The 42,940-nt window shown below is 54.3% G+C and carries 33 protein-coding genes; 22 read left to right on the forward strand and 11 right to left on the reverse strand.

The window, feature by feature from the left end; translation table 11 throughout:
• Positions 1–435: 435 nt before the first annotated feature.
• From J0A66_RS20355 to J0A66_RS20365, 3 genes are all read left to right on the forward strand, one after another.
• Positions 436–1,530 carry a cyanophycinase gene (locus J0A66_RS20355; protein ID WP_206575707.1) on the forward strand — a complete coding sequence of 365 codons (1,095 nt, stop codon included), beginning with the start codon at positions 436–438 and terminating at the stop codon, positions 1,528–1,530.
• 358 nt (positions 1,531–1,888) lie between these two features.
• A complete protein-coding gene (locus J0A66_RS20360; RefSeq protein WP_206575708.1) occupies positions 1,889–2,362 on the forward strand; it encodes an Hsp20 family protein in 474 nt (157 codons plus the stop codon).
• A gap of 199 nt (positions 2,363–2,561) precedes the next feature.
• Positions 2,562–3,044 (forward strand): YcxB family protein, encoded by a 483-nt coding sequence (locus J0A66_RS20365; protein ID WP_241264349.1) that lies wholly within the window; start codon positions 2,562–2,564, stop codon positions 3,042–3,044.
• A 110-nt stretch (positions 3,045–3,154) separates the two neighbouring features.
• On the opposite strand, the gene J0A66_RS20370 is transcribed toward J0A66_RS20365, so the two are convergent.
• The 3 genes from J0A66_RS20370 to J0A66_RS20380 all read right to left on the reverse strand — a co-directional run bounded on the left by J0A66_RS20370 (position 3,155) and on the right by J0A66_RS20380 (position 6,830).
• Positions 3,155–3,526, reverse strand: a complete 372-nt coding sequence (locus J0A66_RS20370; RefSeq protein ID WP_206575709.1) for a VOC family protein — start codon at positions 3,524–3,526, stop codon at positions 3,155–3,157.
• A 199-nt stretch (positions 3,527–3,725) separates the two neighbouring features.
• Complete coding sequence (gene ppc, locus J0A66_RS20375) at positions 3,726–6,341, reverse strand: phosphoenolpyruvate carboxylase (protein WP_206575710.1); 2,616 nt, start codon at positions 6,339–6,341, stop codon at positions 3,726–3,728.
• Positions 6,342–6,521: 180 nt separating this feature from the next.
• A complete protein-coding gene (locus J0A66_RS20380) occupies positions 6,522–6,830 on the reverse strand; it encodes an isoamylase early set domain-containing protein (protein WP_206575711.1) in 309 nt (102 codons plus the stop codon).
• Between the two features lie 391 nt (positions 6,831–7,221).
• Here J0A66_RS20380 and J0A66_RS20385 point away from each other — a divergent pair, with 391 nt between their 5' ends.
• Both J0A66_RS20385 and J0A66_RS20390 read left to right on the forward strand, forming a co-directional pair.
• Positions 7,222–9,447 (forward strand): GGDEF/EAL domain-containing response regulator, encoded by a 2,226-nt coding sequence (locus tag J0A66_RS20385; protein ID WP_206575712.1) that lies wholly within the window; start codon positions 7,222–7,224, stop codon positions 9,445–9,447.
• Between the two features lie 52 nt (positions 9,448–9,499).
• Positions 9,500–11,359, forward strand: a complete 1,860-nt coding sequence (locus tag J0A66_RS20390; RefSeq protein ID WP_206575713.1) for a sensor histidine kinase — start codon at positions 9,500–9,502, stop codon at positions 11,357–11,359.
• A 190-nt stretch (positions 11,360–11,549) separates the two neighbouring features.
• On the opposite strand, the gene rbp is transcribed toward J0A66_RS20390, so the two are convergent.
• Together rbp and J0A66_RS20400 are read right to left on the reverse strand one after the other, a co-directional pair.
• Positions 11,550–11,834 (reverse strand): RNA-binding regulator, encoded by a 285-nt coding sequence (gene rbp, locus J0A66_RS20395; RefSeq protein WP_206575714.1) that lies wholly within the window; start codon positions 11,832–11,834, stop codon positions 11,550–11,552.
• 218 nt (positions 11,835–12,052) lie between these two features.
• Positions 12,053–12,703 (reverse strand): glutathione S-transferase family protein, encoded by a 651-nt coding sequence (locus J0A66_RS20400; RefSeq protein WP_206575715.1) that lies wholly within the window; start codon positions 12,701–12,703, stop codon positions 12,053–12,055.
• A 260-nt stretch (positions 12,704–12,963) separates the two neighbouring features.
• Here J0A66_RS20400 and J0A66_RS20405 point away from each other — a divergent pair, with 260 nt between their 5' ends.
• A complete protein-coding gene (locus tag J0A66_RS20405) occupies positions 12,964–15,123 on the forward strand; it encodes a S46 family peptidase (protein ID WP_206575716.1) in 2,160 nt (719 codons plus the stop codon).
• A gap of 193 nt (positions 15,124–15,316) precedes the next feature.
• The gene (locus J0A66_RS20410) at positions 15,317–17,362 is read left to right on the forward strand and encodes a putative bifunctional diguanylate cyclase/phosphodiesterase (protein WP_206575717.1); all 2,046 of its coding nucleotides are present in this window, start codon (positions 15,317–15,319) and stop codon (positions 17,360–17,362) included.
• Between the two features lie 6 nt (positions 17,363–17,368).
• On the opposite strand, the gene cysZ is transcribed toward J0A66_RS20410, so the two are convergent.
• Positions 17,369–18,136 (reverse strand): sulfate transporter CysZ, encoded by a 768-nt coding sequence (cysZ, locus tag J0A66_RS20415; protein WP_206575718.1) that lies wholly within the window; start codon positions 18,134–18,136, stop codon positions 17,369–17,371.
• A 182-nt stretch (positions 18,137–18,318) separates the two neighbouring features.
• Here cysZ and smc point away from each other — a divergent pair, with 182 nt between their 5' ends.
• The 5 genes from smc to J0A66_RS20440 all read left to right on the forward strand — a co-directional run bounded on the left by smc (position 18,319) and on the right by J0A66_RS20440 (position 26,054).
• Positions 18,319–21,786, forward strand: a complete 3,468-nt coding sequence (gene smc / locus J0A66_RS20420; protein WP_206575719.1) for a chromosome segregation protein SMC — start codon at positions 18,319–18,321, stop codon at positions 21,784–21,786.
• 9 nt (positions 21,787–21,795) lie between these two features.
• Positions 21,796–23,085: a cell division protein ZipA gene (gene zipA / locus J0A66_RS20425; protein WP_206575720.1), complete on the forward strand. Its 1,290-nt coding sequence runs from the start codon at positions 21,796–21,798 to the stop codon at positions 23,083–23,085.
• 126 nt (positions 23,086–23,211) lie between these two features.
• Entirely contained in the window at positions 23,212–25,245 is a 2,034-nt protein-coding gene (gene ligA, locus J0A66_RS20430; protein WP_206575721.1) for an NAD-dependent DNA ligase LigA, read from the forward strand.
• 12 nt (positions 25,246–25,257) lie between these two features.
• On the forward strand, positions 25,258–25,581 hold the full coding sequence (locus J0A66_RS20435; protein ID WP_206575722.1) for a DUF3392 domain-containing protein: 324 nt from the start codon (positions 25,258–25,260) through the stop codon (positions 25,579–25,581).
• Positions 25,581–26,054: a DUF2919 family protein gene (locus J0A66_RS20440; RefSeq protein ID WP_206575723.1), complete on the forward strand. Its 474-nt coding sequence runs from the start codon at positions 25,581–25,583 to the stop codon at positions 26,052–26,054. The genes J0A66_RS20435 and J0A66_RS20440 overlap by 1 nt, the downstream gene beginning before the upstream one ends.
• Before the next feature lie 23 nt (positions 26,055–26,077).
• Here J0A66_RS20440 and J0A66_RS20445 read toward each other — a convergent pair whose 3' ends face one another.
• The 4 genes from J0A66_RS20445 to J0A66_RS20460 form a co-directional block, all read right to left on the reverse strand.
• Positions 26,078–26,491 (reverse strand): hypothetical protein, encoded by a 414-nt coding sequence (locus J0A66_RS20445; protein ID WP_206575724.1) that lies wholly within the window; start codon positions 26,489–26,491, stop codon positions 26,078–26,080.
• Complete coding sequence (locus tag J0A66_RS20450; RefSeq protein WP_206575725.1) at positions 26,491–27,417, reverse strand: LysR family transcriptional regulator; 927 nt, start codon at positions 27,415–27,417, stop codon at positions 26,491–26,493. Before J0A66_RS20450 ends, J0A66_RS20445 begins: the two co-directional genes overlap by 1 nt.
• A 111-nt stretch (positions 27,418–27,528) precedes the next feature.
• Positions 27,529–28,866 (reverse strand): DUF3472 domain-containing protein, encoded by a 1,338-nt coding sequence (locus J0A66_RS20455; protein ID WP_206575726.1) that lies wholly within the window; start codon positions 28,864–28,866, stop codon positions 27,529–27,531.
• A gap of 69 nt (positions 28,867–28,935) precedes the next feature.
• Entirely contained in the window at positions 28,936–31,767 is a 2,832-nt protein-coding gene (locus J0A66_RS20460; protein WP_206575727.1) for a TonB-dependent receptor, read from the reverse strand.
• Between the two features lie 318 nt (positions 31,768–32,085).
• Between J0A66_RS20460 and agaR the strand changes: the two genes are divergently transcribed.
• The 10 genes from agaR (at position 32,086) to ahpF (ending at position 42,732) form a co-directional block, all read left to right on the forward strand.
• Positions 32,086–32,865 carry a transcriptional repressor AgaR gene (gene agaR, locus J0A66_RS20465; RefSeq protein ID WP_241264350.1) on the forward strand — a complete coding sequence of 260 codons (780 nt, stop codon included), beginning with the start codon at positions 32,086–32,088 and terminating at the stop codon, positions 32,863–32,865.
• A gap of 11 nt (positions 32,866–32,876) precedes the next feature.
• Entirely contained in the window at positions 32,877–34,247 is a 1,371-nt protein-coding gene (locus J0A66_RS20470) for a Gfo/Idh/MocA family oxidoreductase (RefSeq protein WP_206575729.1), read from the forward strand.
• Between the two features lie 81 nt (positions 34,248–34,328).
• Complete coding sequence (locus J0A66_RS20475) at positions 34,329–35,627, forward strand: D-tagatose-bisphosphate aldolase, class II, non-catalytic subunit (RefSeq protein WP_206575730.1); 1,299 nt, start codon at positions 34,329–34,331, stop codon at positions 35,625–35,627.
• Positions 35,624–36,760 (forward strand): SIS domain-containing protein, encoded by a 1,137-nt coding sequence (locus tag J0A66_RS20480; protein ID WP_241264351.1) that lies wholly within the window; start codon positions 35,624–35,626, stop codon positions 36,758–36,760. The genes J0A66_RS20475 and J0A66_RS20480 overlap by 4 nt, the downstream gene beginning before the upstream one ends.
• A gap of 2 nt (positions 36,761–36,762) precedes the next feature.
• Positions 36,763–37,677, forward strand: coding sequence for an ROK family protein (locus J0A66_RS20485; protein WP_206575731.1), 915 nt, complete (start codon positions 36,763–36,765; stop codon positions 37,675–37,677).
• On the forward strand, positions 37,674–38,843 hold the full coding sequence (gene nagA / locus J0A66_RS20490; protein ID WP_241264352.1) for an N-acetylglucosamine-6-phosphate deacetylase: 1,170 nt from the start codon (positions 37,674–37,676) through the stop codon (positions 38,841–38,843). Before J0A66_RS20485 ends, nagA begins: the two co-directional genes overlap by 4 nt.
• Entirely contained in the window at positions 38,830–40,158 is a 1,329-nt protein-coding gene (locus J0A66_RS20495; RefSeq protein WP_241264353.1) for a sugar MFS transporter, read from the forward strand. The genes nagA and J0A66_RS20495 overlap by 14 nt, the downstream gene beginning before the upstream one ends.
• Before the next feature lie 19 nt (positions 40,159–40,177).
• A complete protein-coding gene (locus tag J0A66_RS20500; protein WP_206575732.1) occupies positions 40,178–40,357 on the forward strand; it encodes a twin-arginine translocase TatA/TatE family subunit in 180 nt (59 codons plus the stop codon).
• Between the two features lie 113 nt (positions 40,358–40,470).
• Positions 40,471–41,040, forward strand: coding sequence for an alkyl hydroperoxide reductase subunit C (gene ahpC / locus J0A66_RS20505; protein WP_206575733.1), 570 nt, complete (start codon positions 40,471–40,473; stop codon positions 41,038–41,040).
• 117 nt (positions 41,041–41,157) lie between these two features.
• Entirely contained in the window at positions 41,158–42,732 is a 1,575-nt protein-coding gene (ahpF, locus tag J0A66_RS20510) for an alkyl hydroperoxide reductase subunit F (RefSeq protein WP_206575734.1), read from the forward strand.
• 130 nt (positions 42,733–42,862) lie between these two features.
• Here ahpF and J0A66_RS23865 read toward each other — a convergent pair.
• Positions 42,863–42,940, reverse strand: a 78-nt coding sequence (locus J0A66_RS23865) for an integrase core domain-containing protein (protein WP_144020606.1), incomplete at its 5' end; no start/stop codon positions are given.

The raw sequence follows: 42,940 nt of genomic DNA on the forward strand, positions 1-42,940 counted from the left end.
ATGCTGCTTAATGGCCTTGATGATTTGTTCTTCGGTATAACGTTTTTTCATTCTGAGATCTCCATTGGCTCCAGTTTATTGGAAATCTCATCAAAGTCATGGTGTTAAATCTGGGGAGAAGGTCAGATATATTAAATAAGAATAAAAAATTATCATCTGACTAATTATTTATTTCTGTCACTTTCATGGGCCCGTTCAAGGTCGGTTTAGGTGATTATTCTGCAATAAATATGCGTTTATACAAGATCGTTATGCATTAACATGAATTTTACAAAGTTTAAGTTTTTGTGACGGCCTGTGTTAGGTTTTTTTGGTGTCAATCTATACGCTGTGTACAGCCGTTTTTATGCAGTCAAGGTGCGAAAGGGAAACCGGACTGATTGGCCTTTGGAGGGAAGCTGTCAATCATTTTAAAACGATAAAAAGGGTATCCGGATGAAACTGAAAAATTCATTTGTACTGACTGCAATGACCACATTGCTGGTCTGTCCTGCTGTAATGGCAAAAGGCAAACCCGGCGGGGGCAATGGAGGCGGCTCCTCCCCAAGCTACGAATATGCCCTGGCCTGTGGCAGTGCCGGCAACGGCGCAGGCGTTTCTCAGGCCAGCCTGCTGATTGGCGGAGCCGAGGCTGGCGCCACCGGAGAGGTGCCGGCGACTCAGTGGCTGATCAATCATGCCACAGGGGGCGACTATCTGGTCATCCGCACCGGTGGCACCGGCGGACAGGCCGCCTGGATGTGCGATACTTTCGGCACGGATTTGGGGTCGGCAGCGGAAATTTCCATCGACAGTCAATCGGCAGCCAATGATCCCGCCGTGGAAGCCATTGTCCGCGATGCGGAAATCATCTTTATCGCCGGCGGCGACCAGAATCAGTACGAAGATTACTGGAAAGGGACATTGGTGGAAGAGGCTCTCAATGATCATCTCAATGTGAAGCAGGCGCCAATTGCCGGCACCAGCGCCGGACTGGCGGTTCTGGGTCAGTCTTATTATGCACCGGCGAACTTGGGGGTTCTGTCCAAAGAAATCCTCGATGACCCTTACCATGTGAATACACAGGATATTAACCATGGGGATTTTCTGTCACATCCGCAGCTTTCTGCGGTGATCACCGACACCCATCTGGACCGGGTAACCGGCAAAGGCCGCAGAGCCGAAACCCGTCATGGCCGTATACTGGGCTTTTTGGCACGCTCGGTAGCCGATACCAATAATCTTAATGCCCGCGCCATCGGCGTGGAAGAAGGAACACTGGTGGCGCTCGACGGCAGTGGTAACGCTAGGGTATATGGAGAGGGCGTTGCTTACTTTTTAAGTGCCAATGCCTACCCCGAGCAGATTAGCGCCGGCCAGCCCCTTGTCTGGGACAATGGTGGTCAGGCCGTCAGCGTGTATAAGATCCAGGGCTCTGTCAGCGGCAACGGCAGTTTCGACATAGCTGGCTGGTCAGGCAGTGGCGGTACCAGCCAATATTGGTATACCACCGCCGGCTATGACAACTTCAACTGTAAGTCGGGCTGTTAAGCGCTGACTGTTGGCCACTGTAAGCACTAATCCGTCAACCCATGTGTCACCTCCTGCAGAGGGCTCATGGGTTTCTTCCTGGCCAAGGCCGCTCGCTTTGACGTTTTTGTCTTGGATTAACACTGTTAGCTTGGTTTGATTGCCCGCCATCCATTGAAGCCGATATAAAATCTTCTTATTTCAGTGTGAATTCTTATAAAAAACTCTTTTAGAAATCCTTCCCTTTTTCTCTTGAAGATGATCTCAGCGACCCTATTTATCCGGATGTGGGGCCAATGTCTGAATCAGAATAGCCCCACGGACTGAGGTTCAGTCCTACCTATTGATTAATTGCATATTGCTTCGAGGAGGATATGTTATGAACTCAATTGATTTTACCCCACTTTATCGCAGTACTATTGGTTTTGACCGTCTGCCGTCTTTGTTGGACAAGGCGCTTCGCTCCGATACGACCAGCAATTATCCCCCTTATGACATTGAAATGGTGTCTGAGAATAAGTACGCCCTTTCCCTTGCCGTGGCCGGCTTCAAGCGTAATGAGTTGGATATTCAGGTGGAAAAAGGCGTACTGACGGTTCACGGTCACAAAGCACAAGACGAAGGCAATAAGAGAGAATATCTCTATCAGGGTATTGCAACCCGCTCTTTCGAGCGTAAGTTCAACTTGGCCGATCACGTTGAGGTAACAGGTGCCGATCTTCAGGATGGTCTGCTTACTATTCAACTGGTGAAAGAACTGCCGGAAGAGATGAAGCCACGTACCATCCCCATCAATACTGAGGGCAGCCAGCAACTGGAGCATAAAACCAGCGACAGTAAAAAGGTTGCCTGAGCAATAACCATGCAGGGTGACGGCTTGCCGTCACCCTGCAGATTCTCAAGCGGTTTCCCCTTCTATCCATATCCACTGTAACAGTGGCCAGAGTGACCCTCTGGTCGTGTTCGGTACAGGGGCTGCTTAGCGCGGAATCCCTGTTCAACCCTGACCAGGGTGGTTAGACTAACAGCCCTTTGGCCACTTCCGGATACCAATGCCGTTTTCTTACTCCACCACTTACATACTGGATAAGAGTCATTATCTTGAGACCTTTGATGAATCCCGCACGGCAATACCCTCCTCATCTGCCTATTTAAAATCCGTCATACTGCTGGGATTAGGCCTGATGTTGCTGCTTTTTACCCAGTTCAACCCCTACGTCGGTTGGTTCCTGGTCGGGCTGGCCGGGGTTGAGGCGCTTAGCGTGCGCTTTCAGCGATCCTGGTGGCTGGGCAGACAACTGATAAGCAGGGCGGCCAATAACGAACTCACCTTGACTATCGATGAGCATGGCATCAGTTGTCAATCTGACGCGGTTCAGATGCAGATCTTATGGGCGGATATTGAAAAAGTTGAGAAGACGCAACGGGGCTGGCTCCTGTCTCATCCCGGCGGTAAATATTATCTGTCTGACCGCTGCCTGTCAGAAAAGGCCGGGCAGTTTATCAGTTCCAAAGCTGTTTCAACGCCTCAGTGATTTTTCAAAAAGACAGTACCGCCTGAGAGTGTTCAGACAGTGATACTTCTGCAGGCGCACAATGCGTCGGTGTGTGGAACCTTGGACTGACGCCGGAATAACCTGGTCCCTCAGCGATGCTGATCGACCAGTATAGGATTACCGTCCGGGTCCTCGATCATAAAGCTGGCAGGACCCTGGCTGTTTTCGTCTGCTTCGCTGACAAATTTAATTTCCTGTTCCTTCAGTAGCTTTTGCAGCTCCCGCACATCGGTAAAGCGGGGCAGGTTTTCGGCATTCTGATCCCAGCCGGGATTAAAGGTGAGGATATTCTTGTCAAACATGCCCTGGAACAGACCGATGATATGCTCACCGTTCTTCAGGATCAGCCAGTTTTGTGCCTGGTCCCCTCCTATCTGTTGAAATCCGAGTTTTTCGTAGAAGGTTTTGGAGGCGGCAATGTCTTTTACCGCCAGACTGACTGAAAATGCGCCGAGTTGCATGCTTTGCTCCTGCTATGGGTGTCAAGACCGCTCCAACGATTGGAACAATAGTAGATCCCACAGATGAGGTACGACAGCCCACTTCTCCAATTTCTTGGCCAGGCCAACCAGGCAGCGGGAGCGTTGGCCGGTTCATTACTGTTTGGCCAACGGTCCCTAAGTAGATTCGGGACCTCTGTAGCTCCCGGTTTGCCGGCTCTTAGCCTGTGTTTCGCATCCCCACGGCGATACCGGCAATCGCCACCATCATCGCCCGCTCCAGCACCGGATTGGCATCTTCGGTGTTTCTGATGCGGGACAACAGTTCGATCTGCAGCAGATGCAACGGCTCCAGGTAGCCTGCGCGGATCTGCATGGACTCCTTGCCCTTGGGATCCTGCTCCAGGGCGCTGGATTGCTTCATCAGTTTTAGTATCAGCGACTGGCTGTGGGCCAGTTCATCGCGCAGGGCCTTGCCGAAATATTGCAGTTCGTCCGGCACCAAGCGCTTGTCATATTCTTCCGCAATGCGCGGATCGGCCTTGGCAAACACCATATCCAGCATCGACAGGCGGGTCTTGAAAAAAGGCCAGCCGCAGATCATCGCTTCGAGCATTTCCTGCTGGCCGTCGTCGATGGCGCTTTGTACCGCCTTCATCACTCCCAGCCAGGAGGGCAGCACCATACGGTTCTGGGCCCAGGCAAAAATCCAGGGGATGGCGCGCAGACTCTCCACGCCGCCGTCGGGCTTGCGTTTGGAGGGGCGGCTGCCGAGGGGCAGTTTGCCCAGTTCTTCCTCCGGGGTGGCGGCGCGAAAGTAGGGAACAAAATTCGGGTCATCACGGACGATGTTACGATAATTGTCCCGACCCATGGCGGCCATCCGGGTTATCAGCGTCCGCCACTCCGGTTTGGGTGCCGGTGGTGGCAGCAGGATGGCTTCAAGTATGGCGCTGGCATAGAGTTTCAGGCTACGTCTGGCCAGGGCCGGCATGCCGAATTTGTAGCGAATGGTCTCACCCTGCTCGGTGACACGGAATCCACCGCTCAGCGAGCCGGGCGGTTGTGACAGAATGGCGGCATGGGCAGGCAGGCCGCCGCGGCCTATGGTGCCGCCCCGGCCGTGGAACAGGGTCAGCTCAATGCCTTTTTCCTTGGCCAGGGAGACAAGTTGTTCCTGAGATTCGTATTGTCCCCAACCGGCGGCCAGGGCACCCGCATCCTTGGCCGAGTCGGAATAGCCAATCATCACGTACTGGCGGCCTTGGATATAACCCCGGTACCAGTCAATATCCAGCAGCTTGCGGGTGACTTTTTCGGCGTTGTTCAGATCGGTAAGGGTTTCGAACAGGGGAGCCACCGGCATGGGCCAGTCGATACCCGCTTCGCGAAGCAGCATTTGTACGGCCAGTACATCGGATGCCTGGCTGGCCATGGAAATAATGTAGATGCCAAAGCCCTCCCGGCTGTGCTTGGCCAGGACCGCACAGGTGTCCAGTACTTCCCTGACTTCCTCGGAAGGCTGCCATTGGCGTGGCAGCAAGGGGCGCCGGGAGGACAACTCCCGCAGCAGGAAGGACTGTTTGTCCTCCTCGCTCCAGCTCAGGTAGTCGCCGATACCCAGATAGCGGGTGATCTCACTCAGTGCCTGGCTGTGGCGCTCGGAATGCTGTCGTACATCCAGTTTGAGCAGGTGGATACCAAAGGCATGGACCCGGCGGATGGTATCCAGCAGTTCGGCATCGGCTACCGTCTTCAGGCCGGTTTCCACCAGCGAGCGATAGCAGAGCATTAAAGGTTCAAGCAGTTCTTCCTGACGGCTTATCCAGTTGCGTGGATTGCCGTCTTCCCCTTCCAGATAGGCCTCAATGCCGTCATGGGTGGCCTGCAGTCTGTCTTTCAACTGGCGCAGCACGTAGCGGTAGGGTTCCCGTCGGTTGTCTGCCGCTTCCAACAGCTCGGTGTTACCGTCGCTCATCGACAGCTCCACCTGCAGTTTATTGATATCGTTGAAGAAGAGTCGTGCGGCCCGTTTTCTGGCCAGCAGTAATACCTGTTCCGTCACCTTGGCGGTTACAAAGGGATTGCCGTCCCTGTCGCCGCCCATCCAGGAGGAAAATCTCACAGGGCAGGCATCCAGGGGCAACGACTGATCAAATTCAGCCTGAAAAGTCTCGTCCAACTCGCGCAAGAAAGTGGGGACCGCATCCCACAGGGAATTTTCTATTACCGAAAATCCCCATTGGGCCTCATCCACCGGCGTAGGACGTACCGAGCGTATTTCTTCGGTGTGCCAGGCCTGGCTGATCAGAGCGGCAATACGTTTGAGCAACCTGTCGCGCTGAGATTGCGGCAAGTCATAGCCATGGATGGTGGCCAGGCAGTCGGCCAGTTCACTGTATTTGTGGATAAGGGTGCGGCGGGTTACCTCGGTCGGGTGAGCGGTCAGAACCAAATCTATTTTTAACTGCTGCAGGGCATGGTTAAAGTCGCCACCGGCGATCTTGTGCTCCTTGAGCTTGCGGCTCAGGCTTTGCAGCGGCTCGTCATCCAATTGCGAGCTGTTGTATTCCTGCTCGGCAATATTGGCCAGATTAAGGAACTGGGCAAATGCCCGGCCCACGGTCAGCAGATCGGCATCGCTCAGATCGGCAAAGAGTTGTTTCAACGCCTCTGTGGCCTTGTCCTCACCCTGGGTGGAACTGCGCCCCTGTTTACGTATGGTTTCGATGCGCTCCAGCCACTCACTGCCCAGGTGGGCCTCGATGGTCTCACCCAGAATGCTGCCCAGTTTACGTACCGTTTCCATCAGTTGATGATCGATTGGCGCGGCCATGCTTTCCTCCCTACTGATTCTGATAAACCGGACAGGCCGGTAAAATTCTGTAATTAAATTACAATACTTAAATTTTCCCTGTTTGTCGAAATTTAGTCGGGCCGGGTGAGAATTGCCCAAGAGTTGAACGGTCGCTTAAGCAAATTGGTATAAGGCCCCGCAAACAGCGGGGCCAAAGGTTTAGAGGGCGATAACGGAGTTATCATCCATGGAAAGGGGGGAAGGAACATATTGATCGGCATGCCAGTCGTTCTCCCAGGCGCTGTCGTCCAGTAAATAGCGGAACTGGTACTGCTGGCCCTTGGGCAGATCGAGCGTAGCGGTAAAACTGCCATTTTTCAGCCGTTTCATAGGCGGCGCCTGCTTATTCCATTGATTGAAGTCGCCTACCAGACGAACGGTATTAGCGTGCTTTGCCTCTTCACTGGACAACTTGAAGGTGACTTTGCAAATATTTTTGGATTTAAGGTACTGTTTTTTGAAGCTCATGGCGGAGGTCCTCTCGTTCGTGAATGTGTAATAAAATTACATGGCGATCAACTCACATTCAGGTATATAACAGAGTCGGACAAAAAAACAGCACTCAACCGGAATATCAATAAAACCAAGGGGTATAACCAGGCAGAGAGGCCAAGTCATTAACCTCGGCGAAGGCAATGAATATGCTTGATTTTCGTTAGTATCGCGGCAATGCTGATGCTGGCAGGGTTGTTTTTCTTGGGTTAAGGGATGCGCACTGACTTCACCCAGACAAGATTTCTCATCTAGCATGAACCACCGTCCCAGCATTTAGATAAGACGACATAACAAAAGAAATTCAAGTGCGAGGTTTCTGTGACTTCCGACACAGCTAGATAGACATAGCATAGAAGGATTTTATATGTCAGACGAGCTTTTCACTTTTGCTGAGGTGGGTAACGATCACGCGAAGGTCCATCCCGCTTGGCGGATTCTGAGTGTCGAGGATGACGAAGAGTACCAGGCGTCACTGATATTGGCGTTGAAGCATTGCACCGTATTAGGAGCGCCGTTAGAAATACTCACTACCAACACGGCTACTGAGGCCGCTCCTGTTATTGCAGCCAACCCCGATATCAGCGTAATTCTTTTAGACGTGGTGATGGAGGACGATGATGCCGGCTTGCGGCTGGTGCGCAGTATCCGGGATATGATCGGAAATGCAGCGGTGAGGATAGTGCTGCTGACCGGCCAACCTGGAATGGCGCCGTGCAAGGACATCATGCTCAGCCATGACGTAGACGAATACTGGTGCAAGTCCGATCTGGATAATGACCAGCTTATCGGTGTGATTACCAGCAATATCAGAACCTGGAATTACATCACTCGCCTGACGCACGCCCGTCAGGGGCTGCAGATGGTAGTGGATGCCAGCCGTTCGCTCAGTGACAAGCGAGACTTACAAAGCTTCACTCATACCGTGCTTGAAGAGCTGGGAAAGATAGTGGAGATTCAGCAAAAAGCAGTGATTTGTGTCGAATGCCTTCCAGGCATTAATGTACGGGAAGCTCAGGTCATCGCAGCATCAAAGAATTTTTCCAGTAAGGCCGGCGGTAATCTGAAGGATTTGGTGGATGAAGAGAAACTAAGGGCTTTTGACAGGGCGATGACGGAAGGTGGCCATATTTTTGAGGCTAATTTTTCTGTGCTGTTTTTTGACCGTAGTGAGGTCAATGACAGTGTCTATCTCACATTAGTGGAGACAGATCGCCCTCTGACCGACGAGCATATCTATCTGCTCAGGGTGTTCAGTGAAAACATCTCCACCGGCTTTATCAACATGTTCTTGTATAACCGTCTCACAGAGCTTTCCTATCGGGATCCCCTGTTGGGTATCAATAATCGCAATTGGCTGAAACTTGAAATTGACAGCATGCCTGTGGCAGAGCGCAAAGCACTCAGTCTGCTGATGGTGGAAATTGATGATTACAGTCATATGGGCATTACATTTGGCGAGGACTTTTGTGATCTGCTGCTGACGGGGTTGTATCGGCATTTGCATGGAAGGTTTCCAGCAGCCAGGGCCGTTTGTCGGTTCAGCACCAATACATTGGCGTTGCTGTTGGATGAAACCTGCAATATTGAGTCAAACATCGGCATGTTATCCCTGCAACAACTGGTGATCAAGGAAGTAGAGCACACCTTGTCTCTGACAGCGGCAGAGTTTCCGCTCGGGGACATGCTTGACTGGGAGGCGGAAATGATTCTGCGTCTGGCAAAGTGCGGCCTGGAGCAGGCCAGGCGGGAACAACTCAGCTACGTCAAGTTCGACAGTTCGCTTTCGGTACAGATCTCCGAGCGCTTCGCCTTGTTGGATGAATTGCGATCAGCGCTGGTCAATGAGCAGCTTTATATTGTCCTGCAACCCAAAGTGAGGTTGGAAGACCGTGCTGTGACAGGATTTGAGGCTCTGGTCAGGTGGCGCACTCCGGAGGGGAGGGAATATTCGCCGGCAACCTTTATTCCTCTGGCTGAAACGTCCGGCTTGATTGGTCAACTGGATAAGCTGGTGCTGCGATTGGTCTGTGAGGCGGTCAAACAACTGAAGGAAAAACAGATTCAATTGCCGGTGGCATTCAACGCCTCGCCGATGGAACTGCTGATGTCGGATTACTTCGATGAACTGTTGGCATTCATTCAAAAGTCCGGCATCTTGCCCTCACAGCTTGAGTTGGAAATAACCGAAACTCAGGCCATGGTGGATTACAAGGATATTGAGCCCAGACTGAGGGATATTATGGCACTTGGCATGAAAGTCAGCATTGACGATTTTGGCACCGGCTACTCTTCGTTGTCGCATATTGCCGATCTGGCTGCCTCGACCTTGAAGATTGATCGATCCTTTGTCAGCAGGTTGGGAGACAGTAAAGAGTGCGGGCATGTGGTGGACATGATTTTGAGATTGGGTGACCGGTTCGGCTATGAGGTGGTTGCCGAAGGTATAGAAACCGAAGAACAGCGGCAGTATCTGCTGCAAAAGAATTGCCAATTTGGCCAGGGTTATCTGTTCGCCAAGCCGATGAGCCTGGAGGTACTGTTGGACTGGCTGCCTACACAAACGATATTGTCTTCAGTCAGCAAGCCTTGAACAAAAGGCGGTAAGCATGCGGAGTAGTTCGTTAAGCAGAGCGGCTCTCAGATTGAGGACGGCCGCACTTGCCACTGGGTTGGTGGCGCTGGCACTGGTCTCAGCACGCTTTACCTATCTGGAGCTTTTCGCCCTGCGTCTTAATCACTTCGAAAGTGAGCAGAATCAATTGCTGACCAATGCCATTGTATTTTTCAGTGGGGAGATAGGCTATTCGCGCAACCTGACCAAAGTGCTGAAGCATAGCGAAGCTCTGGAAGAGGCGCTGACCAGCTCTCAGCAAGGGGATTTTCGTCCTGCCTTGGCCGAAAGCTTTGTTCGCTTTGCTCGTGTGACGGAGGTGATCTCTCAGGTGCGCTGGTTGGATCCTGAAGGCAATGAACAGGTCAGAGTCAATGTAACCGCTAACGGCGGCAAAGTCGTTTCGGACGAGGAGTTGCAGAATAAGTCCGGACGTTACTATTTTGAGGAAGCCCGTAAAATTCAGGCCAATGAAGTATATGTTTCCCCCATTGATTTAAATGTGGAACACGGCCAACCGGTCAGACCCTATCAGCCGACCATTCGCACCCTGATGAGAACCGGAACGGATGATAGACTGCGACCGGGTTTGCTGGCAATTAACTTCGACCTAACACCCCTGTTTTCCAGACTCAGGGCTTTGCAGACGGATAGCCTGGATATAGAACTGCTTGACCAGCAAGGGTTCTGGCTAATCGCTGCAGATTCGTCAAAGCAATGGGGACGAGATTTGGGACGCTTGCAAAACAACCTTGAATTCTTCAATCCAGAGCTGTGGAGGCAATTGCAAAGCCGGGGGGCCGATTCATTGATAGCCAGGGATCGCCTGTGGAGATACCAGCGTTTTCCAATCGATGCATTGCAAACCTGGGATGGTAAGGACAAAGAGTCCTTGTATTTTCTGATAGCGACCAAACCCGGGCTGCTGGGTGAGATTCGCCAGCAGACCCTGTCATCGGTGGCAGTTCTAGGGCTGGGGATTCTGCTGCTGGGAGGGTTGGCATTGCGACAACTCTATGCGGCCGATCTGAGAGGCTTAAGGCTGAATCAGATCCTACAGCGCGAAAAGCAAGAACTCAAAGAGGCCTATGAAAGCCTGCACCAGGCGCTTCAGCGCCAGCAGTTGCTGCAGAACGAATTGGTGGAGTCCAGAAAACTGTCCTCACTGGGTATGATGGTGGCCGGGGTGGCTCATGAACTCAATACACCTAATGGTGGTGCGCTGATGTCGGTTACCAGCGTCCATCAGGCCCTATCCACGCTCGGTCAACAAGTCCGACAGAGACTGAGTAAAAATGAGCTGCAGCATTTTATGGATTATTCAGAGCAGGGACTGGCACTGGCAGAGAAGAACCTCAATCGGATGAGTAAGCTGATTCATAGTTTCAAGCGTTTGGCGGTCGATCGCACGGATGAAGATTTGCATGAATTCGCACTGGCCCAACTGGTTGAGGATCTGCTGATCAGCTTAAAGCCGAAGTTGAAGAAAACGGCCACCAAAGTAGAAACTGATATCGACGCGCAGATCATTCTTATCAGCTATCCAGGCTATCTTTCGCAGGTCTTACAAAACCTGATCGACAATGCTATCAGCCATGGTTTTTCCGGACAAAGTGGGGGCAATATCCGCATCTCTGCGACGCAGCAGAACAACAGTGAAGTCCACTTACGGATCAGTGACGATGGGGTGGGCATTGATCCGCAAAAGATTGATAAAATTTTTGACCCTTTCTTTACGACTGGGAGACAAGCCGGACATAGTGGTCTAGGTTTGCACTTGGTTAATCAGTGGGTCGGTCAGTTTCTGCAAGGGTACATAAAACTGGACTCCACGGTCAGTCAGGGTACGACCTTCAATCTCTATATCGCCAAAGTGATAGCCAAAGACTGAACTTTAAATATGCTGGTAGTATTTAAAGTGTGCGCTAATGTGTGTTCGTCCAGGTCGGTGACCGTCGGCATTCTTGTTGCGTAAGAGATAGTCGAATTTCTGACATAAAAAAGCCCCGAGAGCGGGGCTTATTATCAGCGGTTTGTCGTTACTCTCGTGCCAGGCACCAGAACAACTGAATCTTCTTGAATTAGAAGCGACCGCGGCTGTTTGAGTGACCACCAGTTCTTGGCTTAGGTGGACGAGCTTCGTTTACCACGAGCGCACGGCCGGAAACATCTTTGCCGTTCAGACTTTCGATGGCTGCTTCAGCCTCTGCGCGGTTGTCAAACTCGACAAAACCAAAGCCTTTAGAGCGGTTGGTTTCACGGTCCGTGATGATTTTGGCGGAGCTTACGGTACCGAACGCAGCAAAAGCAGCTTCCAAATCAGCATCTGTCATTTGATATGACAAGTTTCCTACATAAAGTTTCATTGCACATTTTCTCTCGGCTGTTAAGTATCTACGCCATCATGGGAGCCAACAGCCAGAATCGCCCGATGTCGTGTGTAGGGCGACCATTGCCCAACACTTGGTTCATTTCTAGTTTGAGGCAAAGCTTATTTAAGAGCAACAAAGATTTACGCGATTGACTGATTATTTCTTGTGCGATGGGTAAATCATCCTCAAAGCCTGATTCCGGGGGCCCTGGCCTAGATCTCCGATGAGTCTATTATATGGGGCTCATGCCTGGCGTCTTCGTACCACTGGCGCATGGGTTGCAGCGACAGGATACGGTCCTGGTAGTGCTTGATTTGCGCCGATTGGGCCTCTACGCCATAGGTATTGAATCTGGTCACGACCGGGGCGTACATGGCATCGGCGATACTGAAGTCACCAAACAGAAATGGGCCGTTGTGCAGGTTAAGGCAATCCTGCCAGATTTGTTGCACCCTGTTTATGTCCTTGTCCAGTTCTGCCGTGCGCTTCACCTCAACCAACTGGCGTCTGCAGTTCATCGGCATCTGGCTGCGCAGGGCACCAAAGCCACTGTGCATCTCCGCGCTGATACAGCGGGCCATGACCCGGCTGGCCTCATCCACTGGCCAGGCGTGGACGGAGGGAAAGCGCTCCGCCAGGTATTCCATAATGGCCAGTGAATCCCAGATGACCCGGTCACCATGCTTTAGCAGAGGCACCAGTCCGGCCGGCGAGTATTCAAGCAACCGGGCTTTGCTGTCGGGCTGATAGAGGGGGATCAGGATTTCCTCAAAGGCGATGTGGTGCATTTTCATCAGCAGCCAGGGTCGCAACGACCAGGATGAATAATTTTTGTTGCCAATTACCAGGGTCAGGTCGGCCATAGCTCGCTCCTTATCAATAGTGGGACTTCTCATTTTTAGAATGGCTAGAGCACCGATTGGACAAATACTGCTTACCAGAACGTGGCTGAAATTTCCCCAGACTGCCCCAGGCTTTTCAGGATTTAGCACCACCAACCCCATGAAAAACCCTGGATTGCCTGGAAAATTTCAGCCTCCGCTGGTAGCCACTATTTATCCAATCGGTGCTCTAGTATCCTACAGCAGCAGTTTGAATGCAGAACATGTTGTCAGGAAAAATAATGAAAAAACTCTGTACCGCTTTACTGGGATTGGCCGCATTTTGCGCCTCCGCCGATGAGGGCATGTGGCAGCCCCATCAGTTACCACAGATGGAAAACCTCTTACAGCAAAAGGGCCTGGAATTGGATGCCGGCAGTATCTCCAAGCTGACCGAATTTCCCATGAACGCCGTTATCAGCCTGGGAGGTTGTACGGCGTCTTTTGTCTCCCCCCAGGGGCTGGTCGTCACCAACCACCACTGCGCTTACGGCAGTATCCAGTATAACTCCACCCCCGAGCACAACTATCTGCAAAACGGCTTTCTGGCCAGCACACTGGAGCAGGAACTGCCCGCTGCGCCCGGTTCACGCATTTATGTGACTGAAGAGGTCAGCCAGGTAACGGATCGTATGACCGCCGGGCTGACTGAGATGGAAGAGGCTATCGCCAGGTTCGATGCCATCGAAGATCGCAGCAAACAACTGGTGGCCGAATGTGAACAGGATCCCGGTTATCGTTGCGAGGTATACAGCTTCCACGGTGGGCTGGAATATTTCCTGATCAAATCCCTGGAAATCCGCGATGTGCGGCTGGTTCATGCACCCAGTATGTCGGTGGGGAAGTACGGCGGTGATGTAGACAACTGGATGTGGCCCAGACATACCGGGGATTATTCCTTCTACCGGGCCTATGTCAGCAGCGATGGCAAGCCGGCCGACTTCGATCCGGCCAACCGGCCCTATGTTCCCGCCAGTTTCCTTAAAGTGTCTGCCAAAGGCTTAAGTGAGGGGGATTTCGTGATGGTGGCCGGTTATCCGGGCAGCACCAACCGCTATCGCACCGCTAAGGAGGTTGAAGATACCTTTACCTACACTTATCCCAAGGCAAGGCAGTACCGCCAGGAGATGATTGAGGTTATCGAGCAGACGAGCGCCCCGGGCAGCGACGCCAGGATCAAGTATGAAAGCACCATTGCCAGCCTGGCGAACTATGCCAAGAACTATGGCTCCATGGTGGAAAGTTATCAGCAGACGGGTTTTCTGGCCCGCAAGCAGGCCTTTGAGAATGCCCTGATGGAATGGCTGAATGAGGACGAAGCCCGCCTGGCCAGGTTTGGCGGCAGTCTTGATGAACTGGCGCAACTGATCGAGGAAGAAGCCCGCTACCAGCCCAGGGAGTTGGCTATGGGCTATATCAACCGCACTACCTTGCTGCCGGCGGCCCAGAAGCTCTATCGTCTGGCCCACGAGCGCCAGAAACCCGATATGCAACGCAAGCCCGGCTATCAGGAACGGGACATGAAAAAGTTCGAGCAGTCCATGCGGCGCATTTCACGTCGCTTTGACAGCGAAGTGGACAAGGCCGTGTTGCTGCACTTTATCAAAAACTATCACGGGTTGGCGGCCGATCAGCATGTGGTCCCCTTCGATGACTTTTTCGAACTGGATGAGAGCCTCAATGAAGCACGTCTGCGTCAGATGCTGGACAAGATGTACCGTGAGACCGCTCTGGATGACGAAGAACAACGTCTGGCCTGGATGAGCGCATCGGTGCAGGACTTCAAAAACAGCAATGATCCCTTTATCCGGTATGCCGTGGCCCTGCATGACTGGGAAATGGCCCAGGAGAAACAGGACAAGGCCATCAAGGGACGTTACCTGAGCCTCAGGCCTGCTTATATGCAGGCGGTGATCGCCTACAACCAGAGTCTGGGTAAGCCTGTATATGCTGATGCCAACAGTACCTTACGGGTCAGCTATGGCAACGTGCGTGGCTACTCCCCCAAAGATGCGGTATGGATGCAGCCGTTCACCAGTCTCAGAGGATTGCTGCAGAAGGAAACGGGTCAGGAGCCTTTCAATGCTCCGGGCAAACTGCTGGAGCTGGCCAGGCAACAAGAGTATGGCGCCTATAAACAGGATGCCCTTGACTCGGTGCCGGTGAATTTTCTCAGTACGGTGGATACCACCGGCGGCAACTCCGGCTCGCCCACTTTAAACGGCAAGGCCGAGCTGGTCGGTCTGCTGTTTGACGGAGTGTATGAAAGCATCATCGGCGACTGGGATTTTGATGACAACCTGAATCGCTCCATCCATGTGGACAGCCGTTATATGCTGTGGGTCATGGAGAATGTGGACAAGGCGCACAACCTGCTGGAAGAGATGGTGATCGTTAAATGATAGTGCGGCCGCAGGCATCTGATTGGTATGAGAGCCCGTCACTAAAGTTGTTACAACTCTGTAAAGAATGGAGTAGTCTAGTCCCATCATAAGGAGACAAACGGACAGGTCTGTGTGATGGCGGTGCGCAGGGAACGTACCACCTGACAGTCTGGACTGTCGGGCTTCAAAGAAGCATGGGTTGGGGGACAAAATGCAATCCAACGACCAGTACCCATCGGACTTGTCACTCTTTATTCAGCGTGCTGCCCAGCCTATGCTGTTACTGCATGGACCAGCGGTCGTGCAGGCCAATGCGGCCCTGCTTGATCTGCTGGAATTCCGCTCTGTAAAAGAACTGGCCAGCCGGCCACTGTCGGACCTCTGTCAGGCCAACGGCCTGCCGGTGGATCGCCAACTGGCGGATTTTATCGAAAAAGGCCAGGGTGGGGGGCGATGGGAATGGCTGGGCAATTCGGGTAAACGCCTGCAATGCGAGGTCCAGGCGACCTGCGTGTCCGTCTCAGGCGAACCCCACCTGCATCTTAGTCTGCGTCACCTGGATGAATACGGCCCTAATGCCGAAGTACAGCTTCAGCTCTACCAGCAGGTCTTCGAATCCTCAATAGAGGCGGTCATTATCACCGACACCGCTCAGCGCATCCTTTATGCCAACCGGGCGTTCTGTGAAGTTACCGGTTATGGCATCACCGAACTGCTGGGCAAGGACATCCGTTTGCTGCGCTCGGAAAAACACGATGACAGCTTTTTCCACGCCATTGCAACGGAACTGCAGGAAAAGGGGTTCTGGAGCGGCGAGATCTGGGACAGAAACAGCAAGGGCCAGGATTTTCTCTGCCATGTCAGGTTGAGCGCCATCGTAGATGAATACAGACAACCCCGTTATTTTGTCGGCGTATATACGGACGTTTCCGGTCAGGACAGCCAGATCATGCAGTTGCGGGAAATGGCCTACCATGACGAACTCACCGGCCTGCCAAACCGGGCGCTGCTAATGCAATTGCTGCCCCATCAGATCAGTCAGTGCCGCCGGGAGAAAGGTCATTTCGGTTTGATGTTTTTGGATCTGGACAAGTTCAAGCCCATTAATGACAAGTATGGCCATGAGGTGGGGGACGAACTGCTCAAACAAGTGGCGGAAAGACTCAGGGAAGTCCTGCGTAACAGCGATACGGTGGCAAGGCTTGGCGGCGATGAGTTCGTGGTGCTGGTCAGTAATACTACCGGCCCCGAGTCTATCGCACGGGTGGCGGAAAAAATTCACGAAGCCCTGGGCGAACCTATTTTAGTCAATGGGCAGCAACTGGATGTGGGCGTCAGTATCGGCATTAGTATGTTCCCGCAAAACAGCGAGAATCCCGATACGTTGTTGCATCAGGCCGATATCGCCATGTACCGGGCCAAGAAACGCGGTGAGAACCAGTATGTGTTTTACTGCGAGGATCTCAATCAGGAACTGGTCAATTACAAACTGATGGAACAGGAGATCAGGGACGGCCTGAAGCGGGGCGAGTTCATACCTTACTATCAGCCCCAGGTAGACAGTCGCAGTGGTGAGATAGTGGGAGTGGAGTGCCTGGCCAGATGGCAGCACCGGGAGCGGGGCATTGTGCCGCCGAATAGCTTTATTTCAGTGGCCGAACGTTCCGGCCTCATTCAGGAAGTGTTTCTGCAGGTTCTGGGTCAGGCCATCAAGGACATTGGTCAATGGAAGACGATTCGTGAGCGGGAACTCCAGGTATCGGTGAATATTTCCGGTCACCAGTTCTGTGATCATCAGAATATTACCCAGATGTCGGAGATGCTCAAAGAGTCCGGTATCCGCCCGGGTAGCCTGAAAACAGAAATTGCCGAACGCTCCTTGATGAGTAACGGCCAGTATTTGCTGGAGCGTCTGAGCTGGGTCAAGACGGCGGGTTTCAGCATTGCCCTGGATGATTTTGGCAGCGGCTATTCGTCCATTCGTCAGCTCAAGATACTGCCGGTGGATACCCTGAAAATAGACAGATCCTATTTGTCCAGTATGGAGGATGAGCCCAGGGACAGAATCGTCATCAAGGCCATTATTCAGTTATCCAAAACCCTTGGGATAGGCGTGGTGGCACAAGGGGTGGAACGGGAAGAGCAGGTGCGCTTTCTGGAGGAAAACGGTTGTCACGTCATGCAGGGCTACCATTTCAGCAGACCCTTGCCCGCCGATGAGTTCGCCCTGTTGCTGGCGGCCCGGCAATCCGCCTGAGCCCCGCTAATCTTGGGGATGACGCAGGGGGCCGTGATGAGGACGATATTTGTCCACCCACATGGCAGTGGCGCCACAGATGGCCACCGGCATCACCAGGAAGTTGATAATGGGCACCATGGCAAACAGGGTCACCATGACACCAAAACTGAAGGCCCGGCTTTTGTCCTCTGCCAGGGCAGTGCGCATCACCTTGAAAGGCACCTTGTGATTGTCAAACGGATAATCGCAATACTGAATGGCCATCATCCAGGCGGTAAACAAAAACCATATCAGTTGCCCGAATACAGGTAGCAAAAAGAAAATAATCAGAAAGCCCAGCGCCCTTGGCAGGTAGTAGACCAGCTTAATCCATTCGCGGCCCAGGGTGCGGGGAATATCCTTGATTACCGCCAGCATGCCGCCTTCGGCCAGTGGGTGGCCGGTCAGGTGCAACTCCACCTTTTCAGCAAGCAGCCCGTTGAAGGGCGCGGCCAGCCAGTTGGCCAGACTGCTGAAAATAAAGGAAAAGGTCACCAGGATAATGATAACCGCCAAAGGCCAGAGAAAATAAGCCAGCCATTCTTTCATCCAGTCCAGCCAGTTGGGGATCAAATCCATCAGCCAGACAATGGCCGAATCTATCTGCTGGAGAAGAAAATAGAAGGCCACTGCGAACAGCAGCAGATTGACCGCCAAAGGAATAAACACAAAACGCTTCAGCCCTTTGGTGCGAATCAGTTCAAATCCCTGGAAAAAATAGGCGGCGCCGCTTTTCAGTTCGGTTTGATGCATGCTGCTCCTTGAATCCTTCTGTTTTTTGGCGGTCAGGCTAAGGGTATCTGATTGTAACCCTGGCTGTGAATTCCTCAATTGTTACACTCTATGAGTTTTGGTACAGTCGGACGGTCGGCTTTTTGCCGCAGACCCTCTCTGGCCAAAAGCAAAAATTGCTTAGATAACAATAACAAGGACCCATGCGGCTTAAAAAGATTAAACTGGCAGGATTCAAGTCCTTTGTGGATCCCACCAGTATTCCTTTTCCCGACGACATGACCGCCATTGTGGGGCCCAATGGCTGTGGCAAGTCCAATGTTATTGATGCCGTGCGTTGGGTACTGGGGGAAAGTTCTGCCAGGAATCTGCGCGGTGACGCCATGACAGATGTGATCTTCAACGGATCCACGGCCCGCAAACCCGTGTCCCAGTGCAGCGTGGAACTGGTTTTCGACAATTCAAGCGGCCGCATCCAGGGCGAATATGCCAAATATAATGAGTTGTCGGTCAAACGCCTGGTGACCCGGGACGGTCAGTCCAACTATTTCCTCAATGCCAGCAAGTGCCGTCGCCGCGATGTGACCGACCTTTTCCTGGGCACAGGATTGGGGCCCCGCAGCTACGCCATTATTGAGCAGGGCATGATTTCCCGGCTTATCGAATCCAAGCCCCAGGAATTGCGGGTATTTATCGAAGAAGCCGCCGGAATTTCCAAATATAAGGAACGGCGTCGCGAAACGGAAAGCCGTATCCGTCATTGCCGGGAAAATCTCGACCGGCTCAACGATGTACGCGGGGAACTGGGCCAGCAACTGGAAAAGCTGCAGCGCCAGGCCGCAGCGGCAAAACGTTATAAGGAACTCAAGGCCAAGGAGCGCAAGCTGAAAAGCGAGCTGGCCGCCCTGCGCTGGCTGAAACACAGCAATCAACTGGCCGACCTGGAGCAGGCCATCGCCGCCAGTGAAGCCGAAATAGAGGCGTTTGTCGCCCGGCAACGGGGGGATGAACGTGGCATGATCCAGGATCAGGAACGCCAGCAAGATCTTAAACAACAGCTTACCGATATACAGAACCAGTACTTCCAACTGGGTAACCAAATTACCCGCCTGGAACAGACCCAGATCCATGCACGTCAACGCAGGCAACAGATAGAACAGGAGCTGCGCCAGCTTAACGACAGCCTCGAAGAAGCAGGCGTGGCCTGCCAGCAGGACGCGTCGCGCCTGATGGAATTACACGAACAGCTTGAACTGGCCCGGCCGGAGATGGCATTGCTGGAAGAACAGAGCCAGCAGGCCAACTTCACCCTGCTGGCCAGTGAACAGCAATGGCAGGAGCAGCAGGATCACTGGCGCCGCCAGGAACAGGGCTTTTATCAGCTCCAGCAGCAGTGCCAGACCCGCCAGAGTCAGATTCAATCCCTGCAGACGCTGCTGGAAAGAGCCGGGCAACGACGTTGTGAGCTGGAAGAGGAACTGGCCCTTAGCCGGGACCATAATCTTGAGGAAAGCCTGACCGAAGTGGAAACGCAGCAGGCAGACTGCCGCCAGGCTCTGCAACAGGCCCGCGACGCACAGGAAAAAAGCAGGCAGCATTTACAACAAACCGAGCAACAACTGGAAGCCCGGCAAGCCAGTCATCTCGTCCAGACCCGAGAACTTCACCAGCTTGAAGCCAGACTGACTTCCCTGCAGACGCTGCAGCGGGACATGGAGGAAGGGAATGAGTCGCTTCAGGAGTGGCTGAAGACACAAGCTGAGCAGCCGCCCCTGGCATGGCAGCAGTTGAAAGCGGAACCTGGCTGGGAAACGGCCCTGGAAACCGTACTACAACACTGGCTGAGCGTACCGCTGATTGCCTCTTCGCAAATGCCGGAGATTCCCGCCAGTCAATGGCTGCTGGTGGACGCCATGACAACAAATAAGCCAACTGGCAGTCTGGCCGCCAAAGTGCTGAGTCACAAGGTGCCCCACTGGCTCCAACTGGTGCAGGTAGTGGAGGCGGAGGCGGATATTGGCTCCTTGCGGGCAAAGCTGCAGGCCGGCCAGAGCCTGATTACCCAATCCGGCCACTGGCATGGCCGCGACTGGTCGGTGCTGGGCATCAAACGCAACAGTAGCGGCATGCTTGACCGGGCCAGGCAGATAGAAGATCTCAGCGGCAGGTTGGCGCCGTTACGGATTGAGCTGGCAGCCCTGGACCAGGCAATCCAGACAACCAGGGAGAATTTGCAGCAGGCCCGTAGGGAAGATCAGCAGGCTGAGGCCCAGGTGCGGGACAAAGAGCGACTTTTAGATAAATTGCAGCAGCAGGTTAGCCTGCTTGAGACGCAGCGGCAAAACCAGCAGACCCAGCAGGCCAGACTGACGCAACAAATAGTCCAGCAACAGGCCCAGATCGAAGAGGACCAGTACAGGCTTGAAGAACTGGCGGCCGAACTCGAAGCGTTGCAATTGACCCTGGAAGAGGATGCACAAGAGCAACAGAGCCTAGCCAGTCAGCGGGAAAACTTACAGCAGGAACTGTCTTCCAGGCGCGCCCAGGCAGAGGAGATGAAGAATCGGGTACACAGGCTGGCCCTGGAGGTTCAGGGGCTGGAGAATCAACTGGCCAATGTTCGCCAGTCGCAGGCCCGACATACTGATGCGCAAAAGACAATGCAGGAGCGTAAGGCCTCCCTGGAGGAGGAATTGCTGGACTGGCAGACACCTTTGCAGGAGCAGAGTGAACAGTTGCAGGAATTGTTGGAACAACGTGTCGAGGTGGAGCAGCAACAGACGGAGACCGCCAATCAACTGGCTGAGGTGGAAGAGCGGCTGCAGGATGCGCAAAAAGGCCAACAGGGCATTAACGACCGGATCCAGCGTATGAAAGAGGCGCAGCAGAGCCTGCGTCTGGAATACGAAGGTTGCCGGGTCAGAGCCAATGGGGTACTGGAACAACTGCAGGAGATGAATCAACCGCTCAAGCCGGTACTGGAAAGCCTGGACGAAGCGGCAGAGGAGCAAGCCTGGCAGGAAGAGCTGGATAGGACGTCCGCTGCGGTGTCGCGCCTGGGTGCGGTGAATCTGGCGGCCGTGGAGGAATATGAGATCCAGGCAGGGCGAAAACAGCATCTGGATGAACAGAATGACGATCTGACCGCGGCCCTTGAGACGCTGGAGTCAGCCATCCGCAAGATTGACAAGGAAACCCGCAGCCGCTTCCGGGACACCTTCGACAAGGTCAATAATGATCTGAAGATGTTGTTTCCCAAGGTGTTTGGTGGTGGATCGGCGTACCTGGAACTGACGGACGACGATTTGCTCGAAACCGGGGTTACTATCATGGCCAGGCCGCCCGGCAAGAAAAATAGCACCATTCATCTGCTAAGCGGTGGAGAAAAAGCCCTGACCGCTTTATCATTGGTGTTCGCGATTTTCCGACTGAACCCGGCGCCTTTTTGTCTGTTGGATGAAGTGGACGCCCCCTTGGATGACGCCAACGTTGGTCGATTCTGTAAACTGGTGTCGGAAATGTCCAGGACGGTACAATTTATTTATATCACCCATAACAAGATAGCGATGGAAATGGCCAAGCACCTGACCGGGGTGACTATGGCCGAGCCCGGTGTATCAAGAATGGTGGCCGTGGATGTGGATGAAGCTGTCGCCCTTGCGGAATTATAAAAATACATAATGGAAGAATTACGTCTGACTTTTCTGATTTTTGGTGCCCTGGCCATTGCCGGGATCCTGGTCCATGGCTTGTGGACGGTGCGCAAAAAGAACCGCAGCAAGACCGGGCCCGGTCGGGCAGCCTATCTGAAATATGAACGGGATGCGGATGAGAGCCTGGATTCAGACTTTGAGCCGGACGAGGGCGGAGAGCCGCAAGTAAAAGACTTTGATGACTTGGGCTTGGGGCCGGTGCGGGTCATTAAGTCGGAGCCCAGACTCAGAGTCAGCGAGACGGAGGATTTTGAACGGCAGTCTGAGTCAACGTCGGCCGCCCCCGCTGAATCGGTGCCCCCTGTCGTCCGCACCGAAGGCAGGTCGGAAAAGATGACGGAGCCCAAGGCGGAACAGCCGGCCGGCCGGGTGTCCATGCCGGAGCCCCCCACGTTTTTATTGCGTCAGGGCGGCAGAGAACAAGCCGCCCCGGTCCATCCAGCGCAGACGCCCCCTAAACGCCCATACAATATGGCAGAGCCGAGTCGCAGCGCCCCGCCCAAAGCAGGTTTGCCCCCCGACACCTCAAAACGTCAGGAACCCACCATTGGCAGTGAACCGGTTGCCGCCCCGGCGGATGAGACCAGGGAAACCGGGGAGGAAAAAGCCCTGCAGACCGAGCCCCAGGAAACTGTCAGGGCCGGGTTGGCCGAACAGGCCCGCAACCTGGTCAAACGCAAAAAAAGCGAGCCGCCCAAGCGCCGTGAACCTTCTTTGAACAAAGCCAGGGCCGATCAGATGCGCATCGACTTTGATGACGAGCCCAAAACGCCGCCGGTGCCGGAAAAAACCGCCGAAAAAGCCGAGACGGGCAAGTCTGTGAGCCAGGAAGTACTGGTACTGAATGTCAAAGCGCCGGATAACAAGCCCATTCCCGGCGCCACGCTGTTACCGGCTTTGCTGACCCTGGGCTTCAAGTTCGGCGAACAGGATATTTTTCATCGTCATGTGAACAGTAACGGCAAAGGACCGGTATTGTTCAGCCTGGCTAATATGTTTAAGCCCGGGGTGTTTGATATTGACAGCATGGAGACTTTCACAACACAGGGGGTCTCATTGTTTATGATCCTGCCCATCGAAGGGGATCCCCATCAGGTTTTCAATATGATGCACAATGCCGCGCGGAAACTCGCCGATGAGTTCGGGGCGCAGGTGCTGGATGGCAGGCGCAGCGCCCTGACCAAGCAGAGCCTGCAGCAGTATGTGGAGAAGATCCGTGAGTTTGAACGCAAGCGGATGATTCGAAAAGCCAACTGATCAATATTAGGTTTCTAACTTAAGGACATCCTCAAAGGGCCATGCCAGCAAATGCCTGGAGCACAGAAGAAGTGTTTGTGTCTGGCAGCCCTGTGTCCGCCGTCACTCTGTGGTGAATAACTAACCATGCAAACCGCTATTACCGAACGCCTGGCTCAGCTCAGGACACAATTGAATGACTACAACTACCAGTATTATGTGCTGGACGATCCCTCCGTGCCGGATGCCGAATATGATCGGCTGATGCAGGAGCTTAAAGCCCTTGAATCGCAGCATCCTGATTTGATAAGTCCGGATTCCCCGACCCAAAAAGTAGGCGGGGAGCCTGTTTCGGCTTTCGGTGAAGTGGAGCATGAAGTGCCCATGTTGTCGCTGGACAATGCCTTTGACCAGGATGAGTTCAGGGCCTTCGAGAAACGCATTCGTGACCGCCTCAAGCGCGAGTTGTCCATCAGTTACTGCTGTGAGCCCAAATTGGATGGTCTGGCTGTCAGCCTGCTTTACGAAAACGGAAAGCTTGTGCGTGGTGCCACCAGGGGCGATGGCCGCACCGGAGAGAATATTACCGCTAATGTGAAGACCATTGCCAATCTGCCCCTGACCCTGCGTGGCGAGGATTTTCCTGCCCGCCTGGAAGTACGGGGAGAGGTATTTATGACCAGGCAAGGGTTTGAGCAATTGAATCAAACTCAGGCGAAAAAGGGCGGTAAGGTCTTTGTTAACCCACGCAATGCGGCGGCAGGCAGTTTGCGTCAACTGGACTCTCGTATCACTGCCTCGCGCCCCTTGCGGATTTATCTCTATTCGATGGGGCTGGTAGAAGGTGAACGTCAGCCCCTGGCCGATAACCACCACGGACGCCTCCAGCAACTAAAAAGCTGGGGGCTGCCCCTGTGTCCGGAAACGCGCCTGGTGGAGGACAGCGCAGGGTGTGACCGCTTTTATACGGACATCCTGGGCAGACGTGACAGCCTGGGATATGAAATCGACGGGGTGGTGATCAAGGTAGATAACATGGCCCTGCAACAGGAGCTGGGTTTTGTGGCCAGGGCACCACGCTGGGCCATCGCCTGGAAGTTTCCCGCCCAGGAGGAGATGACCCGCTTGCTGGACGTGGAGTTTCAGGTGGGTCGCACCGGCGCCATTACGCCTGTTGCGCGACTGGAGCCCGTGTTTGTCGGCGGGGTGACCGTTTCCAACGCCACCTTGCACAATCAGGATGAGATCGAACGACTGGGTATCCAAATCGGTGATACGGTCATTATTCGCCGGGCCGGGGATGTCATCCCGCAGGTGGTGTCGGTGGTGGAGGCCAAACGGCCAGCCGGGGCCAGGGAAATCCTGTTCCCTGCCCAGTGTCCCGTATGCGGATCCCAGGTGGAGAAACTTGAGTCTGAGGCCGTGGCCCGCTGCACCGGCGGATTGGTTTGTGCGGCCCAGCGCAAGGAAGCCCTTAAACATTTTGCCTCACGAAAGGCCATGGATGTGGATGGATTGGGCGACAAACTTATCGAGCAACTGGTGGAAATGGACTGGGTGAAGACGCCGGCCGATCTGTTCCGCCTGGATTTGGCGCAACTGGCCGGTCTGGAACGTATGGGTGAAAAGTCTGCTGCTAACCTGGTCAGTGCCCTGGAGCAGGCGAAGAAAACCAGTCTGCCGAAGTTCCTCTACGCCCTGGGGATCCGTGAAGTGGGCGAGGCGACCGCCACCAACCTGGCGCGGCATTTTCTGACCCTGGACAACCTGCGCGGGGCGGATCTTGACGCGCTGCAGGCGGTCAATGACGTGGGTGAAGTGGTGGCCCGGCATATTCACAACTTTTTTGCCGAGCCGCACAATCAACAGGTGGTCGATGAGTTGATCGCCGAAGGAGTCAGCTGGCCGGCCATCGAAGTCAAGTCTGCCTCGGAGCTGCCCCTTAAAGATCAGTCTTTTGTACTTACCGGTACCCTGACCAGTATGGACAGGAACCACGCCAAGGCGAGATTGCAGGAACTGGGTGCCAAGGTGGCCGGCAGTGTGTCCGCCAAAACAGATTACCTGGTAGCAGGCGAAAAGGCCGGCTCCAAACTGACCAAGGCCAACGAACTGGGAGTGAAAGTTCTTTCAGAAGACGACTTGCTGGCTCTGTTGGCCTCTTTCGATACTCAGGAATAAGTACACAAAACCATGCAGGAAATCTTGTTTAAGCTGACCAAGCTGCTGCAACCCTATTATATGGAAGTGGCCATGACACTGGTGGCGACGTTGCTGGTGGTGTACGGAGATGTGGTTAACAAGCATCTTAAGCGTATGCTCAGTCCCTATCATTTTATACTGCGCACCCTGGTGTTCGTGCTGATCTGTGCCTTCGGGTACGGGGCCTTTATTTTATTTGCCACTCCCTTTACCCGGCAACTGATACTGCTGGTGCCGTCCACTTATCAGGGGATCAGCATTGTAGGGACCTTCCTGCTGCTGGGCTATCTGGCCGAGCAGAGACGCTACATCTGATGGCCGGACACAGAACTATCCTGCCCCTGCATTACTATGATGAGGAAGGCAGGCTGAAAGCTTCACGCTGGATGTATGCCAGTCTGCTGTTTCTGATGCGGGGTTATCTGGTGGCAATCGCCTCTTTGACCTACCGGCAGGACACCGGCCTGCTGTTGTCGCTGTTTTACCCGGACCGACACTACTTTTATCTGAGCCTGGCTACCGGGTTGCCGGCGATGCTGCTGCTGGTCGTCGTCTGGTGGCGTCATAAATTCCGCCAATGGGCGCCCTGGTTGTTCGCCTGCTTCCGTCCTTTACTGCAGATGAGCCTGGTGGCGGACCTGTTGTTGCATCTGTGGATGGGGCAACATCAGCACTGGCAGTTTTCCTGGTTGATCGCCCTGACCCTGCTGCTGGATCTGCTGTTACTACTTTACTGGCGGCGAAGCGGCAAACAACGGCAGATCCTCAAAGACTGGGGCAGAGAGTAAATAGTGTCTTTGGCTCCGGGTCTTTACTGCGCGTTATTGGCCAGGGCCTGGTCGAAATAGTTTTTCACACTGATCTGGCTGTCATTGACCAGCCGCTGATAGCAGATGCCGGCAAAGGCATAAGTGTGGCCGGCGTATTCCAGCACCACGTAGGGGGCATCGGGATTGCTGGCGTCATAATGCCAATGACCGCCAACCCTCTTGCGGAAAATCTCGCCTACATAGGCGCCATACAGATTGCAGATGGTGAATACGGCTTCGTTTTCCAAGGCCTGATTCTTGTATTTTTCCAGCCATTTGAGGATTACCTGATCTACCAGCGCTACACTTTCGGGGCTGCTGTCCAGCTCCACCCCAAACTCGTCACGGGTGGAGATCACTGCATTATGGGCGCTGTCCGCCATCAGGCTTGCCAGCTCTTCTCGGGTCATTTGCATCAGGTTTCCCCTACTTTTATCTCTAACGGCGGATAATGGTTTAATTGTCTGTGGCTCAGAATCAGCTCCGACAGCAGCTTGCTGCCAGGTCCCATGGCGTCGGGTCTGGGATGGACCAGCCAGTTGATGTGCTTTCTGAAGCTGCTGCCCTTAATATTCAACCTGTTTAAACGGCCCGCGTCCACCAGATGGGCCACTTCGTGTTCGGGTAGCCAGCAAAAACCCAGTCCCTGCAGCAGCAGATCGATGGCCATATGAAACTGGCTGACCGTCCAGCGGGCTTCGGCGCGCAGCCAGCCCTGTTTTTCGTCCGGTGACTGTCCCGTATCCTTGATCACTATCTGCAGGTGCTGAAGCAGCTCGTTGGCATCCAGGGGACTGCTCATGGCAGACAGGGGATGATCAGGATGGCAAACGGCGACAAACTTGATTTCGGCAATGGGTTCACCGAGAAAGCCCCTGGGCACAGTGCCACCTATGACCAGATCGGCCCAGCCCTGGGTAATGGCCTCCTCAGTGCCGGTCAGAACGGTATCCAGGATATTCAAACGGCTGCCACGGCTCTCAGGATAAAAGGCCCTGAGAACCGGGTAGATCAGTTTGCGGGGGTAGGCGAGATCCAGAGCCAGGGTAATCTGTGGCTCCCAGTCCTGATTGATGCTGTCGGCCAGCACTTCCAGATCCTGCACATTCTGGGTCAGGTGGCGGGAGCGTCGCAGCATGACTTCGCCTGCTTCCGTCAGATACGCCTTGCGGCCACGGACCTCCAGCAACTGCACACCCAACTGGCTCTGTAACTTGGCCACCGCATGGTTAAGAGAGGACTGACTCTTGTTCAGTTTGGCGGCGGCATGGGCATAGCCGCCACAATCCACAACGGCTTGCAGGATACGCCACTGTTCCAGTGTGGTCTTTGGCCGATACAAAGCTGTGTCCCTATATTTCTATTTTTTAGACAGGTCTGCCTATGCTAGATGGCCCGGGAGCCAATTGCAATGTAAACAGAAAGAAGGGAAAACCTGATTACCGGCCATAGATTAAGGCAGGACGTCCCAGTCAATCACAGGGGGCTGAGCGGACGGTTGTCGTTCAAACAGCTGATCCAACTCGCCCGGCGGATAAAAGAATCCACCGTTTTCCAACACAAATCCCCGTTCATCGCTTGTGCCTGAATAGTCGAACCTGTCACCGGCGCGGGCGGTGGCGTCGGCGGTCAGCACGGCCCGGGTCAGTTCATGCCAGATACCGCTGGTATCCCGGACCCACTGGTTGTGATACCGGGCCATCCGGTGCTGGTCGCCATACTCGGTAAGAAAGTTTTCCAGAAACGAATGTAAACGGGTGGCATGGGTCTGTGTTTGGGGCCGACGAAAGGCCGCTATAAGCTGCCACTCAGTGTCATCTGAATCAGCAGGCTTGAACCAGGCCGTGTAGGCTGTGCTGTTGTCATCATCCGGCTGGACCTGCAGCAGGAAGCTGTAAGAAGTGTCTGCCTGCCAGGAGTATTTCAGATAGCTCTGTCCGCCGGCGCCTTCATTGCCGAATTCGCCAGTGTACACCCCGTCACCCTTGCGCAGTAACTGGATACGCTGGTCAGCCGGGATCTGATCCGGATCGTCCGTCTGATAGGGGCTCCAGACAGAAAACAACACCCTCCGTTCAACCCCGGAATTGACCTGGATGCCAAAGTATCCTTCCGCAAAGCCGTTGGCCATAAAGTAAGAACCCGGCACGTCCTGTCCCTGGGGCACCGTCACCTCAGAGTAGAACCACTGAATATCGGCACTGACCGGGGGTTCGTAACTGAAGTGCACAGAAGGCCCGCGCCGTCCCCAATAAGGGTTGGCAGACAGTTCCGTCAGTATTACCTCCTCCTGTTCAGGCCATAACAAAAGGGCCTCCAGCTCAGGCAGTGAACCGGCGGACTCAGGCGCTGTAAAACGCACTGTATGGTAGCCGGGCGCCTTCAACTCAAAATGTCCGATAGCAACGGGACCTTCGTCACCTTCTTGCAACGTCACTGTCTGCTGCTGTTCGTTCACAAACACCTGCAGTGTCAGTTTCGCCACTGAAAGGCGGGCCTTAAGGGCCATTGTCACGGCCGTCGGTCGGTCAGTGGCGAAATAGAGCACAGGTTGCATTGCCGGGTCCTGCCAATCCCTGATACCTCTGTCCGTGACCAGCTGCTGTGTGGCCTGGGGATTGTCCTGTATCCAGCTATTGGCGCTGAATGTGACCTCATAGCCCGGTCCTTCAGGTAGCGCCGTTGGCGGGACAGCCTGGTCGTTCTGTTGGGCCAGGGAAGGATTGTCGTTTCCCCCACATGCAGTGAGGCAAGATATAAGAAGCAGCAGTAAGATGGGGCGAAATGCCATGGTTGATTTCCTTTGCAGAAGATAAGACGCCTGACGCAGAACGTGCAGGCGCCAAACTTTCGTATTTACTCAGAAGCTAGCCCGGACTCCCAATGCCACCTGAGTGCCGAAGCGTTCAAGATAACTGACCTGATCTTCGCGTTTGACGTAGCCCCAGTAACGTTCATTGGTCAGGTTGGTAGCCTCGGCAAACACACTGATCTTATCCGTAATGTCATAACTCATACTGGCATCCAGTTGACCATAGTCGGAGATCCAGTACGGGCCGCCCCAGGCTTCCGGGTCAGAAAGGAATTTGCTGCGCCAGTTGTAGGCGATTCGGGCCTGAAAGCCATATTGCTCGTAGTAGACAACGGCGTTATAGGAGTTCTTGGACATACCCTGGAACGGCAGACCTGCCGCCTTGAGCTCAGGATCTTCGTAATTGCTGTCCACATAGGTGTAGTTGAGCTGAAAGCCCAAACCATTGAAAGGTTCCGGCAGCCAGTTTTGCAGGGATTGCTGATAGGCCAGCTCCACCCCTTTTATCCTGGCGCCAAACTCACTCTTACCCGGATAGGAGGCAAAATAACGAATCCCTTCCACCTCCAGCGGTCCTTCCACATACTCAATGAAGGAATCAATGTCTTTGATAAAGACACCACCGCTTAGCGAGCTGCTGTCTTCGAAGTACCATTCCAGGGTCATATCCGCCTGCTTGGCCTCTTCCGGCTCCATGCCGGGCTTACCCATCGACAGTTGGGGCAGACCCTCCCGGTACGTATCAAAATTGGGCGCCAGCCAGGGTCTTAAGTAACCCAGAGACGGACGGCTGATCACCTTGGCCACTGAAAACCGGTACAGCAGTTCATCGGTCAGATTAAGTTTAAAGTTCAGACTGGGCAGCACATTGCTGTAGTCACCGGAAAAAGAGCTGGGCACGGGATCACGCCAGGCATTCCCTGCCGGTTTGCCGTCCTCCTGCAGATCAATCAGGGTCAGGTCATAAACAGAGCCTTGTGAACTGACTTCAGTGCGTGAGGCACGCAGGCCGACATTTAACAGATAGGGCAGTTCGGCTATTTCATCTTCAAGATTAAACTGGATATAACCGGTAGTGACCCGCTCCTGAACCTCATAGGTGCCGGATTCATTGAGTGACGCGACAATGCTGGCGTCGGTGGCTTCGGCGTTGATGGAGCGATAAAAGTCCAGCAGGCGGTCATAATCAAAACTCGGCCAGGGCTCGGGAGTGCGGCTTGGCTCGCCGTCGAGGAAGTTATCGAAGTTGGCGGGCACGAAAACCTCCTTGGGGATTTCAAACAGGTTGAAATCGCCTGCATTGAACACCGAGCTGTCGTCATAGGCATAGCCGTCTCTTTCAAGATACTGGCCGCCATTGCTGAACTGACTGGAGTTTCTTGAGGCATACTCAAGTTGGGTTTTGGATTGATCCAGGTACGTCACACCGAAATCCACCCGGCTCAGTAAGCCGTTGTCTGGCTGATAGACCCCCTTGAGCTTAAAGTCATTGATCTTATCTTCCACGCCGGTGCCCGTATTGCGACTGTAGTGTGCGCCGTAAGGCTGCTCTGCTGTCAGGCCGGGCTGCAGGACGACATCAGGGAGCATATTGCCGGTATTGTGGTTGATATCGATGGCGTCAATAAAGCCACGGGCGACGATAAAGCGATTGTCTCCGGCATTTTCATTGTCGGCTTTGGAGTGGGCCAGATCCAACTCGAAGCTCAGTTGTTCGTTGAAAAACCACTGGGTATTGAACGCCAGTTGATAGGTATCTGTTTTGCGGGGATTGGTCAGGTTAAGCAGCTCCACCATAGTGTTGCCTGTCTGTTTCATTGACACCACCCGGCCGCTGTCATCAAACACCGCGTCGGTAAAAACCGGGGTGCCGGGCGTCCAGGACTCGTCGTAGTTGACAAAGCCTATCTGGTAGTGATGTCCGTCGGTATTGTAGCGGGAGTAAAGGGCATCGAAATTGATATCCAGGTTTTCCAGTGGTCGCCACTGCAGCGCCAGGGTTGCGCCCAGACGTTCGCGGGTATCCTGAGCGTTGGCAAAATACATATAGCTGGGTATCTTGGAGGCGAATATTTCCTCCTGTCCGTCGATCTGTCCGTTGCCGTTCATATCCACCGGCACGCCGGCGCTGTCCGCTCCCCAGCCTTCCTCTTCATCAAAGAAACCGGCTGCGGAGTAGGTATCAGCCCGCAATGTTTTCTTGGAATAGGCGCCGGAAAACAGAATGCCAAAGGTCTCATCTTCGCTGACATCTCCCACGATGAAAGAGGCATGGGGATGCACATCCTCTGTCCTGGACTCATAGATGCCCTTGGCCGATGCGCTTAAGGTAAAGCCTTCCAGATCCAACGGCTTGCGGGTTTCAATATCCACCACGGCACCTATTCCCCCTTCAATCAGCCGGGCTTCCGGGGATTTATACACCTGCAGTACGCTGACCAGCTCTGAAGCGATGGTATCGAAATTGAAGTCGCGCCCGGCATTTTCCGATGCAAGCTTTCGGCCGTTCAAGGTGGTGATGTTGTAACCGCCGCCAAGACCCCGGATCAGAATATTCTGACCTTCCCCGCCGTTGCGGGTGATTGTGATACCCGGAATCCGTTGCAATGCTTCGGCCAGGTTTTCATCGGGAAATTTGCCGATATCGTCGGCTACTACCAGATCCACTACGCTGGTGGCTTTTTGTTTCAGATAGAGGGATTCCTTGATACTGCTGCGTATCCCCGATACCTGAATTTTCTCGACTTTCTGCTCTGACTCCCCGCTGTCGGACTGTGCCTGGGGATCCTGGGCATGCGCCGCATAGCTGAGGGTGACGCCCACCAGGCCGGCGCTGACACAGGCCGCCAGGCGGCTGGTTTTGAAGTAGGTTGAATTCATGGTCCCTTGGTTTCCTTTATCGTTATTTGAATTAAAAGAAGGCAAACGAAAGTATCGAAAACTTTCTGGTGACTAGATATAGTACGAATGCTGTTCAATGATCAAGATAAAACCAAAAAAAACTTTCAAATAGTTTCGAGGTTGTGCATTATAATTTCACGGTCGGGCAGGCAGCCCGGATAAATCACGCTTTTTCCTGGTTGGAAAGGTACTGGACGGGAAAGTCGCTGCTTTTATTTGTTTTCGAAAGCTTTTGAAGGTTGCGGCGCCCATGCTACTTTAGCTATGTGAAACCAACATAGGATGAATACAGTGGACATGTACAACAGCATTGAAAGACAGCAGGAAATTCTGCGCTTGACCCAGGCACAGGGCAAGGTCTCAGTAAAGGAACTGGCCGGTCGCTTCGACGTATCGGAAGTGACGATCCGCAATGATTTGGCTGTGCTGGACAAGAAGAAACTGCTGGTTCGTTCCCGTGGCGGCGCCATGGTCAACAGCCAGTTGGGACGGGAGTTGTCGCTCAGAGAGAAAAGCCATCAACACTCCGCCCTGAAACAACAACTGGGGCGTATCGCGGCGGACCTGATTCAGGAAGGCGAGCGGATAATTCTCGATTCAGGGACCACCACCAAGGAAGTGGCTTCCTGCCTGCTGGACAGAGAGGATCTGGTCGTGATGACCAACGGCCTGAACATTGCGACTGAATTGGCGCAGTCCGAGAAGGTGGAGGTCATGCTGACAGGTGGGGCCCTGCGCAAAAAATCCATGTCTTTTTACGGCACCATCGCAGAGCGCAGCCTGCAGAATTTCAACTTCAGCAAACTGATTCTGGGCGTTGACGGATTTGACCTGAAAACAGGTATTGGCACCCATTTTGAGCAGGAAGCCATTCTAAACCGGCTGATGTGCGAGATGGCCGAACAGGTTGTGGTGGTGTCAGATTCATCAAAATTTGATCGCCGTGCCTTTCATGTGATTTGCGCGGTACAGCAGATCCACACCCTGGTGACAGATAGCGGGATCCCACAGAACTATGTGGATGAACTGATGAGGCTGGGAGTCGAGCTTCATATTATTGATAGAGACAATCTTTAGGAGACAGCAGCATGTCGGATTTTAATCGTCGTTCCTTTCTTAAAGCCTCTGCAGCAGGGGCGATGCTGGCTACGTTGAATGCCTGCAGCAGCACCGGCAATCAGACGAGCTCGGCGCCCAACGCCAGGGGCAGATCGGTAATGGGACTCACCGTTGCGCCCATGCCGGTGGTCAGGGCGGCGATTATCGGCGTGGGTCAGCGTGGAGTGGGGTTTGTCCGCCATCTGTGTAACCTCGAGGGCGTTGAGCTCAAGGCAATTTGCGATATCGACCCACAGGTCACAGAGCGTGCCGTTAAGATTGCCCTCGAGCAGGGCCGCCCCAAACCGGATGTGTATGGCAAAAACGACAGACACTACCTGGATATGCTGGCCCGAGACGATATTGATATCGTCATTATCGCCACCCCCTGGCGCTGGCATCACCCCATGGCCAAAGACAGCATGCTGGCCGGCAAACATGCCTTTGTGGAAGTACCCATGGCCACGACTATCGAAGATCTCTGGGATCTGGTGGACACTTCCGAGGCTACGCAGAAAAACTGCATGATGATGGAAAACGTCTGCTATGGCCGTGACGAGCTCATGGTGCTGAATATGGTTCGTCAGGGCGTCTTTGGTGAATTGCTGCATGGCGAAGCGGCTTATATTCATGAGCTGCGCTGGCAGATGAAGGAGATAGACCGTAAAACAGGCTCCTGGCGCACCTATCACCACACCCGTACCAACGGCAATTTGTATCCAACCCATGGTCTGGGCCCCGTAGCCCAGTATATGAACATCAACCGTGGCGACAAGTTCGAGTATATGAGTTCCATGAGTTCGCCGGCTCTTGGCCGTGCGGCCTATGCCAAACGTGAATTCCCGGTCGATCATGAACGTAATCAACTGCACTACATCAGCGGTGATATCAATACCAGCATTATCAAGACTCACCTTGGCCGAACCATTATGGTACAGCACGACACCACCACCCCCAGACCTTATACCAGGCACAATTTGATCCAGGGCACCAACGGCGTATTTGCCGGGTTCCCCAACCGTATCGCCCTGGAAGAGGGGGGCAGCGGCAGTTTCCATGAGTGGGATTACGATATGCAAAAGTGGTATCAGAAATATGACCATCCCCTGTGGACCCGCATGGGCCAGGAGGCCGAACGTAACGGCGGTCACGGCGGCATGGACTTTTTGATGGTGTGGCGGATGATTTATTGTCTGCGTAACGGGGTACCGCTGGATCAGGATGTCTATGACGGCGCAGCCTGGTCGGCAGTGTTCCCTTTATCCAAGGCCTCGGTTGCAGACCGTGGCAACTCAAAGGATTTCCCTGACTTTACCCGGGGTCAGTGGCAACACGGCAACCCCCTGGGTATTGCCAGCTAGCAATTTCTTACCGTTTTTGATTTGGCGGATGGCTGCAAATGAATGTAGGCCGTCTGCCCCTGTTGTGGTTGAGGAGCCAGCATGCAGCATCTTCATGACATTTTCGCCGCCAACCGCCGTGGACAGGCGGTTGGCATCTATTCCGTATGCAGCGCCCATTCGCTGGTGCTCAAAGCCGCCATGCTGAAGGCCAAAGCCGACAACAGCCTGTTACTGGTGGAATCCACCGCCAACCAGGTTAACCAGTTCGGCGGCTATACCGGTATGCAGCCAGCGGACTTTATCGACTTTGTTCATACCCTCGCTGCACAAACGGGGCTGGATAGGCAGCGCCTGATCTTCGGCGGCGACCATTTAGGGCCGGTGTGCTGGACAGACCAACCTGCTGAACAGGCCCTGCAGCTTTGCGAGACATTAATTCGCACTTATGTGCAGGCAGGATTTTGTAAGATCCATCTGGATACCAGTATGCCTTGTGCGGATGATCCTGCGGTGCTTAACGATGAAATCATTGCCGCCCGCGCGGCCAGGTTGTGTGCGGTAGCGGAGCAGGAATCTTCCAGACTCGACCGGCGGTTATCTTATGTCATCGGTACCGAAGTACCGGCTCCCGGCGGGGTGAATGCGCTGGAGCACCACCTGGCGCCAACGCCGGTGGACAATGTACTGCATACCCTCAAAGCCCACCAACAGGCTTTTGCCGCGGCGGGGCTCAATGAGCAAACCTGGGATAAGGTGGTGGCGGTGGTGGTGCAGCCCGGGGTTGAGTTCGACAACACTCAGGTGCATGACTTTTCTGCTGACCAGGCGGCCCGGCTGTCAGGGGCGATTCACCAGGTGCCCAATCTGGTCTATGAAGCTCATTCAACAGACTATCAGTTGCCAGAGGCACTGGCGGCGCTGGTAAAAGGACATTTTGCCATCCTCAAAGTCGGTCCTGCCCTGACCTTTGCGCTGCGCGAGGGGCTGTTTGCCCTGTCGCATATAGAAGATGCCCTGATTGAAGAGACGCGACGTTCAGGGCTGCGCCGGCTTTGTGAAGCTGAGTTAGCGCAACAGCCAAAGTACTGGCAGAAATTTTACCCGGATGTGCAAAATCAGCCCTGGTTACGCTTTTTCAGTTACAGCGACAGGATCCGTTATTACTGGAACCAGCCGGGTTTAGCGGCGGCAGTGGAAAAGCTGCTGGGTAATCTGTCACAGATTGCCATTCCCTTGCCGCTGTTAAGCCAGTATATGCCGGTACAATACCAGGCCGTTCGCCGTAAAAAGCTTGCCCCGCAAGGGGAGGCCCTGCTGCTGGACAAGCTAACTGATGTATTGGGGGATTACGCCCGGGCATGTCAACCTCTGGACACTTTAGGAAGCCAATTAAGATGATGCATCAGCTTTATCTGGGTCTTGAGCAGGAAGCGCTTAAGCAGAAAAACGCCCTCTGGACCGCCAGGGAAATCAGTCAGCAACCCCGGGTCTGGGAACAACTTGTGGATTCCATGCAGCCACTGCAAAAGGAATTGCAACAATGGCTGGAGCCTGTGCTGGCGTTGCCCAATCTGCGCATTATCCTGACCGGCGCCGGGACTTCCGCCTATATCGGCGAGGCGCTGCAGGCCCATCTGAATGCCAGGATGAAGCTTTCAGCCGGGCAACGTGTGGAGGCCGTCAGTACGACGGACATTCTCAGTAATCCTGACCTTCAGTTGCGTAAAGAGGTACCTACCTTGCTGGTGTCTTACGGAAGGTCAGGCAACAGTCCGGAAAGCCTTGCGGTGGTGAGATTGGCCGACCAACTCATCGACCAGTGCTGGCATCTGGTGGTGAGCTGTAATCCGCAAGGCGCTCTGGTTAAGAGTGCAGAAGATAACCTTCAGTGCAAGGTACTGCTGATGCCTGCTGCCGCTCACGACCAGAGCTTTGCCATGACCAGCAGTTTTACCAGCATGATGCTGGCGACCCTGCTGTTGTTCACGCCGGACTATGAACAGTATAAGAAAATGCGAATGCTGGCGGGGCTGATTCTGCAGCGTGAGCTTGACAGCATCGCCACCCTGGCTTTACAGCCTTGCCGACGGCTGGTGTTTCTGGGATCGGGTCCCTTGCTGGGTATTGCCCGGGAGGCGGCTCTTAAGCTGCTGGAACTGACGGCCGGCAGGCTGCCCAGCTTTTACGAGAGTCCACTGGGCTTTCGCCATGGTCCCAAGTCGCTGATAGATGACGGCACCCAGATAGTACTGCTGCAATCGGCCAATCCCTATACCAGTCTGTATGATGCTGATCTGCGCCTCGAGTTGCAAAAAGACCGCCTGGCGTTGCATGTCAGCGCTCCGTTGCCGCTCTCACAGATAGCTGGTCTGGACGATGTCTGGCTGGGTTTTCCTTACATTGTTTATTGCCAGATGCTGGGTTTTTTCAAGTCGTTGCAGTTGGGCATAGGCCCTGATAATCCCTGTCCGACCGGGGAGGTCAACCGGGTGGTGCAGGGGGTGAATGTCTATCCCTTCGGGCAGGAATGAGTATGCATTACGGACTGGATATCGGCGGTACCAAGATGGAGTTGGCCATCTTCGATGAACATTTTGATTGCCTGGAGAAAGAGCGGTGTATCACACCCGTCGCCGACTACCCGGCATTTATTGCCAGGGTAACGGAGTTGGTGGTGCAGGCCGATGCCAGATATAGCCGTCGTGGCAGTCTGGGTATAGGGCTGCCGGGTGTGGTGACCGGCGAGGGAAGGGCGCTTTCCAGCAATGTACCCTGTCTGACGGGACAAAGGGTTGGAGCGGATTTGACCCATGCCCTTAAACGCCCGGTGGCCATAGGTAATGACTGTCGCTGCTTTGCCTTGTCCGAGGCCCGTCTTGGCGCCGGCAAGGGAATTGAACGGGTACTGGGTATTATCCTCGGCACAGGACTGGGCGGTGGACTGTGTATCAATGGACAGCTGTATGCGCCGGACAGTCAGCTGGCCGGTGAGTTTGGTCATCTTGGTCTGCATCCTGCGGTACTTCAGCGCTGGAGCCTGCCCCTGCTGCCCTGTGGTTGCGGCTTGACCGGCTGCGCCGAAACCTATGTATCCGGCGCCGGCCTGGCCAGGTTGTATGAGCTTTTCGGCCAACTGGATGCCGACACCTATGTGTGGCTGGAGCATTTTCGCCAGGGCCGCTCCGCTGCCGTGAGAACCTTCGAGTGCTTTATGGATGCCCTGGGCGCCGTCATAGCCGGGCAGATTCTGGTACTCGACCCCGGTATGCTGGTGCTCGGTGGCGGCTTATCCGCCATTGATGAGATTCGCCAGGGCCTGCCCGACGCAGTGCGTGGTCACCTGTTTGAAAACAGCGCCATACCGCCCATTGTGTTGGCTGAAGGTGGTCCCGCCAGCGGCGTCCGTGGCGCCGCCCTGATGGGCGCCAAGCCTATGGAAAGCCAATGATGGTTGAGAATTACTGGCTGGCCTGCGAAGCGGCCCTCATTGGGCGGGACTGGGTCCGTCCCGCCTTTCTACATATCTGCGATGGCCGCATTGAGCAAGTCAGCAGCCAGCGTCCAAAGGGACAGCCCCTGGTGGAAGCCGGAGCCGGCTTGCTGGTGCCCGGTTTTATCGATGTGCAGGTCAATGGTGGGGGCGGTGTACTGCTCAATGACAACCCAAGCTTACAGGGACTGAGAAAAATCTTCGCTGCGCACAGCCAGTTTGGTACCACTGCCATGCTGCCGACCCTGATCACCGACAGCCTGGAGTCTATGCGCAGTACAGCCGATGCCATCGCAGAGGCGGTGGCAACAGGTGAGCCCGGTATTATTGGCGTGCATTTCGAAGGACCGCATATGTCTGTGGCTAAACGTGGCGTGCACTCTCCCCAATATCTGCGCAGTATCAGTCAGGCCGAAATGGCGGTGTTTGCTCGTCAGGATTTGGGGCTGAAGGTGATCACTGTTGCCCCTGAGGTGGTCAGCCCCCACCAAATCAGTGAACTGGTCGCCATGGGTGTCAGGGTTTGTCTGGGACATTCCAACGCCAATGCCCGGCAGGTGCAGGCAGCTCTGCGGGCCGGAGCCAGTGGTTTTACCCATCTGTATAACGGTATGTCGGCCCTGACCTCCCGGGAGCCGGGCATGGTGGGGACGGCGCTTGCCGATGAGGACAGCTGGTGCGGCCTGATTCTGGACGGGCATCACCTGCATCCCCTATCGGCGAAGCTGGCCATCCGCGCCAAAGGAATGGATAAGATCATGCTGGTGACTGACGCCATGCCGCCAGTGGGTACCAATGACGCCGAGTTTTCCTTCTATGGCGAAAAAGTCATACGTTCAGGCAGCAAGCTGATGGCGCCAAGCGGCTCCCTGGCGGGCTCGGTGCTGGATATGGCCGGGGCAGTGCGTTATGCGGTGAAATGTTTGGACCTTCCCCTGGAGGATGCCCTGTTGATGGCCAGCCAATGTCCGGCGGCCTTTTTAGGAATACAGGATAGTTACGGCAGTCTGCAGGTGGGTCGGCGCGCCGACATGCTGTTGCTGGATAAACAATTACAGGTACAACATGTCTGGCTGGCCGGACAACCCTGGTCTCTGGAGAAAAATAATCATGAGTATTGCTGAGGCTAAGTTGAAACCTGACAGTGCCCACAACCTCTGGCTGCCCATGCTGGTGATAGCCATCCTGTTTTTTTTGTTCGGCTTTGTAACCTGGCTGAATGGATCCCTGATCCCGTTTTTACGTATTGTCTGTGAGCTGAATGAATTTCAGGCCTTACTGGTCACCTTTGCCTTTTACATTGCCTATGTGGTGATGGCACTGCCCATGTCCAGCTTGCTGGACCGGATAGGTTTCAAGAAGGGCATGGTCGCGGGTCTGGGCATTATGATTATTGGCGCTCTGTCCTTTATTCCGGCGGCCCTTAGTGCTCATTACGGTCTATTCTTGCTGGCCCTATTTGTGCTGGGTACGGGCCTGACCATTTTGCAAACGGCGTCAAACCCCTATCTGGTGTTGCTGGGGCCGCCGCAAAGCGCGGCGATGCGTATCTGCATTATGGGTCTGTTGAATAAGGGGGCTGGCTTTGTGGTCCCTATCCTGTTTACCGCCCTTATTCTTACCGGCATGGATGAGTACTCAACCGAGTCCCTGGCGATGCTGTCCGAAGCCGAGCGGCAGAGCCAGCTTGATGCGTTGGCACACAGGCTGATAGCCCCCTATTTATGGATGGCGGGCATGTTGGGGGTGTTGACCCTGATGGTGCACTTGGCGCCCTTGCCCGAACCCGGTGGGGAACTGCGCGGTGGCGAAGGCCATCAGCTCCGTCGCAGGGAGATCCTCGCCCATCCTCAACTGGTGCTTGGGGTAGTGGCGCTGTTTTTCTATGTGGGGGTGGAGGTCATTGCCGGCGATACTATTGGCCTGTTTGGCCAGCAACTGGGCGTGAAGTATTTCGGTGCCCTGACATCCTATACCATGGCTTTTATGATGCTGGGCTATCTGCTTGGGGTGCTGTGCATTCCCAGGCTGTTGAGCCAGGCCCGCGGATTGCAACTTTCCGCTTTGGCCGGGGTGGCCGTGAGCCTGGCTATTGTGATGGGGGACCCTGCCAGTGAGCAGGTGTCGGCCCTGATCCTGGGCTGGGCAGACGTACCCCTGGTGCCGGATCCGGTGCTTTACGTGGCACTGCTGGGGCTTGCCAATGCCCTGGTTTGGCCCACGGTATGGCCGTTGGCCTTACAGGGCCTGGGCAGGCTTACCGCTACAGGCTCAGCGTTGCTGATTATGGGCATCGCCGGCGGTGCATTACTGCCGCTGGTCTATGGCTATTTTGCCCATAGTTTGCTGGATAGCCAGTCTGCCTATCTGATGCTGATTCCCTGTTATGGCTTTATTCTGTTTTATGCCTTCAGGGGACATAAAATACGCCGTTGGTAGTTGGCTCAGAGGGGCTCCGATGACAGGTATCAGTGTTTGGCAAATAATCATCATATTGTTGATTGGGTTGCTGCTGTTCGGTAGCAGCAGGTTGCGCAGCCTGAGAAAAGAGACTGGTCTTGCGGTGAAAGGCTTCAGGCAGCTCCTGGCCGGACAGAAAAATGCAGATGGGAGCCAAACCCGCAAATCAGGCAATTAATCATATTTATGAATCATAACGATTGAATCAATCAATTGTTCAGATTCTCCCGGGTTACTTAGAATGCATCCTGTCTTCACAGGCAACTATTCAAAACCAAGGAGAATTCACTTATGAGCCAATCACTTATCAACACCAAGATCCTGCCCTTTAAAGCGACCGCTTACCACAATGGTGAGTTTACTGAGGTGACTGAGAAGTCCCTGCTGGGCAAGTGGGCGGTGGTGATGTTCTATCCAGCCGATTTTACCTTTGTCTGCCCCACTGAGCTGGGCGACCTGGCCGATTACTACGACCAGCTCAAGGAGATGGGCGTGGAAGTGTATTCGGTGTCCACCGATACGCACTTCACCCACAAGGCCTGGCATGATGCCTCCGACACCATCAAGAAGATCCGCTTCCCGATGATAGGCGATCCAACGGGCAAAATCAGCCGCAACTTCGGTGTCATGATCGAAGACGAAGGCTTGGCCCTGCGTGGTACTTTTGTGATTAACCCGGAAGGCGAAATCAAAGTCGCGGAAATCCATGACCTGGGCATTGGCCGCAGCGCTTCCGAACTGTTCCGCAAGGTCCAGGCCGCCCAGTATGTGGCCAACCATGACGGTGAAGTGTGCCCGGCCAAATGGCAGCCAGGCGAGGCGACTCTGGCACCTTCCTTGGACCTGGTCGGCAAAATCTAACGAGCCTGTCAAATGGGGCCTGATTTCAGGCCCCTTCAATCCGATTAAAAAATGCACCGCACTGGCATCGCTATGCCGGTGGCAGGTGAGGTATGCCCAGTAACTGTCGAGGTGACTATGTTAGACAACAACTTAAAAAGCCAACTGAAAACCTATTTAGCCAATTTGAAGCGTCCCGTTGAACTGGTTCTGGCCACCGACGACAGCGAAAAGTCCCAGCAGTTGTTGGGACTGGCAAGGGATATTGAAGAGCTGTCAGACCTGGTCAGCTTCAGCCAGACGACGGACAACAAGCGTATTCCTTCCATGCAAGTGCGCAGCCCTGATACCGGCAGCAATATCGAATTTGCCGGGCTGCCGATGGGACATGAATTCACCTCTTTGGTGTTGGCCCTGTTGCACACAGGCGGACACCCCATCAAGCAGGAACAGGCAATTCTCGAACAGATTCGCAATTTGCCTGGCGAACTGCATTTTGAAACCTATGTGTCGCTTAGCTGCCAGACCTGTCCAGGGGTAGTGCAGGCGCTGAATCTGATGGCGGCGGTGAATCCCAATATCACCAACGTGATGATCGACGGCGCCTTGTTCCAGGATGAGGTCAGCGAGCGTAATGTGATGGCGGTGCCTTCAGTGTATCTAAACGGGGAAGTCTTCTCTCAGGGAGCGATTACCCTGGAGAAAATACTGGCCAAGGTGGATGTGAACGCCTCCAAACGTCAGGCCGAGGCGCTTAAAGACAAAGCCCCTTATGACCTGCTGGTGGTGGGCGGCGGCCCGGCCGGCGCGTCATCAGCCATTTACTCGGCCCGCAAGGGCATTCGTACCGGCCTGGTGGCAGACAGGTTTGGCGGTCAGGTGGCCGATACGGTGGGAATTGAAAACTTTATTTCGGTCAAGCACACCGAAGGTCCCAAGCTTGTTGCAAGCCTTGAGGAGCATGTGCGTGACTACGAGGTAGATGTAATGGCCAATCAGCGCGTAGTGGGCCTGCGCGAAGGCGAGATGCTGGAAATTACCCTGGAAAATGGCGCCGTGCTGAAAAGCAAAAGCCTGATCCTGGCTACCGGTGCCCGCTGGCGGGAAATGAACGTACCCGGTGAGCGCGAGTACCGCGGCAAAGGCGTAGCCTATTGCCCGCACTGCGATGGCCCCTTGTTTAAAGGCAAAAAAGTGGCGGTCATCGGCGGCGGCAACTCGGGTATCGAAGCAGCCATTGATCTGGCCAATATCGTTGAGCATGTGACGGTGCTGGAATTTGACAGCAAACTGCGCGCCGATGAGGTGCTGGTGCGTAAAGCCCGCTCCATGGGGAACGTGAAGATTGTGCTCAACGCCCAGACCACAGAGGTTAACGGTGATGGCCAACGGGTCACCGGCCTGACCTACAAGGACAGGGTATCAGGGGAGATAAAATCCGTGGAGCTTGCGGGGATCTTCGTGCAAATTGGTCTGGTGCCCAATACAGAATGGCTTAAAGGTAGCGGGGTGGAGCTGACTCAGCGTGGCGAGATCATCACCGCGGCGAATGGCGAAACCTCCATCAAAGGCGTATTTGCCGCAGGCGATGCCACCACCGTGCCCTTTAAGCAGATCATTATCGCCATGGGCAGCGGCGCCACAGCTGCACTGGGAGCGTTTGATTACCTGATGCGATCCTCGGCGCCTGATGCCGACAGTAAGGCTGCGTGATAGCGGTTGCCCTTTGTTACTCCAGGGTAACCTTGGGTAACAGGGGGCGGTTGGCAGTTATCAGTGGTCAGTTCTCAGGGGGTGACCTTTCCCCGAGATTAGTACCAATCCCTCAATGAGATTTTCCTGCTTAAGCTGCCTGTTTTGCATACTCAACAGGCGACATGTAATTCAGTGAGCTATGCGGGCGAACATGGTTGTAATGCTC

This window comes from Bowmanella dokdonensis (assembly GCF_017254865.1).
GTDB lineage: Bacteria > Pseudomonadota > Gammaproteobacteria > Enterobacterales > Alteromonadaceae > Bowmanella > Bowmanella dokdonensis.

Bases quoted from the DNA above. Each gene is read 5' to 3' on its own strand.
- J0A66_RS20355 (WP_206575707.1), top strand. From the start codon at position 436: ATGAAACTGAAAAATTCATTTGTACTGACTGCAATGACCACATTGCTG.
- J0A66_RS20360 (WP_206575708.1), top strand. From the start codon at position 1,889: ATGAACTCAATTGATTTTACCCCACTTTATCGCAGTACTATTGGTTTT.
- J0A66_RS20365 (WP_241264349.1), top strand. From the start codon at position 2,562: ATGCCGTTTTCTTACTCCACCACTTACATACTGGATAAGAGTCATTAT.
- J0A66_RS20370 (WP_206575709.1), bottom strand. From the start codon at position 3,526: ATGCAACTCGGCGCATTTTCAGTCAGTCTGGCGGTAAAAGACATTGCC.
- ppc (WP_206575710.1), bottom strand. From the start codon at position 6,341: ATGGCCGCGCCAATCGATCATCAACTGATGGAAACGGTACGTAAACTG.
- J0A66_RS20380 (WP_206575711.1), bottom strand. From the start codon at position 6,830: ATGAGCTTCAAAAAACAGTACCTTAAATCCAAAAATATTTGCAAAGTC.
- J0A66_RS20385 (WP_206575712.1), top strand. From the start codon at position 7,222: ATGTCAGACGAGCTTTTCACTTTTGCTGAGGTGGGTAACGATCACGCG.
- rbp (WP_206575714.1), bottom strand. From the start codon at position 11,834: ATGAAACTTTATGTAGGAAACTTGTCATATCAAATGACAGATGCTGAT.
- J0A66_RS20400 (WP_206575715.1), bottom strand. From the start codon at position 12,703: ATGGCCGACCTGACCCTGGTAATTGGCAACAAAAATTATTCATCCTGG.
- J0A66_RS20405 (WP_206575716.1), top strand. From the start codon at position 12,964: ATGAAAAAACTCTGTACCGCTTTACTGGGATTGGCCGCATTTTGCGCC.
- J0A66_RS20410 (WP_206575717.1), top strand. From the start codon at position 15,317: ATGCAATCCAACGACCAGTACCCATCGGACTTGTCACTCTTTATTCAG.
- cysZ (WP_206575718.1), bottom strand. From the start codon at position 18,136: ATGCATCAAACCGAACTGAAAAGCGGCGCCGCCTATTTTTTCCAGGGA.
- smc (WP_206575719.1), top strand. From the start codon at position 18,319: ATGCGGCTTAAAAAGATTAAACTGGCAGGATTCAAGTCCTTTGTGGAT.
- zipA (WP_206575720.1), top strand. From the start codon at position 21,796: ATGGAAGAATTACGTCTGACTTTTCTGATTTTTGGTGCCCTGGCCATT.
- ligA (WP_206575721.1), top strand. From the start codon at position 23,212: ATGCAAACCGCTATTACCGAACGCCTGGCTCAGCTCAGGACACAATTG.
- J0A66_RS20435 (WP_206575722.1), top strand. From the start codon at position 25,258: ATGCAGGAAATCTTGTTTAAGCTGACCAAGCTGCTGCAACCCTATTAT.
- J0A66_RS20440 (WP_206575723.1), top strand. From the start codon at position 25,581: ATGGCCGGACACAGAACTATCCTGCCCCTGCATTACTATGATGAGGAA.
- J0A66_RS20445 (WP_206575724.1), bottom strand. From the start codon at position 26,491: ATGCAAATGACCCGAGAAGAGCTGGCAAGCCTGATGGCGGACAGCGCC.
- J0A66_RS20455 (WP_206575726.1), bottom strand. From the start codon at position 28,866: ATGGCATTTCGCCCCATCTTACTGCTGCTTCTTATATCTTGCCTCACT.
- J0A66_RS20460 (WP_206575727.1), bottom strand. From the start codon at position 31,767: ATGAATTCAACCTACTTCAAAACCAGCCGCCTGGCGGCCTGTGTCAGC.
- agaR (WP_241264350.1), top strand. From the start codon at position 32,086: ATGTACAACAGCATTGAAAGACAGCAGGAAATTCTGCGCTTGACCCAG.
- J0A66_RS20470 (WP_206575729.1), top strand. From the start codon at position 32,877: ATGTCGGATTTTAATCGTCGTTCCTTTCTTAAAGCCTCTGCAGCAGGG.
- J0A66_RS20475 (WP_206575730.1), top strand. From the start codon at position 34,329: ATGCAGCATCTTCATGACATTTTCGCCGCCAACCGCCGTGGACAGGCG.
- J0A66_RS20480 (WP_241264351.1), top strand. From the start codon at position 35,624: ATGATGCATCAGCTTTATCTGGGTCTTGAGCAGGAAGCGCTTAAGCAG.
- J0A66_RS20485 (WP_206575731.1), top strand. From the start codon at position 36,763: ATGCATTACGGACTGGATATCGGCGGTACCAAGATGGAGTTGGCCATC.
- nagA (WP_241264352.1), top strand. From the start codon at position 37,674: ATGATGGTTGAGAATTACTGGCTGGCCTGCGAAGCGGCCCTCATTGGG.
- J0A66_RS20495 (WP_241264353.1), top strand. From the start codon at position 38,830: ATGAGTATTGCTGAGGCTAAGTTGAAACCTGACAGTGCCCACAACCTC.
- J0A66_RS20500 (WP_206575732.1), top strand. From the start codon at position 40,178: ATGACAGGTATCAGTGTTTGGCAAATAATCATCATATTGTTGATTGGG.
- ahpC (WP_206575733.1), top strand. From the start codon at position 40,471: ATGAGCCAATCACTTATCAACACCAAGATCCTGCCCTTTAAAGCGACC.
- ahpF (WP_206575734.1), top strand. From the start codon at position 41,158: ATGTTAGACAACAACTTAAAAAGCCAACTGAAAACCTATTTAGCCAAT.